56 protein-coding genes and 2 pseudogenes are annotated in these 54,435 nt (G+C 67.1%); 28 read left to right on the forward strand and 30 right to left on the reverse strand.

Annotated features, from left to right (window positions below; genetic code table 11):
- The 3 genes and pseudogenes from ALTAJ2_RS19960 to ALTAJ2_RS19310 form a co-directional block, all read right to left on the reverse strand.
- Positions 1–189: hypothetical protein (locus tag ALTAJ2_RS19960; protein ID WP_204367385.1), on the reverse strand; the 189-nt coding region annotated here is incomplete at its 3' end.
- Positions 177–1,228, reverse strand: a pseudogene (locus tag ALTAJ2_RS17575) (RNA-guided endonuclease TnpB family protein). The gene ALTAJ2_RS19960 and the pseudogene ALTAJ2_RS17575, both read right to left, overlap by 13 nt.
- A 73-nt stretch (positions 1,229–1,301) precedes the next feature.
- On the reverse strand, positions 1,302–2,126 hold the full coding sequence (locus tag ALTAJ2_RS19310; protein ID WP_144240273.1) for a hypothetical protein: 825 nt from the start codon (positions 2,124–2,126) through the stop codon (positions 1,302–1,304).
- Between the two features lie 146 nt (positions 2,127–2,272).
- Here ALTAJ2_RS19310 and rnhB point away from each other — a divergent pair, with 146 nt between their 5' ends.
- Complete coding sequence (gene rnhB / locus ALTAJ2_RS17580; RefSeq protein ID WP_049899725.1) at positions 2,273–2,941, forward strand: ribonuclease HII; 669 nt, start codon at positions 2,273–2,275, stop codon at positions 2,939–2,941.
- A gap of 57 nt (positions 2,942–2,998) precedes the next feature.
- Positions 2,999–3,652 carry a trimeric intracellular cation channel family protein gene (locus ALTAJ2_RS17585; RefSeq protein ID WP_007107944.1) on the forward strand — a complete coding sequence of 218 codons (654 nt, stop codon included), beginning with the start codon at positions 2,999–3,001 and terminating at the stop codon, positions 3,650–3,652.
- A 35-nt stretch (positions 3,653–3,687) separates the two neighbouring features.
- On the opposite strand, the gene ALTAJ2_RS17590 is transcribed toward ALTAJ2_RS17585, so the two are convergent.
- The 3 genes from ALTAJ2_RS17590 to lonB all read right to left on the reverse strand — a co-directional run bounded on the left by ALTAJ2_RS17590 (position 3,688) and on the right by lonB (position 7,373).
- Positions 3,688–4,032, reverse strand: coding sequence for a hypothetical protein (locus ALTAJ2_RS17590; protein ID WP_007107945.1), 345 nt, complete (start codon positions 4,030–4,032; stop codon positions 3,688–3,690).
- A 191-nt stretch (positions 4,033–4,223) separates the two neighbouring features.
- Complete coding sequence (locus ALTAJ2_RS17595; RefSeq protein WP_007107946.1) at positions 4,224–5,216, reverse strand: CPBP family intramembrane glutamic endopeptidase; 993 nt, start codon at positions 5,214–5,216, stop codon at positions 4,224–4,226.
- Positions 5,217–7,373, reverse strand: a complete 2,157-nt coding sequence (lonB, locus tag ALTAJ2_RS17600) for an ATP-dependent protease LonB (protein WP_007107947.1) — start codon at positions 7,371–7,373, stop codon at positions 5,217–5,219.
- A 294-nt stretch (positions 7,374–7,667) separates the two neighbouring features.
- Between lonB and ALTAJ2_RS17605 the strand changes: the two genes are divergently transcribed.
- Positions 7,668–8,186: a nicotinamide-nucleotide adenylyltransferase gene (locus ALTAJ2_RS17605; RefSeq protein WP_007107948.1), complete on the forward strand. Its 519-nt coding sequence runs from the start codon at positions 7,668–7,670 to the stop codon at positions 8,184–8,186.
- Between the two features lie 79 nt (positions 8,187–8,265).
- Positions 8,266–9,084 (forward strand): SAM hydrolase/SAM-dependent halogenase family protein, encoded by an 819-nt coding sequence (locus ALTAJ2_RS17610; protein WP_007107949.1) that lies wholly within the window; start codon positions 8,266–8,268, stop codon positions 9,082–9,084.
- Positions 9,085–9,123: 39 nt separating this feature from the next.
- Here ALTAJ2_RS17610 and ALTAJ2_RS17615 read toward each other — a convergent pair whose 3' ends face one another.
- The gene (locus ALTAJ2_RS17615; protein ID WP_007107950.1) at positions 9,124–9,495 is read right to left on the reverse strand and encodes a HalOD1 output domain-containing protein; all 372 of its coding nucleotides are present in this window, start codon (positions 9,493–9,495) and stop codon (positions 9,124–9,126) included.
- A gap of 116 nt (positions 9,496–9,611) precedes the next feature.
- On the reverse strand, positions 9,612–11,156 hold the full coding sequence (thsA, locus tag ALTAJ2_RS17620) for a thermosome subunit alpha (RefSeq protein WP_007107951.1): 1,545 nt from the start codon (positions 11,154–11,156) through the stop codon (positions 9,612–9,614).
- Between the two features lie 160 nt (positions 11,157–11,316).
- Between thsA and ALTAJ2_RS17625 the strand changes: the two genes are divergently transcribed.
- Complete coding sequence (locus ALTAJ2_RS17625) at positions 11,317–12,177, forward strand: amidohydrolase family protein (RefSeq protein WP_007107952.1); 861 nt, start codon at positions 11,317–11,319, stop codon at positions 12,175–12,177.
- A gap of 36 nt (positions 12,178–12,213) precedes the next feature.
- Here the strand turns inward: ALTAJ2_RS17625 and ALTAJ2_RS17630 are convergent, their stop codons facing one another.
- The gene (locus ALTAJ2_RS17630; protein ID WP_007107953.1) at positions 12,214–13,557 is read right to left on the reverse strand and encodes a glycerate kinase type-2 family protein; all 1,344 of its coding nucleotides are present in this window, start codon (positions 13,555–13,557) and stop codon (positions 12,214–12,216) included.
- 184 nt (positions 13,558–13,741) lie between these two features.
- On the opposite strand from ALTAJ2_RS17630, the gene ALTAJ2_RS17635 reads away from it, so the two are divergent.
- Entirely contained in the window at positions 13,742–14,185 is a 444-nt protein-coding gene (locus tag ALTAJ2_RS17635; RefSeq protein ID WP_049899745.1) for a DUF5518 domain-containing protein, read from the forward strand.
- A gap of 54 nt (positions 14,186–14,239) precedes the next feature.
- Here the strand turns inward: ALTAJ2_RS17635 and purH are convergent, their stop codons facing one another.
- Entirely contained in the window at positions 14,240–15,880 is a 1,641-nt protein-coding gene (gene purH / locus ALTAJ2_RS17640) for a bifunctional phosphoribosylaminoimidazolecarboxamide formyltransferase/IMP cyclohydrolase (protein WP_007107955.1), read from the reverse strand.
- A gap of 177 nt (positions 15,881–16,057) precedes the next feature.
- On the opposite strand from purH, the gene purB reads away from it, so the two are divergent.
- Together purB and ALTAJ2_RS17650 are read left to right on the forward strand one after the other, a co-directional pair.
- On the forward strand, positions 16,058–17,443 hold the full coding sequence (gene purB / locus ALTAJ2_RS17645; RefSeq protein ID WP_007107956.1) for an adenylosuccinate lyase: 1,386 nt from the start codon (positions 16,058–16,060) through the stop codon (positions 17,441–17,443).
- A gap of 74 nt (positions 17,444–17,517) precedes the next feature.
- On the forward strand, positions 17,518–18,297 hold the full coding sequence (locus tag ALTAJ2_RS17650; protein WP_007107957.1) for a CPBP family intramembrane glutamic endopeptidase: 780 nt from the start codon (positions 17,518–17,520) through the stop codon (positions 18,295–18,297).
- A 53-nt stretch (positions 18,298–18,350) separates the two neighbouring features.
- Here the strand turns inward: ALTAJ2_RS17650 and ALTAJ2_RS17655 are convergent, their stop codons facing one another.
- From ALTAJ2_RS17655 to lysA, 4 genes are all read right to left on the reverse strand, one after another.
- Positions 18,351–19,256: a hypothetical protein gene (locus ALTAJ2_RS17655; RefSeq protein WP_007107958.1), complete on the reverse strand. Its 906-nt coding sequence runs from the start codon at positions 19,254–19,256 to the stop codon at positions 18,351–18,353.
- A gap of 157 nt (positions 19,257–19,413) precedes the next feature.
- Positions 19,414–20,553 carry a M20 family metallopeptidase gene (locus ALTAJ2_RS17660; RefSeq protein ID WP_007107959.1) on the reverse strand — a complete coding sequence of 380 codons (1,140 nt, stop codon included), beginning with the start codon at positions 20,551–20,553 and terminating at the stop codon, positions 19,414–19,416.
- Between the two features lie 11 nt (positions 20,554–20,564).
- Positions 20,565–21,395 carry a diaminopimelate epimerase gene (gene dapF, locus ALTAJ2_RS17665; RefSeq protein ID WP_007107960.1) on the reverse strand — a complete coding sequence of 277 codons (831 nt, stop codon included), beginning with the start codon at positions 21,393–21,395 and terminating at the stop codon, positions 20,565–20,567.
- 4 nt (positions 21,396–21,399) lie between these two features.
- On the reverse strand, positions 21,400–22,740 hold the full coding sequence (gene lysA, locus ALTAJ2_RS17670) for a diaminopimelate decarboxylase (protein ID WP_007107961.1): 1,341 nt from the start codon (positions 22,738–22,740) through the stop codon (positions 21,400–21,402).
- 170 nt (positions 22,741–22,910) lie between these two features.
- Between lysA and ALTAJ2_RS17675 the strand changes: the two genes are divergently transcribed.
- Positions 22,911–23,681 carry a hypothetical protein gene (locus ALTAJ2_RS17675; RefSeq protein WP_049899748.1) on the forward strand — a complete coding sequence of 257 codons (771 nt, stop codon included), beginning with the start codon at positions 22,911–22,913 and terminating at the stop codon, positions 23,679–23,681.
- Positions 23,682–23,691: 10 nt separating this feature from the next.
- Here ALTAJ2_RS17675 and ALTAJ2_RS17680 read toward each other — a convergent pair whose 3' ends face one another.
- From ALTAJ2_RS17680 to dapA, 3 genes are read right to left on the reverse strand one after another with little or no spacing between them, the layout of a single operon-like run.
- Positions 23,692–24,528 carry a 2,3,4,5-tetrahydropyridine-2,6-dicarboxylate N-succinyltransferase gene (locus ALTAJ2_RS17680; protein ID WP_007107963.1) on the reverse strand — a complete coding sequence of 279 codons (837 nt, stop codon included), beginning with the start codon at positions 24,526–24,528 and terminating at the stop codon, positions 23,692–23,694.
- Positions 24,525–25,292: a 4-hydroxy-tetrahydrodipicolinate reductase gene (gene dapB / locus ALTAJ2_RS17685; protein WP_007107964.1), complete on the reverse strand. Its 768-nt coding sequence runs from the start codon at positions 25,290–25,292 to the stop codon at positions 24,525–24,527. The genes ALTAJ2_RS17680 and dapB overlap by 4 nt, the downstream gene beginning before the upstream one ends.
- Positions 25,289–26,215 carry a 4-hydroxy-tetrahydrodipicolinate synthase gene (dapA, locus tag ALTAJ2_RS17690; RefSeq protein WP_007107965.1) on the reverse strand — a complete coding sequence of 309 codons (927 nt, stop codon included), beginning with the start codon at positions 26,213–26,215 and terminating at the stop codon, positions 25,289–25,291. The genes dapB and dapA overlap by 4 nt, the downstream gene beginning before the upstream one ends.
- 342 nt (positions 26,216–26,557) lie before the next feature.
- On the opposite strand from dapA, the gene ALTAJ2_RS17695 reads away from it, so the two are divergent.
- On the forward strand, positions 26,558–27,382 hold the full coding sequence (locus ALTAJ2_RS17695; RefSeq protein ID WP_007107966.1) for a M48 family metallopeptidase: 825 nt from the start codon (positions 26,558–26,560) through the stop codon (positions 27,380–27,382).
- Positions 27,383–27,456: 74 nt separating this feature from the next.
- Entirely contained in the window at positions 27,457–27,954 is a 498-nt protein-coding gene (locus ALTAJ2_RS17700; RefSeq protein WP_007107967.1) for a LabA-like NYN domain-containing protein, read from the forward strand.
- Between the two features lie 45 nt (positions 27,955–27,999).
- Here the strand turns inward: ALTAJ2_RS17700 and ALTAJ2_RS17705 are convergent, their stop codons facing one another.
- Positions 28,000–28,188, reverse strand: a complete 189-nt coding sequence (locus ALTAJ2_RS17705) for a hypothetical protein (protein ID WP_007107968.1) — start codon at positions 28,186–28,188, stop codon at positions 28,000–28,002.
- Positions 28,189–28,380: 192 nt separating this feature from the next.
- On the opposite strand from ALTAJ2_RS17705, the gene ALTAJ2_RS17710 reads away from it, so the two are divergent.
- Positions 28,381–28,869 (forward strand): PUA domain-containing protein, encoded by a 489-nt coding sequence (locus ALTAJ2_RS17710; RefSeq protein ID WP_007107969.1) that lies wholly within the window; start codon positions 28,381–28,383, stop codon positions 28,867–28,869.
- Between the two features lie 19 nt (positions 28,870–28,888).
- Here ALTAJ2_RS17710 and ALTAJ2_RS17715 read toward each other — a convergent pair whose 3' ends face one another.
- A complete protein-coding gene (locus ALTAJ2_RS17715) occupies positions 28,889–29,503 on the reverse strand; it encodes an HD domain-containing protein (RefSeq protein WP_049899732.1) in 615 nt (204 codons plus the stop codon).
- 98 nt (positions 29,504–29,601) lie between these two features.
- Between ALTAJ2_RS17715 and ALTAJ2_RS17720 the strand changes: the two genes are divergently transcribed.
- The 3 genes from ALTAJ2_RS17720 to ALTAJ2_RS17730 all read left to right on the forward strand — a co-directional run bounded on the left by ALTAJ2_RS17720 (position 29,602) and on the right by ALTAJ2_RS17730 (position 31,854).
- Complete coding sequence (locus tag ALTAJ2_RS17720) at positions 29,602–30,459, forward strand: SDR family oxidoreductase (protein ID WP_007107971.1); 858 nt, start codon at positions 29,602–29,604, stop codon at positions 30,457–30,459.
- A 217-nt stretch (positions 30,460–30,676) separates the two neighbouring features.
- Positions 30,677–31,063, forward strand: coding sequence for a nascent polypeptide-associated complex protein (locus tag ALTAJ2_RS17725; RefSeq protein ID WP_007107972.1), 387 nt, complete (start codon positions 30,677–30,679; stop codon positions 31,061–31,063).
- Positions 31,060–31,854, forward strand: coding sequence for a methyltransferase domain-containing protein (locus ALTAJ2_RS17730; RefSeq protein ID WP_049899736.1), 795 nt, complete (start codon positions 31,060–31,062; stop codon positions 31,852–31,854). Before ALTAJ2_RS17725 ends, ALTAJ2_RS17730 begins: the two co-directional genes overlap by 4 nt.
- Before the next feature lie 316 nt (positions 31,855–32,170).
- Here the strand turns inward: ALTAJ2_RS17730 and ALTAJ2_RS17735 are convergent, their stop codons facing one another.
- Both ALTAJ2_RS17735 and ALTAJ2_RS17740 read right to left on the reverse strand, forming a co-directional pair.
- Positions 32,171–32,479 (reverse strand): transcription factor S, encoded by a 309-nt coding sequence (locus tag ALTAJ2_RS17735; RefSeq protein ID WP_007107974.1) that lies wholly within the window; start codon positions 32,477–32,479, stop codon positions 32,171–32,173.
- A gap of 81 nt (positions 32,480–32,560) precedes the next feature.
- Entirely contained in the window at positions 32,561–32,815 is a 255-nt protein-coding gene (locus ALTAJ2_RS17740) for a DUF5789 family protein (RefSeq protein ID WP_007107975.1), read from the reverse strand.
- 293 nt (positions 32,816–33,108) lie between these two features.
- Between ALTAJ2_RS17740 and ALTAJ2_RS18900 the strand changes: the two are divergent.
- Positions 33,109–33,613, forward strand: a pseudogene (locus tag ALTAJ2_RS18900) (MFS transporter); the annotation flags it as partial.
- Positions 33,614–33,759: 146 nt separating this feature from the next.
- Positions 33,760–34,263 carry a DUF5797 family protein gene (locus ALTAJ2_RS17745; protein WP_007107977.1) on the forward strand — a complete coding sequence of 168 codons (504 nt, stop codon included), beginning with the start codon at positions 33,760–33,762 and terminating at the stop codon, positions 34,261–34,263.
- A gap of 20 nt (positions 34,264–34,283) precedes the next feature.
- On the opposite strand, the gene ALTAJ2_RS17750 is transcribed toward ALTAJ2_RS17745, so the two are convergent.
- Both ALTAJ2_RS17750 and ALTAJ2_RS17755 read right to left on the reverse strand, forming a co-directional pair.
- A complete protein-coding gene (locus tag ALTAJ2_RS17750) occupies positions 34,284–35,336 on the reverse strand; it encodes a DUF5787 family protein (protein ID WP_049899751.1) in 1,053 nt (350 codons plus the stop codon).
- A 179-nt stretch (positions 35,337–35,515) separates the two neighbouring features.
- Positions 35,516–35,959 carry a bis(5'-nucleosyl)-tetraphosphatase gene (locus ALTAJ2_RS17755; protein WP_007107979.1) on the reverse strand — a complete coding sequence of 148 codons (444 nt, stop codon included), beginning with the start codon at positions 35,957–35,959 and terminating at the stop codon, positions 35,516–35,518.
- A 184-nt stretch (positions 35,960–36,143) separates the two neighbouring features.
- Between ALTAJ2_RS17755 and ALTAJ2_RS17760 the strand changes: the two genes are divergently transcribed.
- Both ALTAJ2_RS17760 and ALTAJ2_RS17765 read left to right on the forward strand, forming a co-directional pair.
- Complete coding sequence (locus ALTAJ2_RS17760) at positions 36,144–36,479, forward strand: uS10/mL48 family ribosomal protein (RefSeq protein ID WP_007107980.1); 336 nt, start codon at positions 36,144–36,146, stop codon at positions 36,477–36,479.
- A gap of 65 nt (positions 36,480–36,544) precedes the next feature.
- Positions 36,545–37,825: an amidohydrolase gene (locus ALTAJ2_RS17765; protein WP_007107981.1), complete on the forward strand. Its 1,281-nt coding sequence runs from the start codon at positions 36,545–36,547 to the stop codon at positions 37,823–37,825.
- A 250-nt stretch (positions 37,826–38,075) separates the two neighbouring features.
- Here the strand turns inward: ALTAJ2_RS17765 and ALTAJ2_RS17770 are convergent, their stop codons facing one another.
- Positions 38,076–39,479 carry a geranylgeranyl reductase family protein gene (locus ALTAJ2_RS17770; protein ID WP_007107982.1) on the reverse strand — a complete coding sequence of 468 codons (1,404 nt, stop codon included), beginning with the start codon at positions 39,477–39,479 and terminating at the stop codon, positions 38,076–38,078.
- A 221-nt stretch (positions 39,480–39,700) separates the two neighbouring features.
- On the opposite strand from ALTAJ2_RS17770, the gene ALTAJ2_RS17775 reads away from it, so the two are divergent.
- Entirely contained in the window at positions 39,701–40,036 is a 336-nt protein-coding gene (locus ALTAJ2_RS17775; protein WP_007107983.1) for a twin-arginine translocation signal domain-containing protein, read from the forward strand.
- Between the two features lie 86 nt (positions 40,037–40,122).
- A complete protein-coding gene (locus tag ALTAJ2_RS17780) occupies positions 40,123–40,458 on the forward strand; it encodes a 2Fe-2S iron-sulfur cluster-binding protein (RefSeq protein ID WP_007107984.1) in 336 nt (111 codons plus the stop codon).
- 83 nt (positions 40,459–40,541) lie between these two features.
- Here ALTAJ2_RS17780 and ALTAJ2_RS17785 read toward each other — a convergent pair whose 3' ends face one another.
- Positions 40,542–41,777 carry an MBL fold metallo-hydrolase gene (locus tag ALTAJ2_RS17785; RefSeq protein WP_007107985.1) on the reverse strand — a complete coding sequence of 412 codons (1,236 nt, stop codon included), beginning with the start codon at positions 41,775–41,777 and terminating at the stop codon, positions 40,542–40,544.
- A gap of 88 nt (positions 41,778–41,865) precedes the next feature.
- Between ALTAJ2_RS17785 and ALTAJ2_RS17790 the strand changes: the two genes are divergently transcribed.
- On the forward strand, positions 41,866–42,498 hold the full coding sequence (locus tag ALTAJ2_RS17790) for a ferritin family protein (protein WP_007107986.1): 633 nt from the start codon (positions 41,866–41,868) through the stop codon (positions 42,496–42,498).
- A gap of 108 nt (positions 42,499–42,606) precedes the next feature.
- On the opposite strand, the gene ftsZ is transcribed toward ALTAJ2_RS17790, so the two are convergent.
- The gene (gene ftsZ / locus ALTAJ2_RS17795; RefSeq protein WP_007107987.1) at positions 42,607–43,779 is read right to left on the reverse strand and encodes a cell division protein FtsZ; all 1,173 of its coding nucleotides are present in this window, start codon (positions 43,777–43,779) and stop codon (positions 42,607–42,609) included.
- 159 nt (positions 43,780–43,938) lie between these two features.
- Positions 43,939–45,342: a D-aminoacyl-tRNA deacylase gene (locus ALTAJ2_RS17800; protein WP_007107988.1), complete on the reverse strand. Its 1,404-nt coding sequence runs from the start codon at positions 45,340–45,342 to the stop codon at positions 43,939–43,941.
- A 129-nt stretch (positions 45,343–45,471) separates the two neighbouring features.
- Between ALTAJ2_RS17800 and ALTAJ2_RS17805 the strand changes: the two genes are divergently transcribed.
- Together ALTAJ2_RS17805 and ALTAJ2_RS17810 are read left to right on the forward strand one after the other, a co-directional pair.
- A complete protein-coding gene (locus ALTAJ2_RS17805) occupies positions 45,472–47,562 on the forward strand; it encodes a bacterio-opsin activator domain-containing protein (RefSeq protein ID WP_007107989.1) in 2,091 nt (696 codons plus the stop codon).
- Positions 47,563–47,616: 54 nt separating this feature from the next.
- Positions 47,617–48,945 carry a DUF7344 domain-containing protein gene (locus tag ALTAJ2_RS17810; protein ID WP_049899740.1) on the forward strand — a complete coding sequence of 443 codons (1,329 nt, stop codon included), beginning with the start codon at positions 47,617–47,619 and terminating at the stop codon, positions 48,943–48,945.
- A gap of 35 nt (positions 48,946–48,980) precedes the next feature.
- Here the strand turns inward: ALTAJ2_RS17810 and ALTAJ2_RS17815 are convergent, their stop codons facing one another.
- Positions 48,981–49,925 carry a calcium/sodium antiporter gene (locus ALTAJ2_RS17815; protein ID WP_050031494.1) on the reverse strand — a complete coding sequence of 315 codons (945 nt, stop codon included), beginning with the start codon at positions 49,923–49,925 and terminating at the stop codon, positions 48,981–48,983.
- A gap of 120 nt (positions 49,926–50,045) precedes the next feature.
- Here ALTAJ2_RS17815 and ALTAJ2_RS17820 point away from each other — a divergent pair, with 120 nt between their 5' ends.
- From ALTAJ2_RS17820 to ALTAJ2_RS17835, 4 genes are all read left to right on the forward strand, one after another.
- Positions 50,046–50,849, forward strand: a complete 804-nt coding sequence (locus tag ALTAJ2_RS17820; protein WP_007107993.1) for a shikimate dehydrogenase — start codon at positions 50,046–50,048, stop codon at positions 50,847–50,849.
- A 71-nt stretch (positions 50,850–50,920) separates the two neighbouring features.
- Positions 50,921–51,619 (forward strand): DUF4332 domain-containing protein, encoded by a 699-nt coding sequence (locus tag ALTAJ2_RS17825; RefSeq protein WP_007107994.1) that lies wholly within the window; start codon positions 50,921–50,923, stop codon positions 51,617–51,619.
- 164 nt (positions 51,620–51,783) lie between these two features.
- The gene (pabB, locus tag ALTAJ2_RS17830; RefSeq protein WP_007107995.1) at positions 51,784–53,340 is read left to right on the forward strand and encodes an aminodeoxychorismate synthase, component I; all 1,557 of its coding nucleotides are present in this window, start codon (positions 51,784–51,786) and stop codon (positions 53,338–53,340) included.
- The gene (locus tag ALTAJ2_RS17835) at positions 53,324–54,007 is read left to right on the forward strand and encodes an anthranilate synthase component II (RefSeq protein WP_007107996.1); all 684 of its coding nucleotides are present in this window, start codon (positions 53,324–53,326) and stop codon (positions 54,005–54,007) included. Before pabB ends, ALTAJ2_RS17835 begins: the two co-directional genes overlap by 17 nt.
- Before the next feature lie 45 nt (positions 54,008–54,052).
- Here the strand turns inward: ALTAJ2_RS17835 and ALTAJ2_RS17840 are convergent, their stop codons facing one another.
- The gene (locus ALTAJ2_RS17840) at positions 54,053–54,271 is read right to left on the reverse strand and encodes a HalOD1 output domain-containing protein (protein ID WP_050031495.1); all 219 of its coding nucleotides are present in this window, start codon (positions 54,269–54,271) and stop codon (positions 54,053–54,055) included.
- Entirely contained in the window at positions 54,225–54,407 is a 183-nt protein-coding gene (locus ALTAJ2_RS20185; RefSeq protein ID WP_050031496.1) for a hypothetical protein, read from the reverse strand. Before ALTAJ2_RS20185 ends, ALTAJ2_RS17840 begins: the two co-directional genes overlap by 47 nt.
- Positions 54,408–54,435 lie beyond the last annotated feature (28 nt).

Genomic DNA, 54,435 nt, shown 5'->3' on the forward strand with positions numbered 1-54,435 from the left:
GTAGTCGTTCGAAAGGCGCTCTGCGCCTTTCGTGATGACGAGAGAGCTTTGCTCCCTCGAACCACCCGATGACGACGGCGGGTTCTTCAGCCCGCGAGGTAGCACGGTTCGCCTCACCCGAAGTCTGGCGGGATCTGTGATCCCGCTGACCTCGCGGAACTCTGTTCCGCTTAGTGTTAGCCCGTGCATGGTTCACCCTCCCGTTGTGCGATATTCTCCGAAGCGTTCAGGTCAGCGTGACGTCCACGACCACACTCCGTGCACGAAAAGTGGTCGCCATCACGGGTTCCCATCGAACCACACGCCGAACACCGCTGGCTGGTGTGGGAGGCGTCAACCTTCTCAACGCGGATACCAGCACGTTCGGCCTTGTACGTGATGAACTGTTGGAGTTGGTGGAAATGCCACGAGTGGACACCTGACCACGAACTGTTCTCACGGATGCCTTCGAGGTCTTCCATCCGAATGACGGGGTTCTCGAACTGGTCCGCGAACGTGATGAGACGACGGGAGAGTTTGTGGTTCAAGTCCGTGATTCGACGCTGTTCTTTGTCACCTACACGGTTACGTGCGCGAAGCGCACACCCGCTTCCGAAAGCGAATCGCGTAGGGAACGATATTTGCGTCGAACGTACTTCGCCTCACCACCTGACACCAGCATTGACTCGTCTTCGCCATATGCAGTCACAGCGAGGATATGACGTTCGCCTATATCGACACCGATAGGAGTCTCACCCGACGTGTCGGCGTCGTACTCGATGTTGAACGTACAGTACCAGTCGTCGCCACGGCGGTAGACCTGTAGGCGGGTCTTGTCGGCGTCACCCTCGACCAGTCGGTCTACGGGGTCGGCAATGTCGTCGTACACCTCTATCGGGGTGTACCACCAGTGGGAGACGCACGGGAAGCCGACGACAACCGTGCCGTTCTCGGTCGTGTCGATTTCCCAGTTCTGGTTGTTGACGGCGAACGGCTGACTCTCTCGGTAGCGAACCTCTCCGTCCTTATTGTGGTCGGATTTCGCCTCTCGGATGGCTTGGTTCTGGATAGCCGAGTAGAGGTCATTGTCAATGCTGGCCGTGGTCACTGACTTGTCGAAGTCGCCGTTCTCCCATCCGTCGATACAGAATTGTTTGGTATCACGGTAGAGGCGAGAGGCGCGTTGCCACTCTTTCCGCCGTGAGAGGGATGGGTTGTGGAACTTCGCGGTGACAGTCACCGTGACCATTACAATTGTAATTGTATATAATATCTTAAATATCTGTTGGAATATCAGGCCGTGCTATTGTCGGTAGTTTGCGTCACTTAGTGACGGCGCGTATCCACGGCCTAAAGGCCGTGGCATTGCGCCTGTTCAACCTGTAACGGCGAAGGAGAGCGACGAACTCGTGGTCTTCACTGCGAGAGACGGTGCGTACCGGGAGCGGATCGGAATCGAGGGCACCGGTCTCGGCGAGTTTCAGCGCCCGAACGAGGTGTTCGTCATCGACGACCTCGCCGTCGTCGTCGAACGCGACAACCGGCGCATCCAGGTAATCCGGCTGCCCGATCGCACCCCTCTCGGAACGTTCGGCCAGGCCCGCCTGCGCAAGCCGTATGGCTGTACGGTCTTCCGGAGCTATTTCGGCTACGAACTGTTCGTGACCGACGATTACGACGCCAGTGCCGTCTCGGAACTGGACGAGCGCGTCAAACACTATCGGTTCACAGTGACGGAAACCGGCATCGATGCGAGCCACGTCAACACGTTCGGCGCAACCGAGAAACCGGGAGCGCTCTCCGAAGTGGAGACGATCTACGCCGATCCGGCGTCCAACCGGCTCGCGATTGCCGACGAACGAGCGTCGTCGATCAAGCTGTACGATCTCGCCGGGAACTTCGTTTCCGTCGGGCCGACGGTGTTCGACGCCGATCCGGAGGGGATCGACCTGTACACCGACGACGAGGACGGGTACTGGCTGTGTACCGACCAGATCGACGAACGCAGTCGGTTCCACGTCTTCGACCGCGACTCGTTCGACCATCGGGCGACGTTCCGTGGCGAACGGACCGCTGATACGGACGGCGTCTGGCTCACCCAACAGGAGTTCGGCCCGTTCTCCGAGGGCGCGTTCTTCGCAGTTCATGCCGACCGCTCGGTCTCGGCGTTCGACTGGGAGGACATCGAAGCGATCGTCGACGACGAGACGAGCGGCCACGCGGCTGATCGATCCACGATCGGCCACCCGGCCGAGTCACAACCGTTTTGCCTTCGCCCTTCGAGCGGACGGGTATGCCCTTCGGCGTCGACGAAGCGGGAAAAGGCCCAGCCCTGGGGTCGATGTTCGCCGCAGCCGTCCACCTCGAGGACCCGGACGCTCTTCCAGACGGGATCAGGGACTCGAAACGGCTCACACCCGACCGACGCGAGGAACTGGCGGCGATCCTCCGCACCGACGATCGAATCGCGATCGGCGTCGCCGAGATCACACCCGCCCGGATCGACGATCCGGGGACCGACATGAACTCGCTGGCGGTCGAAGCGCACGCGACCGCGATCGACGACGCGATCGGGAGCGTCGGGTCGGCTGCAGCCGCAGGCGATCGTCCATCGGGGCTCTGCGACGCCTGCGACACCGACGCCGACCGATTCGCCAGGCGCGTCGCCGACGCCTGCTCGGTCGAGATCGACGTCGACGCCCGCCACGGTGCCGACGACGACGCACCGCTGGTCGGCGCGGCCAGCATCGTCGCCAAGGTCGACCGCGACGCGCACATCGCCGCGCTGGCCGACGAGTACGGCCCGATCGGCAGTGGCTACCCGGGCGACTCGACCACCCGCGAGTTCCTCGCGTCCTACGTCGACGAGCACAGTTCCCTCCCGCCGTTCGCGCGGGAGTCGTGGTCGACCTGCGAGGACGCGCTCGCTGCGGCCGAACAGACCGGGCTCGAGCAGTTTTAGTGCCGGTTCGGCGTCGACCCGTAGCGCTCAAGACGATCGCCGACCTGTAGAAGACCAGTGGGACGAGAGTTGGCTATCGCACTGTTCGTCGATCCGTTCGCCGTGATGAACGCGATCGGGCTCGTCGCGTTCGCACTGGTCGGGGCGACCAAAGCGATCCGGGAGGAGTTCGACCTGTTCGGCGTCGCCGTCGTCGGACTCGTCACGGCGTTTGCCGGCGGGGCGACGCGGGACATCCTGGTCAATCGGGTGCCGTTAGCGCTCCAGTCGCCGGTCGAGATCGCCCTCGGCGTGTTCGGCGTCGCGCTGGCGATCGGGGTGAGCGTCGCCCTCGAGTCGGCCGACGACCATCCGATCACGCTGGTTTCCGACGCCGTCGGACTCGCCGCGTTTACCACGACCGGGGCCATCGTCGCGACCGGCGTCGGCGTCTCGGGCTTCGGCGTCGTCACGATCGCGACGATCAACGCGGTCGGCGGCGGGGCGTTCGCGGACATCCTACTGGACCGGTCGCCGTTCATTCTGCTCGAGGACTTCTATGCGAGTTGTGCGGTGCTCGGCGGCGGGACGTACTGGGTCGTCACCCTGTTGGGCGGCTCCGGTAGCGTCGCCGCGGCGATCTGTGCGGCGGTGACGGTCGGAACGCGCATCGCCGCCGTCACCTACGGCTGGACGCTCCCGACGGCGCAGGTGCTCCGGACGAGCGCGTGAGCGACAATCGAGCGCCGAGTCGGTCCGGCAGCCGGTCAGTTCGCACGCCAGATCGCATAGCCGTAACAGCCGAGCCCGAGAAGCACCAGCAGCGACGAGAGCCCGTCGACGACGGCCGACTGCGTAAGGACGGCACCGACGGTCAACACGCCGCCCGCGACGAGACAGCCCGCGGCCGCGGTCAGCGCTGACCGCGGTGCCGGCCGCTGCCCGTACAGCATCGCCCCCACGGCGATCGCGACGATCCCGAAGCCGAGTTGTGTGACGGTCGCCGCCAGCGGATCGTTCGTGATCGTCGCGTAGGCGAACACGGCGAAGTACCCCAGAATGAGGCCGGTAACCGCTCGAGAGCGGGTCGTCGATCCGGCAGTCAGTTCCATGCGTCATCAACCCGTTCCCGACCCTTAGCAGTTGTTACAAAGACGGTTCCCTGGCACTATCTATTCAGCACCTCAACTGGCGGTTGTTCGTTACGTGACTGGGACGATCGCTGTGTGCTTCCGATGACGGTGGAATCGGCACGAAAAATCGCGCTGCAGACTGCAGACCGACATCGTGCTTGCAACGACCCCTAGCCTTCGAGGGGTTCCGCCCACTCGAGCCCGATCCCTTCGTGGACGACGAACTCGAGGGCGTTGATCAGGTAGTGGGCGACGACGACGACCAGGAGGCTTCCGGTGACGATGAAGACGGCCGCGAGGACGAACCCGAGGAGTCCGGTGACGACGACGCCGACCGGGCCCTGCATGCCGTGGCCGAGCGCGAACGCGATCGAGGAACCGACCGCGAGCAGCCACGGCGAGACTCCGTAGCCGGCGGCGGGGACGCCGATCAGCGCCGCTCGGAAGAGGAACTCCTCGAAGAAGGCGATGATCGGGAGCACGCCCAGCAACAGGACGAGCCAGCCCGCGAGCGAGTCGGGAGACAACAGCTCCCGAAGGGCCTCGTCGTGGTCGAATCCGACGCGGGTCGCCGCCGCCCCAGCGAGTTCGTTCGCGACGTAGAAGACGCATCCGGCTGCCGTCCCCCAGAGCAGCCCCGTTCGGAGGTACGCGACGGACAATTCGATCCCCAGTGCCGCGGCCGGAACGGCGGTGTAGATCGCGGCGCCGAGTAACACGAGCGCGAACAGGCCTTGCGAGAAGGCGACGTTCGCGAGGACCAGCCCGGTCGACAGCGAGTCCGGATCGACGCCACGGTCGGCCGGCCGTCGCCGTCCGGGCGTCTCGAGCGACACGTCACGTGGATCGCCCGCGGCGTCGGACTGGGCATCGGCGAAACGGTCGTCTCGCGTCGATTCGCTGTCCCTCGCGACGGCCGGCCGCTCACCCCCGTTCGAACCGGCCGCCGGCTCGGCGTCTCGCGGCTGTGAGTTGCCCGGCCCGTCGCCCGTCTCGGCGGCGGTCGTCGTGTTCGCCCGGGGGTCGCCGTCGCTCGGATCGGGATCGCCGTCGCTCGGATCGGGATCGCCGTCGGTAAACGCGGACTGTGTCAGGTGCGATAAAACGAGCAGGAGCGCGAGGACGACGCCGGTGATGCCGACGAACGTCGCCCACTGCGGCATTTACTGCGGGCTCGGGTTCGACCCGCTGGCGGAGCCGACGGTACCCTGATCGAACGCCGTCCCGGTGATCGACTTGAGACGGTCGACCAGCGAGTCCTTCTTCGGTTCGCCCATCAGGGCGACGTCCAAGACCTCGCTGATGTTCGCACAGGGGATGATCTCGATCATGTCCTCGTACTCCTCTTCGATCATCACGTCCTGTTCGTTCGCTTCAGGGATGATGACCTTCGTACAACCGGCCTTGGCGGCGGCCTCGATCTTGTGGGTCACCCCACCGACCGGGAGGACGTCACCACGCACCGACAGCGAGCCGGTCATCGCGACCGACTGGTCGACCGGGATGTTCTCCAGTGCCGAGATGACGGCGGTCGCGACCGTGATGGAAGCAGAGTCGCCGTCGACGCCCTGTTGGCCGGCCTGGACGAACTGGATGTGGATGTCCTTTTCCGAGAGGTCGACGTCGGAGAACTTCTTGATGATCGCGGAGACGTTCTGGACGGACTCCTCGGCCATCTCCTGGAGCTTACCGGTGGCGATGACCTGCCCGCCGCCCTGTGCGGGGGCGATTTCGGCCATGACCGGCAGCATGATGCCCGAGTCCTCGCCCATGACGGCGAGGCCGTTGACGCGGCCTTCGACGCCGCCCTCGTTGACCTGCAGCTCGTAGTCCTTGCGGCGCTCGATATAGTCGTCGGCGAGCTGTTGCTCGATCGACCGCGAGCGTTTCTTCGCCTGCAAGACGTCGTCACGGGTGGTGTACTCGCGATCCTCCGCGCGGGCGATGTCGCCCGCGACGCGGACCAACCCGCCGAGGCTGCGGAACAGCAGCGTGAGGTGGTTCTTGCGGCCCGAACGGCGTTTCGCCTCGAGGATGAGTTCCTCGACGGCGTCGTCGGTGAAGTGGGGCAGGCGGCCGTCGCGTTCGACCTCCTGGGCGATGAAGCGGGCGTACTTGCGCCGCATTTCGGGGGTGTCCTCGATGGTGTCGTCCATGTAGACCTCGTAGCCGTACCCTTTGATCCGGTTGCGGAGCGCGGGGTGCATGTTCTCCATGGCGTCGAGGTTCCCGGCGGCGACCATGATGAAGTCACAGGGGACGGGTTCGGTCTGGACCATCGCGCCCGAGGAGCGCTCGGACTGGCCCGTGATGGCGAACTCGCCTTCCTGGATGGCCGTCATCAGCTTCTGCTGGGTCCGGATGTCGAGCGTGTTGATCTCGTCGACGAACAGCACGCCCTTGTTGGACTTGTGGATCGCGCCCGGTTCGACGCGGTCGTGGCTCGGCGTCTCCATGCCGCCGGACTGGAAGGGGTCGTGGCGGACATCACCGAGCAGTGCGCCGGCGTGGGCACCGGTCGCGTCCTCGAAGGGTGCGACGCGCTGATCGCCGTTGTTGACGATCATGTTGGGCACCATTGCATCCGTGCCACGAGAGGTGTAGCGGAAGATCAGCCAGATGATCCCTGCTGCGAGAATGCCAAGCAGGATTTGTCCGCCTACCAGAAGCGCATACCCGATGACGACGGCAATAATGATCCACATCAGAATCGATCGCATCTGGTTGCGCTTGCGGGCTTCTTCCTTGTGGGCGTCGATGATCTGTTCGCCCTTTCCGGCGGGAACGGTTCGGACCTTCGGCTCGTTGCCGTCGTCGGGATTGTGGTAGACTAAAACGTCCTGAAGATCCTCCTTCGGAAGCAGTTGGCTCATCGCCTTCGCCAGCATCGACTTACCGGTCCCCGGCGAACCGATCATCATGACGTGCCGGCGCTGCTTCGCCGCCTTGATAATGATATCTCGCGCTTCGTCCTGACCGATGACCTGATCGACGAGCCGATCGGGGACTTCGATGTCCTCGGTCGAATCGATCTTCAGACCGCCCAGCAGATCGTCCTCGGCGATCTCCTCGTCGACCTCGACGCCTGGATCGACCTCGACGGTACTCCCGAGGTCCTCGACGGTCTCGATGTCGTCGTCCTCGTCGGACGACGGCTCGAGTTCGTCGATCGGATCGTCGACGTCGTTGCGACGGTCACCGTCCTCCTCGAGCGGCGACCGGTCTCCCTGACGCTCGGGCTGTTCGACGGGGTCAGTCCCGTCGGAAGCAGTGTCCGAAGCGTCTTCGGGAGGGTCGTCAACGTTCGTATCGTTACTCATAGAACTCTGTTCGGTATCTGGTTCGAAGGGATTGCGACTGATATACTTTCTCCATGCGGAGGATGGTGTCAGTCGGTGATACCGGGCGGAACAGCGGTCGACAGCGGAAAGCAGCCAGTGGGACCGGTTCGTTTAATACAGTATTGCTCGAGAAGGAATATATAGTTACCTGATCGGTCTCCGTCGAGCAGCGTCAGGGTCGGCGGAACGTCGGCAGGGATCGATCGGGACGCCGACCGCTCGGCTCGAGGTGAACTCGCCACCCTTAAGCGCCGCGCCCGTGCAGTGACCGGCATGACTCGGGGGTTCTACATCGGTCGCTTTCAGCCCTTTCACAACGGCCATCGGAACATGGTCGAGCGGATCGCCGCGGACGTCGACGAACTCGTCCTCGGGATCGGAAGCGCCGACGATTCGCATACCGTCCGGAACCCGTTTACGGCGGGCGAACGGATCATGATGATCACGAAATCGCTCGTCGAGTTCGATCTCGTCACCTACGCCGTCCCGATCGAGGACCTCGAACGCAACTCGGTGTGGGTCAGCCACGTCCAGAGCATGAGTCCCGACTTCGACGTCGCCTACTCGAACAACCCACTCGTGATCCAACTCTTCCGCGAAGCCGACATCGAGATCCGGCAGTCGCCGATGTTCAACCGCGAGGTTCTCGAGGGGTCGGAGGTCCGCGAGCGGATGATCACGGGCGGCGACTGGGAGTCGCTCGTCCCCGAACCGGTCGTCGACGTCGTCGAGGAGATGAACGGGATCGAACGCATCCAGATGGTCAGCGACTCGGACTCGAACGGGGACTGACGCGGGACACGAACACGGGTGCCGAGCGACCGCCACCGAATCCCCGCTGTCTTTGGGTGCTCACGCCGTACGGCCGACCATGATTACGCTCGCGTCCGACTTCGGTACGCCGTATCCGGCGGCGATGAAGGGCGTACTGGGACAGCGGACGGATGCTAGAGTCGTCGACGTCGCGCACGATTTTCCGCGGCAGGACGTTCGAACGGCGGCGTTCTGGCTTCGCGAGGTGTTGCCGTACTTCCCCCCGGCAACCCACCTCGTCGTGATCGATCCCGGCGTCGGGACCGAGCGGGCCGCGCTGGTGCTCCGTGCCGGCGATCACACGCTCGTGGGCCCGGATAACGGCGTTTTGTGCCCCGCGGCGCGGCGACTCGCGGGCGGCGACGACGGCGAACGCGAGGCGTACGTGATCGACGAGGACGAGGTCGGTCCCGTGAACCCGACGATACCGTCGCAGCCGAGCGAACACGGCTCACCGCGGAGTAACACCTTTCACGGGCGGGACGTCTTCGCTCCCGCTGCCGCCGCCGTTCACGACGCCGAGAGCGATGCGCTCGGCTCGCTCACGTGTCTCGAGTCGGGGTCCGTCGGGGTCGACCTCGAGCTTCCGACAGCCGATCTCGAGGAACACCGTGCAGTCGGCGAGGTGATGGTCGTCGACGGGTTCGGGAACGCGATCACGAACGTGCCCGGGTCGTTCCTCGACGGCCGGACCCGGGTCCTGGTAAACGGCGACCCGGTTCCGGTCGGCGAGACCTTCGCGGCCGTTTCCGTGGGTGCTCGACTCGCGACCGTCGGCAGCCACGGGTACGTGGAACTCGACGTCAATCGGGGCCGCGGCGAGGAGGCGTTCGGCCTCGCGCCCGGCGATCGAGTCGTCCTCGAAACGCCCTCGTGACGGCTCCGTGGGAGTGAAACGCCGCGGTGGACCCCCGACTCAATCACCGGTCGGATCGGCGGGTGTCCGGGCCGGATCGATCACGAGTTCGCCGTCGGCACGGACCGTGACGACACACTGCGAAAACGTGAACGTGATCGACCCGTCGCCGGCGCGGGAGTCGGCACCGCGCCAGTGAACGAAGAGGGCGTTCAGCGCGTCCGGTTCGACGCACTCGGAGAGCGCCTCGAGATCGTCCGGTTCGAGCCCGAGCACCGACGAGACGGTCATGAGGAGTGCCGTACTCACCGGCTCGTACGCGCCGTCCTCACACCACGTGTGGTAGGTGCCACGGTCGTCGTCGTAGTAGACCGTGCGGCCGTCAGTGGCGGCGATCGGCGTCAGTGTGTCTCGCGGAGCAGTGCCGGACATAACACTTCTAACTGGTGGGTATTAACACTTAACACTATTGGCTAATCGTGATGACTACCGGGACAACAGCGCTCGAAAAAAGTGTGCGTTCGAAGCGGAAACCGCGAACAGCGACGTTATTCGGCGGCGATGACGTCGTCGATGCGGGCGATCATCGTGGCGGCCTCGGTCGCGCTCTCGACGGCTTCACGCTTGACGTCGGCAGGGTCGACGACCCCGTGCTCGAAGGGATCGTCGATCGTGACCTCGTCACCCGTGGTGATCAGGCCGGCCCGACCCTCGGATTCGTGGGCGGCACGAAGGTCCACGAGCACGTCGATCGGGTCGCGGCCGGTGTTGGCCGCGAGCGTGCGGGGGACGATGTCGACCGCGTCGGCGAAGGCCGTCACGGCGAGTTGTTTGCGGCCCTCGATCCCGGCGGCTTCCTCACGGATCTTGTCCGCGATCGAGATTTCGGTCGCGCCGGCACCCGGGACGACCTCGCCGGATTCCAGCGCCGTCGCGACGACGTCGAGTGCGTCACCGATGGCGCGCTCGAGTTCGTCGACGATGTGTTCGGTGCCGCCGCGGACGAAGACGGTGACCGTCTCGGCCGCTGCGCCGCCCTCGACGAACGCGAGGTCGTCGTCGCCGTAGGTCTCCGTGTGAATCCGGTCGGCCGAGCCGAAGTCGGATTCCTCGAGATCGTCGAGGTCACCGACGCGGCGTGCGCCGGTCGCGGAGGCGACCTGTCGGGCGTCGCTGTCGCCAAGCCCCTCGAAGACGAGGACGCCCTCGTTGGCGAGGGCGTTGGCGACGCGGTCGGCGACGTCTTCGGTCGTGAAGACGACGTCGGCACCGCTCTCGGCGACGGTCTCGGCGTAGCCCTCGAGTTCGCCCTCCTCGGCGTCGATGGCGGCGTTGAGCTGGTCGATCGAGTCGATGGCGTACTCGGCGTCGACGTCGCCCGTGCGGACGTCGAGTTCGACGTCCAGAACGGCGATCGACGCGTCCTCGACCTCGCTCGGCATGCCGTCGTGAGCCGGTTCCTCGTCGAAGACGATTCCGGGGACGAGTTCGGTCGCGTTCGACGAGGCTCCGATCTGCGTGTGGACGGTGACGTTGTCGCGTTCGACGCCCGCGTCAGTATCGACGTGGCGGATCGCTTCGACGACCGTTTCCGCCAGCGACGCGGCGGTGAGTCCGCCGGTGCCCTTGCCGGTCATGCTCGACTCGGCGACCTGTCGGAGGATTTCGTCGTCGACGGCGGCCTCGTTGACCTGTTCGTCGATCGCCTCGAGGGCGATCTCGGCGGCCTCGTGATATCCTTCGACGATCGTCGTCGCATGGACATCCTGCTCGATGAGGTCCTCGGCCTCGCCCAGCAGATTGCCGGCGAGTACCGCAGCCGTGGTCGTCCCGTCGCCGACTTCCTCCTCCTGGGAGTCGGAGACCTCGACGATCATCTGTGCCGCGGGGTGCTCGATATCCATCTCGTTCAGGATGGTCGCCCCGTCGTTGGTGATGACGACATCCCCGCCGGAGTCGACGAGCATCTTGTCCATACCGCGGGGTCCGAGCGTCGTGCGTACCGACTCGGCCACGGCCTTGCCGGCCATGATGTTCGACGACTGCGCGTCGCGACCCTGCGTTCGCTGACTATCCTCGCTCATGATGAACATGGGCTGCCCACCCATGCGTCGCTGTTGTGCCATCGTTGATCCTCACTAACCATGTCGTCAGCACTTCTATATAATTCTTTCCCTCCGACCGCCGCTCCGTCTTGCGATTGCGCATGTGAACGACCGCCACGGCGGGCGGCGACGGAGCCGGTAGGGAAATATGGATCGACGCGAAACGTTTCGGAAGATGCTGGAGTTGGAACACGGGTTCCGCGTCGTCGACGTCTCGACGCGGCTGCCGCCGACGGACGGCAGTGGGGACCACGGGGGGCGACCGATGACGGCGGAACGACTCGAGCGGGAGATGCATCAGGCCGGGATCACGCGGTCGGTCGTCTTCCCGCCGTCGCTGGCGGGAACGAGCTATCTCGCGCCGAACAACGGCGTCGCCAGACGGAGCGTCGACCGCCCGTTCGTTGCTTTCGCCCGCATCAACGGTACCCAGACGCCGGGTCGGAACGCGACCGGCCGTCTGCGCAACGCGGTCAGCAGTCGCGAGGAGTCCCACACGTCCCCCGAGGACATCGAGAAGTACGCGTACGACGACCGGTTTCACGGGTTCGTCCTCGACCCCGCGGTCGACGACTACCCCGACGACGACGTCCTCGCGGCTCTCGACGACGTCGGCCTGCCGGTGATCGTCCGCGGCGGCGTCGACGCCCCGCCCGGGACGCTCGCGGACATCCTCCTCGAGCGTTCCTTTCCCGTCGTCGTCGGCTCCTTCGGCGGCTACCCGCTCGACCGGTCGCTTATGACCGAGATGATCGATCTGCTCGCCGAATACGACGACTGCTATCTCGAGACGAGTTTCGTCCGGTATCGCGACCACCTCGAGCGGGCGCTCATGGAACACCCCGATCGCGTCTTCTTCGGGAGCGGCGCACCCGCCTGTCACCCGAACGTCGCGGTCATGGAGATCCTGACCCTCGACGTCTCGGAGGACCTGCTGCGCCGCGCCTTCTCGAAAAACGCCTGCCGCGTGATCGACCCGCTCGCGCCCGATGGGGACTACTGGCGATGAGTCGGCCGGCTCGAGTCGTTCCGGGCCGTATGCGGTCTACTTGATACCGATGACCCGCAGGTCGTTCAGGTTCGTTCCCGTGGGGCCCGTGAAGAGCAGCCCGTCCCGAGACTCGAGGTACGGATAGGCGTCGTTTTCTGCAAGGGCCTCGCGCGCCGCGTCGGAGTCGGCGACGGTCGTCCCGTCGACCAGTGCGCCCGCCGTGTCGGTCGCCCCGTCGCTGCCGTCGGTGTCGACCGCAGCGACCGCGATTTCGCCTCCGTCTTCGATGTCGCCACCGTCCGCGAGTTCGAGCGCCGCGCTCGCCGCGAACTCCTGGTTCGGTCCGCCCGTTCCGTCGCCCCGGACCGTCACTGTCGTTTCGCCCCCGGAAAGCACGACGGCCGGCGGCGCGACCGGCCTGCCGGTCGCCAGCACCTCCTCCGCGATCGCGACGTGGGTTGCGGCCGCGTCGCGAGCCTCACCGCGAACGCGCGACGAAAGAACGAGCGTCTCGTACCCCCGCTCGGCCGCCGCGTCGCGAGCCGCGTCGAGGGTGGTCATGCCGTCCGCGACGATGTGGTTCGACACGGTCTCGAACGCCGCGTCGTCGGGGCCGGGCGTTTCGGCGATCTCGCCGGCCGCCCCGTGCTCGAGGCGAGCCTGGACGGGGCCAGGGGCGTCGATTTCGTACCGCTCGCAGACCGCGAGCGCGTCGTCGAAGGTCGACCCGTCGGGCGCAACGGGGCCGCTGGCGATCACGCTCGGGTCGTTCCCCACCACGTCGCTGAGGACCAGCGAAGCGACCGTCGCGGGGGCGGCGCGGCGCGCCAGCCGGCCACCCTTCAGCGCCGAGAGGTGCTTGCGGACCGCGTTGATGTCGCCGATGTCGGCCCCGCTGGCGAGCAGGGCGTCGGTAGTCGTCCGGAGATCGTCGAGGGAAAGGTCCCCCGCGGGTGCGGGCATGAGGGCGCTCCCGCCGCCGGTGATCGCCGCCAGCACGAGCGTGTCCCCGTCGGCCGCGGCCGCCGCTGCGAGGACATCGTCCGCAGCGTCGACGCCGCGGGTGCTCGGTATCGGGTGGTCACCCACCCGGACCGTCACGCGCTCGGTCTCGACGGGGTCGTCCGTGACGACGATGCCGCCATCGATTCGGTCGCCCAGGATCGCCTCGAGCGCGACGGCGACGTGTGCCGCGGCGTTGCCGCCGCCGAGGACGACGAGGGCATCGTACTCGCGGAGGTCGTACGTCGCGTCGGCGATACGGAGCGTCTCGCCCTCGAGCGCGACGGTATCGTGGACGACCGTTCGGGGATGGCCCGCCTCGATACCGGCCTCGACGCACTCGAGTGCGATCTCGCGGGCCTCGCTCGCGGCGAGGCGATCACGATTCGCGATCATAGCCACACGAACGGGGACACCGCTGATAGCTTCGTGGCATCGACCGCGACACGTCACGCGGTCGTACGATGACGATCCGCTCGCCACTGAGTTCTCACAGCCGCGGTCCGACGGGCCGCTATCGACGATGGGACAGTCGTGTCGATGCATTGGATTTATAATCCGACAGACACAAGAAGTGATCGTGAGCCGTACTCCGATCCACCGATCCCTGCTCGAAGACGACGCGTGGCGAGTGGCACTCATCGCCGGCGTCGCCGCGCTGCCGTTTACGACCGCCAGTTACGTGCAGACGGGGAGCGAGATCGATTTCGGACCGGTGTTTTACGCCGGCCTGCTCGCGGGCTACCTCTACGGATCGGGGGCGACCGATCGCTCTCGAGTCGCGACTCGGGTCGGGATCATCGGTGCGTTGCCGGTCCTCTGGCAGTTCGGCGACATGGTGGTGTACATCGTCACTGAACCCGTCTCGCCACCGTGGTTTCGTGCGTTCATCGTCGCGATCGCGGCCGGGTTTTCGCTTCTCAGTGTCGGATTTGCCGTCGTCATCGCCATGATCGGCGCGTGGGTCGGCGACTGGCTGGGCGAGACGGTCGGCCGCATCCGAGTCCCAGGGATCGGACACTGAAACGGACCGCTGTCGGTCAGTGCCGCCGAAACGTCGGGTACGCCGTCGCTTCGTTCAGTCGTGTCTGAACGACCGCTGGCCGGTAAACGCCATCGCCATGCCGTGTTCGTCCGCGGCCTCGATCACGTCCTCGTCGTTGACCGAGCCACCCGGTTGGATCACCGCTTCGATGCCCGCCTCGGCGGCCTCCTCGATCCCGTCCGGGAACGGGAAGAAGGCGTCCGAGGCCATGACCGCGCCCTCGGCGTCCTTGCCCTCGGCGTGCTCGTCGGCTTTCATCGCCGCCAGTCGGACCGCGTCGACGCGGGAGACCTGCCCCATGCCGATGCCGACCGTCTCCGTGCCGTCGGCGAAGCAGATGCCGTTTGATTTGACGTGTTTGAGGGTCTGCCACGCGAAGACCATCGTCTCGAGTTCCGCGTCGGTCGGGTCGCGCTCGGTGACGATCTCGAGGTCGGCGGCCGAGATCGACTGCAGATCCCGTTCCTGGACGAGTCGTCCGCCGACGAGGGGCTTCTCCGTGAAGCGTTCGGTACGCGTCTCGTTCAGGTCGCCGACATCGAGGACGCGGAGGTTGTCCTTCTCGAAGAGGACCTCGAGCGCGGCGTCGGTGTAGCCGGGCGCGACGACGACTTCCTTGAACGAGTCGACGATCTGCTCGGCGGTCGCGGCGTCACACTCGCGATTCAGCGCGACGATGCCGCCGAAGGCGCTCATCGGGTCCGTCGAGAGGGCGTTCTCGTAGGCCTCGGAGAGCGAGTCGGCGGTCGCACAGCCCGCCGGATTGGTGTGTTTGATGACCGCCGCGGCGGGCTCGTCGAACTCCTTGATCAGATCGAGCGCGCCATCGGCGTCGTTGTAGTTGTTGTACGACAGCGCCTTCGCGCCCTCGTTCAACTGGTCGGCGTGGACGACGCTGGCCTCGTCGCAGGTGTAGTCGGTGTAGACCGCGGCGTCCTGATGGGGGTTTTCGCCGTAGCGCAGCGTCTCCGCGCGATCGTCGGAGACCAGCCGTCGCGCCGGGAGGCCGTCGTGGTCGTCTCCCTCGGCGGTCGCAACGTCGGCGTCGACCGATACCTCGCCTGCCGCGAGGTCTACCTCCATCGCACCCTCCGCGAACCACTTCACGGCTCGCGGGTAGGCGCGGAACTCGCACTCGTAGAGCACGCGATCCTTCAGCGTCTCCTCGTCGTCGCCCTCGTAGACCGGGATCGGTTCCTGCGTGACGATCGGACCGGCGTCGACTTGTTCCTCGACGACCGCCCCGTCCTCGTCGGTCGCGTCCGTGACCACGTGGACCGTACAGCCCGTCACCGAGACGCCGGCCTCGAGCGCGTCGCCCCAGGCGTCCATGCCGGGGAACGACGGCAACAGTGCGGGGTGGACGTTCAGCGTCGTCGGCATCTCGTCGAGGAAGGTATTCGAGAGGATTCGCATGTAGCCGTCCAGACAGACGAGGTCGAACTCGTAGTCGGACAGCGCCTCGAGCACTGCCTCCTCGTGCTCGCGGCGGCTCAGTTCGTCGGCGAGCGGGACGACCTCGGTCGGGATGTCGCGCTCGGCGGCGGCCTCGAGCACCGGCGCGTCCGGGTCGGTCGTCAGGACGACGGCGAACTCGGCTCCGCCCGGCTCGCGGTCGGCGATGTTCAACAGGTTGCGCCCTCGGTTGCCGGCCATCCCGGCGATTCGCGTCATGGTCTAGTCCGCACCCGCGAGCGGCAAAGTGGTTGCGGTCTCGAGCGCCGACATATGCACACTTGTGCATTATTACGGCCACATTAGCCATTGGCCGTGCGGAGGTATGCACGCTCGTGGTCTCGAACGGGTCACGGTATCGATACGCTTTTGCGACGGCCCGGACCAACGGCCAGTATGACCGAGACCGACGCCCTGTACGCCGTCTCGCCGCTGGACGGCCGGTACGACGGCCGGACCGCACCGCTGTCGCCGTACGCGAGCGAGGCCGCGCTCATGCGCGCCCGCGTTCGCGTCGAAGTCGAGTACCTGATCGCGCTGGCGGAACTCGAGGCGACGCCGCTCGAACTCGATCTCGACGATCGCAACCACCTGCGGGGCCTCTACCAGCACTTCGCCGAGGAGGACGCCCAGTTGATCAAGAAACTCGAGACGGAGGGGCACGCCGAGTTCGAGGCGACGAACCACGACGTCAAGGCCGTCGAATACTTCGTCCGGCTCCGACTTCCCGAAGGCAGCGACGCCTCGCCGTGGATCCACTTCGGGCTGACCAGCGAGGACGTGAACAACCTCGCCCACCGGCTGCTCGTCCGCGATGCAGTCGACGAGGTGCTTTTGCCACAGCTGTACGACGTGCGGGACACCCTCGCCGACATGGCACGTGACTACCGCGCGCTCCCGATGCTCGCGCGCACCCACGGCCAGCCTGCCACGCCGACTACCTTCGGCAAGGAGATGGCCGTCTACGCCGCGCGACTGGGTCGGGCGACCGGTCACATTCGGCGGGCGACCGACGACCTCCGAGGGAAGCTCGGCGGCGCGTCGGGCACCTACGCGGCCCACGTCGCAGCGTATCCGGACGTCGACTGGCCGGCGTTCGCGCGGGAGTTCGTCACGGGCTTGGGCCTCGAGTTCGAGCCGCTGACGACGCAGGTCAATCCCTGTGACGACCTCGCGGCGCTGTTCGACGCCGTCCGCGGGGCCAACACCGTCTTGCTCGACCTCGATCTGGATATGTGGCTCTACGTCTCCGACCGCTATCTGGGCCAGGAGGCCGTCGAAGGCGAAACCGGCTCCTCGACGATGCCCCACAAGGTCAACCCGATCGACTTCGAGAACAGCGAGGGCAACCTCTCGAAGGCCAACTCGGATCTCACCTTCCTCGCGGACTACGTCACCACCTCCCGGCTCCAGCGCGACCTCTCGGACTCGACGGTCAAGCGCAACATCGGCGGGGCCTTCGCCCACTGCCTGATCGGCTACGGCAAGACCGCTGCGGGCCTCTCGAAGGTCGTCCCCAACGAGCAGGTCATGCGCGACGAGCTCGCGGACACGCCCGAGATCATCGGCGAGGCCGTCCAGACCATCCTCCGGCGCGAGGGACAGGCAGACGCCTACGAGCGCGTCAAGGCCGTTACCCGCGGGAAAGACGTTACCCTCGCGGACTTCCGCGAACTGTTCGACGACCTCGACGTCGACACGAACGTCCGCGAGGAACTGACGGCGTTGACGCCGGCGGACTACACCGGCGTCGCGGGCGCGCTGGTCGACGACCTCGAGTAGGGTCGCCGCGACGCCAGTCGCCAGTGCCCCGACGTGTCAGTACCTATTTTTGTGTCTCCCGGCAACGTGATCGTGTGTCCTCGAGCCAACGGAGTCAGCGGATCGGGTCGCGGGTCAAGCGCGGTGGCCGGGCGATCGGCGTCTGTCTCGCGGTCGGGTTGCTGGGTTATCTCAGCGGCACGGCCGCGGGAATCGGTACGATCGGTCACCTCTCCCTTCTGGGGTACAGCACGGAAACGGTCGACGAAATCGGGCTCTCGGTGGCGTTCAACGTCGTCGGGGCGGGTGGGACCGCCGTGTCGTATCTGATCGTCCGCCGGCACGGGTTCGATCGGGAGTTCATCGTCGACTTCCTCCGGCTTCGGCGACCGACCCGCTGGGACCTCGGCTGGGTGGTCGTCGGCCTCGTCGGCGCGTTCGTTGCGGTCGTCGGCTACCAGCAGGTCGTCGACCTGATCGAACCGCTCGGCGGCAGCGAGGGGACGACCCACTCCGGGATCGAGGCCGGCCGGGAGTATCCGGTCCTGTTCCTCCTCGGGATTCCGCTCGCGGTCCTGTTGACGGGGCCGGGCGAGGAACTCCTGTTCCGGGGCATCCTCCAGTCGCGGCTCAGAGAGACGTTCCCGACGGCGGTCGCGGTGGTGCTGACCGGGCTCGTCTTCGGCGCAGTTCACCTGCCGGTCTACATAGGTTCGGAACCCAGCGCAGTCGTCGTCAGCCTCGGGACGGTAACGACGCTGGGTCTGTACTTCGGGGTCCTCTACGAGTGCAGCGGGACGCTGCTCGTTCCCGCGCTGATCCACGGCTGCTTCAACGCGACCGTCTATCTCACGAACTATCTGACCTACGCGTGACCGATCCTTCGGCGGGGCGGGAAACGCGTGGCTGCACCGCTGCCGCCGATCGATCAGTTCGCGTCATTCCGGCGCTCGCCGCCACGACCGTCCCGCGACGCCTCCTCAGTGCCTCGATGCTCGTCTGCCGCTGGGTTACCGGCCTCGAGATCCGTCTCACCGTTCTCGAGCCCCCACGCTGCGTCCCCGCAGTGGCCGGCTTCTCCGCTCGATCGAGTCCCGGACACGGCCGGGATCGAGTTCGCGTCCCCGTCGTCGTCGGTGGGGTCGCTCGAGGCACGCCGTTCCGACCGGTCCCGTTCCGACGGCGCTGCCGACCGAGCCGCCGTCCGGCGATCGGTGCGAGCGTCGGTCGACGCCCCGAGCAACGGCTCGCCGCGCCACGCCTCGGTCCCGTAATTGACGATCGCACCGCTGCCGACGCTCGCCACCGCGATCGTCGCGATCGTGCCGGCGATCGGGACGAGTTGGCTGCCACCGAGCGCAAGGAGTCCGATGCCGAGCGCCCGCCACGCCGACGGCGCTCCCGATCCGAGCCGGTCGCCGAGCCGATCGCCGACGGCGACGGTGCCGACGCAGCCGCCACCGAGCAACAACGCGACACACGCGAGCAGTCCCGGCGTGGCCACGATCAGGCCGACCGCGATCAACCCCGAGTGCTCGAGCGACGTGCCGACGAACAGCGGCAGTCCGGAACAGACGAGCAAGCCGAAGAGGGCGACGAACCCGACGGCGAACGTCGTGTCCGGCTCGGTAACGATGTCGTCACGAAGCCCGCGCATCGCTTTCGGCGCCCCGATCAACAGGACGGCCGCGGCGACGACGGTGATCGCCATCCAGGCGAGCGTAACGGACGCCGCTTGCGAGAGCGGCGATCCGACGAACGCGTTCGACGCGCTCGCCGGCGTCGCAATGCCAGTACGTACCGGTCCGGAGAGTGCGGCGACAGTGGGGACCACGGTTCGTCTCGAGACAGACGTGAGACCGGTAAAAAAGTGCGGTCGATCGGCCAGGAATCGTGCGCGAGGACGGGTCGTTGCTCGCCGGTATCGTCAGCGCGGAGGAAACGGATACGAGCCGGATCGAGTCTCGGCTGCAGCCGCCAGGCGGAGACCGTTATCCGATCAGTTCGGTCACCGTGGCCTCGAGCGCCCGCGCCGCTTCGCGGACGGCTTCGACGCGGACGTACTCGCGCGGGGCGTGTGCGACGGCTCCCTCGTCGTCGGCGAGGACGCCGGGTCCGAAGACGACCGTCGGGGCCGCGGACGCGAAGTAGGAGGCCTCCGTCGCCGCGGTGAACGGACGCACCGCGCCGCCGGCGGCATCCGCGAGGACGTCGACGACCGCCGCGTCGGGGTCGGTCTCCCACGCCTCGAGAAACGGCGTCGGTCGGTCGGTAAACCGGAACGCGAGGCCCACGTCGTCGGGGACGGCGGCCCGCAGGTGGGCGGTCAGCGACGCGTGGAAGTCGTCGGCCGTCTCCGGCGGCACGCTCCGGCGGTCGACCGTCAGCGCGCACTCGGCGGGCACCTGATTGGTCGCCTCGCCGCCCTCGACGACGGTCGGCGTCAGCGTCGCCGCGCCGAGTTGCGGGTGGGTCGGCGGCGCGTCGTCGCGCTCGCCGAACGTCCGGATCGCCGCGAGGACGGACTCGAGGGCGGCGACCGCATTGCTCCCGGTGTCGGGTTCGGCGGCGTGGGCGTTGGCACCGGAGAGGTGGATCGTGCCCTGAAACCGTCCCTTCGCGGCCGTACAGACGTCGAGGTCGGTGGGCTCGCCGACGATCACCGCGTCGGCGTCCCGCGTGGGCGGCTGCTCGCTCGAGACGAGCGCGTGGGCCCCCGTCGAAAGGACCTCCTCGTCGGGCGTGACCGCGAGCGTGACGCGGCCGGCGGTCGGTTCGACCGCGAAGAACGCCGAGAGCAACGCTGCGAGCGGCCCCTTCGCGTCACAGGAGCCGCGGCCGCGAACGACCGGGGCACCGTCGGCGTCCGGAGCGTCCGCGTCGCGGTCGAAGGGGACGTGCGGCGAGACCGTATCGATGTGGGTATTCAAAACGACGTGGGTCTCGGCGTCCTCGAGCGCTCGGCCGCGGTTCGCCAGGACGTTCCCGGCGTCGTCGACGCGGGGCTCGATCCCCCGGTCGGCGAGCGTCTCGCAGAGGAACTCCCGCATCGGGCCGACGTTCTCGTGGGAAGCGTGCTGGACGGCGGTCTCGAGGAAGTCGATCGGATCGAACGCGTCGGCGCTCCCCATATCAGCGTCCGTCACGGCTCGACCGGGGATTCGACGGCCACTTCGCCGTCGAACTCGTGTTCGACGGGGCCGGCGAGCGTCGGCCGCCCGCGGTCGTTGAAGCTCACCTGCAGGTCGCCGCCCGGCGGGCTGACGGCGACCGGATCGGCGTCGGTGAGACCGAGACGACGCGCCGCGACGGCGATGGCGACCGCACCGGTACCACAGGAGTCGGTCTCGCCCTCGACGCCGCGCTCGTAGGTTCGCTGGCGGAACCCGCCCGAACCGTCCGGACTGGCCACGCAGACGTTCGTCCCCTTCGGAAAGACGTCGGCGTAGCGAACCGGCGGCGCAATCGTCTCGAGATCGACATCGTCGACGTCGTCGACGAAGCTCACCGCGTGGGGGACGCCGGTGTTGACGGCCGAGACCTCGAGCCCCTCGATCTCCTCCCGGAGGACCGGTTCGTCGGCGTCGACCGGCACCTCGTCGGGAACGAACGTGAGTTCGGTCATCTCGACGACGATGGCCTCGCCGTCGCGCTCGGCGCGCAGGGTTCCCGCTTGGGTATCGATCATCACGCTGTCGGTGCCCGTCCGATCCATCGCCCACTCGGCGGCACAGCGAGCGCCGTTGCCGCACATGGGTGCCGTCGCGCCGTCGGGCTGGACCAGCGTCATCACGACGCGTGGCGGGTTGAACTGCTCCTCGAGTGCGAGAAAGAGGATGCCGTCGGCACCGACGCCGTCGGTCCGGTCGCACTCGCGTTCGGCGAGCGCGCCCCGATCGGGGACGTGTTCGTCCGCGTGGATAATTAGAAAGTCGTTGCCGGTGCCGTGGTACTTCTGGAATGGGATACTCATCGTGCTATCGGTCGCGTTCGTTGTCGGTGTCGGTCGCTCGGTCGTGGTCGGTCTTTCGGTCCGCGCTCGAGGAGCGAAGTGCCTCGCGCTCCGGTCGCGTCACGTCGGCGATCGTCTCGCGGCGGCGCGCGAGTCGCACGTCGCCGTCGTCGAGGACGACCGACGCGGGTCGGGGTCGGGTGTTGTACTGGGACGCCATCTCGTAGCCGTAGGCCCCCGCGTTGCCGATCGCGAGGCGATCCCCGCGTTCGCTGTCCGGGAGGTCACGGGCAGTACAGAAAACGTCGCCGCTCTCGCAGATGGGGCCGGCGACGGTCTGGGGGCTCCGTTCACGGGAGGAGCCACGCTCGTTCGCGTCGGCGGTCAGGTTCCGGATCGGATGGTACGCGTCGTACATCGCCGGCCGGAGTAACGTCGTCAGCCCCGCGTCGACGCCGGTGACGGTCGTCTCGCGGGCAGCCTTGACCGTGTTCACCGTCGTGAGGAGCACGCCCGCGTCCGCGACGAAGTAGCGGCCGGGTTCGATCGTCAACGCCGCGTCGACCTTGCCGAGCGCGTCCCGCGTCGCGTCCGCGACCGACTCGAGGTTTAACGGGTCCTCGTCCTCGCGATAGGGCACGCCGAAGCCGCCGCCGATGTCGACGAACTCGAGGCCGCCGACGGCCCCTGCGGCGTCCCGGGCGAGATCCCCCATCCGCGCGACGAACTCCCGGTGAGCGTCGCGTTGCTCGCTGGAAACGCCGGAGCCGACGTGGGCGTGAACGCCGACGACGTCGAAGCCGCGACCGGCGGCGTCTTCGAGTACGTCGACCGCACGCTCGGCGGGGACGCCGAACTTCGCCGCTGCGCCCGTCCGTACCTTCTCGTGGTGGCCGGCATCGATGCCGGGGTTGACTCGCAGACAGAGCCGCCCGTCGTACCCCCGATCGGCCAGTCGATCGATCGTGTCCACGGAGCCGGCGGTGACCGTCAGGTCGGGGTGCTCCGCCCAGGCGTCGACGATCCAGTCGAGATCGCCCGCGGGCGGGTTAACCGCCGTATAGTGTATCTCGGAGCCGGGCGCACCCGCCGCGAGCGCGCGCTGTACTTCGCCGGCGGAGGCACACTCGAGGCCGGCGCCCTCCTCGTACAGCGTCGACAGCACGTCGCCCAGCGCGTTCGCCTTCACCGCGTAGAGAACGTCGGCGTCGGGAAAGGCGGCCTCGAGCCGCCGGTAATTCTGGCGGACGCGCTCGAGGTCGAGGACGTACAGCGGCGAGCCGTACTCCGCGGCGAGCGGTTGCAGTTCGGCCGCGTCCCACTCGGAGAGGCGGCGGACGGGTGGTGACCCCCCAACGTCAGTCATTATCGTGCTCACGTGGCCGTGCGGATTCAACGTTTGGGTTTCGTTCGTCTTTGCTGGTCGCCGTCGCCGCCGGGAACGGCGACCAGCGGACGAAACACCGCTATCGCCGGCCGGCAACTCAGCCCGTCGACACTCAACTATTATTTCGCCGTGTTGAGAAGTTAGGTTCGATGCCCTCCAACCGCCGCTTGACACCGGCCCGTCGTGACCTCGTTTTGATCGTCGTCGCGCTCGGGCTACTCACTGCACCGGTATGGGTCACGCAACTACCGGTCGGCGGACCGGTCTATCAGTACGAGCGCGCCGAAGTGACGACCAACGGAACGGCTATCGAATACCCAACGGCGACCGAATCTATCTCCGGCCCCATCAGCGACGAAATCGCCTGTTCGGACTCCTTGGAGGCCCGTCCCTGCGCGCTCGAGCGGGTCGTTCTCGATAACACGACTGTCCCCACGGGAATCTACGCCAGCAATCCGGGCGACACGCGGCCACCCATCGACGAACGTTACCGATACGTCCGGATCGACGGCGCCGTATACGAGCCGACGTACGTTGCCAACCGTTCGGCACAGCGGGAAGACGGCATGTATCGCGTCGAGTTGGCTCTGGAGCGGACCGAGCCCGATCAGGCGCTGGAAGCCGTGAGCCGCCACGTGACAGCGGACGACCTGTCGCCAACCGTCATCGAAGCCGCACGGGACGGCGGCGCTCGAGCACACGGCGAGGTAGACGTCCCGGAAACGCCGATCCAACTCAAGAACGGGACGCACTACCGCGTGTATCTGGCCGGACATGACGACGCGTCGACAGTGTCACGCGGCGTCGATCTCGTGCTGACGTACCTCGCGCCGCTGGCGGGGCTCTGGCTACTTATCAGCCTCTCGCGGCGGCTCGAAGTGAGCCACGCGAGCGACGACGGGCGTCGCGACCGGCCCTGACGCGGAACAGTTACTCCCGCAGCGCGTCCTCGCGCTCGGTCGCCTCGAGCGTTTCCGTCTCGAGGTCGGTGGCGACGACGGCGGGCTTGTACGCGCCGCCCTCGAAGAGGTCGTGGTCGCTGATCGAGGACTCGACGAAGCGGGTGAAGGCCCGCCGGTCGGCGGGCAGTTCCCCGTAGAGGACCTCCTCCTCGACGAGGTCGTAGACCGGAATGCGCGGCGTCAGGAGCGTGTTCTCGCCGACGACGCTGTTCTCGCCGACGACGAAACCGCTGGTGACCCGACAACCTGCACCCAGTGACACGTTGTCCTCGACGATGACTGGCGCGTCTTCGACCGGCTCTAAGACGCCGCCGATGAGCGTGTTCGCGCCGAGTTTGACGTTGTCGCCGATCTGAGCACAGGAGCCCACCGTATCGCAGGAGTCGACGAGGGTGCCGTCGCCGACGCGAGCGCCGATGTTGACGAAGGCGGGGCTCATCAGGATGCAGTCCGAGCCGATGTTCGCGCCGCGGCGGACGACGGTCCCGTCGGGCGTGTTCCGGCTCCCGCGGTCGCCGTACTCGCTCGCGTCCGCAAGCGGTAGCACGTCGTTGTACGTGGTTCCGCCGTGGTCGTACTGCTGGATCTCCCGAAGGCCGAAATTCAGTAGGATACCCTGTTTGACCCACTTGTTTGCCTCCCACTCGCCGCCCCGTTTCTCGGCGGCGCGGACCTCGCCGGACTCGAGGGCGTCGAGGAAGGCCTCGAGCGTCGCGTACGCGTCTTCGCCGGCGCTCTCGGCGTTGACATCGCCGTTTTGCTTGCGCTCCCACAGCTCGCCGATTTCGGTTTCGAGTGCGCTCATTCGCTGATCACGTCTGCGAAGTCGTACCACCCTGCCTTCTGTCCGGCGATCCAGACCGCCGCGTCGACCGCGCCCGCGGCGAAGACGCCGCGATCCTCGGCGCGGTGCGTGAGCCGTACCTCCTCGTGGTTGCCCGCGAGGACGATCTCGTGTTCGCCCGTGATATCACCCGCCCGCAGCGCGTGGATGCCGATCTCGCCCGTCTCCCGTGGAGCCTCGCCCTCGCGGCCGTGCGTGCGACCGCCGAAGTCGCCGTTTGCCTCGATCTCCTCGAGCAGACGGTTCGCGGTCCCGCTCGGGGCATCGCGCTTCGCGTTGTGGTGGGTCTCGACGAGTTCCACGTCGTAGCCGGGCAGGTTCCGGACGGCCTCGCCGACGACGTTGACCAGCGCCTGGACTCCCCGGGCAAAGTTCGGCGCGTGGAGGACGGCGGTGTCTTCGCTGGCCACCTCGAGCGCCTCGTACCCCTCATCGTCGAAGCCGGTCGTCCCGGTGACGAACGCGACGCCGGCGTCGGCACAGGCCGCGACGTAGTCGGCGGCCGACTCCGGCCCGGTGAAATCGATCACGACGGTCGGCTCCCGATCGGTGACCAGCGATTCGAACTCGGCTGCGGGCTCGATCTCGACGCCGTCGACGGTCCCCCCGGCGGGCTCCCGGTTGACGGCAAAGACGACCTCGCAGTCCTCGCGGCCCGTCGCCGCGGCGATCACTTCCCGGCCCATGCGGCCGGTCGCGCCGGTGACGCCGATTCGCGTCGTCATCGCTCACCCTCCGCCGCGTCGGCGAGTTCCGTCGTATCGCGCTCGAGATCGGCGAGTACTGCCTCGAGGTCCTCGCGGTACTCCGCTGCCAGTCGGGTGAGCGGCGACCGCATGCGAGCGGGACCGTAGCCGCGGATTCGCATGGCCTCCTTGACCGGGATCGGGTTGGTCTCGACGAAGAGTTCGCGGAAGAGCGGCCCGAGTTCGTGGTGGATCGCTCGAGCGCGGGCGTAGTCGCCGTCGAGCGCCGCACCGACCATCGCGCACGTGCGCTCGGGCTCGATGTTCGCCGCGACGCTGATCGTCCCGGTTCCGCCGACGGAGATCGTCGGGAGGGTGAGCGCGTCGTCGCCCGAGAGGACGGCGAACGCCTCGTCGGCCGTTCGCTCGGCGATCTCGCCGATCTGGCCCAGATCGCCGCTGGCGGCCTTGAACCCCGCGATGGTGTCGTGGCTCGCGAGTTCGACGACGGTGTCGGGCTCGATGTTCCGCCCCGTCCGCGAGGGCACGTTGTAGACGATCTGTGGCAGGTCGACGGCGTCCGCGACCGTTCGGTAGTGCTCGAGCAGTCCGCGTTGCTCGGGCTTGTTGTAGTACGGCGAGATGAGCAACAGGCCGTCGGCACCCGCGTCGGCGGCGCGTTCGGAGAGTTCGAGCGCCTCGCGCGTATTGTTCGATCCCGTCCCGGCGATGACGGGGACGTCGTCGACGGCCTCGATGACCGCCTCGACGACCTGTACGTGTTCGTCGTGGGTCAGGGTCGCCGACTCGCCGGTCGAGCCGACGGGAACGAGTCCGTCGACGCCCGCGGCCTCGAGGCGCTGGGCATCGGTCCGCAGTGTTTCGAAGTCGATTCGGTCCGCGTCGTCGAAGGGCGTACACATCGCCGGGAAGACGCCCGAAAGGTCGAGAGTTGAACTCATGTGTCGTGTGGTCTCTTGGGTCGCGTTGCCAGCACGATCGGCGGCGTATCGGTGCCGATCGGCGGGTGGTTACTGGAATCGATCGTGCGCGGTCGAATCGTCCCCGAGACGGGTTGCCAGCCCGCAACGAGCACACCTACGCACGTTTACGTTTGAGAAAACGAGGGCGGATGCCACTCACGACGGAACCGGCGATCGGGTGAGCGGCGAGACGCATGTACGGTGGACTGGCCCGATCCGACTTATTAGTTGTGTCTTTATCCCGACCGGTCCCCGATAATGTGGAGTGGCTAACAATCGGAGTCCGCGTAATTTATGCCGAGTCGGTACTTACAGTCATCTATGACGGATTTCGGATTGAAAGTGCGAATGGCGATCGTCGGCTCGATCCTGTTCGCGTTCTACATGCTCGTCGGAGCCTTCGGCCTGGCGATGTTCGGCTTCGGCGCGTGGCCCTTCGTTCTCCTGGGACTTCTCGTGTTGCCGGTCATCCAGTACAAGATCGGGACGTGGTCCGCGACCAGACGGGCCGAACCGATGCCCGAAGACGGCCAGTATCAGGATATCCATCGGACAGTTGACTCGCTCTGTCGGGATATGGGCATCAAAAAGCCCAAACTGATGGTCATGGATATGGGTGTCCCCAACGCCTTCGCGACCGGTCGGAAAGGTAACGGCGTCGTCGTCGTCTCGACGGAACTCATCCGCCTCCTCCAGCGCGACGAACTCGAGGGCGTGATCGCCCACGAACTCGCCCATATCAAAAACCGCGACGTCGTCGCCATGGTGTTGGGTAGTTCCATCGCCATGATGGTCGGCTGGGTCGCCTACATGGTCTACATGATGGGCGACGAGCGCAACGTCGGGAGTTTCATCGTCGGAATGGTCATCTCGAACATCGCCCAGATGCTCGTGATGGTCTTCGTACTGGCCATTTCGCGGTACCGCGAGTACGTCGCCGATGAGGACGCCCGCCGGTACATCGGCAGCGGCGACCCGCTGGCCCGCGCCCTCGAGAAGATCTCACAGGGAGCGCAGGGTCGCGAATCACAGGTCGACGACAGCGTCAGCGCGCTGTGTATCTTCAATTCGGAGAAGGGGCTCTTGCAGACGCTGTTCGCGACGCACCCGCCGACCGAAAAGCGCATTCGGAAACTCCGAAGCTAAGCGCCGCCCCCAGGGGCGGGTCTCGGCGGATCGAACGCCGCGATTTTTTATAGCCGCCCGCGACATGCTAGTATATGACTGAAATTCATCCCGGTCAGCGCGTCGCCGTCCTCGTCGATGCGCAGAACCTCTATCATACTGCACAGAGCCTCCACAGCCGGAATATCGACTACTCCGCGCTGCTCGAGAAGGCCGTTCAGGACCGGCAACTCACGCGCGCGATCGCCTACGTCATCCGCGCCGACTCGCCGGAGGAAGAGAGCTTCTTCGAGGCCCTGATGGATATCGGTTTCGAGCCGAAGATCAAGGCCATCAAGACCTTCGCGGACGGTTCCAAGAAGGCCGACTGGGACGTCGGAATGAGCCTGGACGCGGTCACGCTCGCGAATCACGTGGACACGATCGTTCTCTGTACGGGCGACGGCGACTTCTCGCGGCTGTGCTCGCACCTGCGCCACGAGGGCGTCCGCGTGGAAGTCATGGCCTTCGAGTCCTCGACGGCCGAGGAACTCATCGAGGCCTCCGATTCGTTCCTCGATCTCGGCGATCGCCACGAGACGTTCCTGCTCTGAGGGCACTGCGGCTACCGACCCGCGTATCGGGCAGTGGACGCCGAGTCACCGGGTACTCGAATACGGTGGCCGGCGCTGCCAGAGGCCGATCACCAGTGCGTACGCCGTGACGAGCAGGGTCGCGCCCGTCAAGAGATAGACGAACGGCCCCGTGACGAGCGTCGCGGGGCCGGCGAGCGTCAGGGAACCGATGACGAGTAGGGTGACCCCGAGCCCGATTTGCGTGACGTCCATGCGATAGCGGACCTACCGTATCGGTTCGTATAAGCGTCACCATTCTCTCCCAGGTGGGGGACCGTTATTTGGCGGGATAGCCGGCGGTACCGTCGTCCGCGGGCACCGACGAGACCCCACCGCGGGGACGCCGAGAGCGGTCCGCGCGGTCAGGTCGAAGGGCTTTCGACCCGCCGCCTCGAAGCCCGCTCAATGAGCGAGTCAACAGACGGGAGCGCGGGACTGCCCCAGCTCCGAACGATCGCGGACTACCAGTTCGGGGCAGGTGCGGGCACGGCGCTGTTCCCGCCCGCCGAATCGCTGACGATCAAACGGACGTCGTCGGGCCGACCACAGCAGATCCACGCCGCCGACGGCCGGATCGTCTCCTTCGGCACCGACGGCCGGTTCACGCTGGGCCTCGAGGGCGGTCGCCGACTCGACGACGCGCTCGCCGAACCCGCCTACCGCGTCGTCGTCGACGACGAGAGCGAGCCCTTCGTCCGCGACGAGAAGAACGTGTTCACGAAGTTCGTCCTCGCGGTCGGCGACGAGATCCGGCCGGGCGACGAGGTACTGGTCGTCCACGAGCGCGGCGAGTTGCTCGCGGTCGGGACGGCACGGCTCGACGCCGGCGCGATCCGGGACTTCGAGACGGGGATGGCGGTCAACGTGCGCGAAGGTGCACCCGCCGAGACGTAAACGGACGATCTCCAACCTGCTACAGCTGACACTCCCGGCCGATCTCACGCTCGTACCGCGCCTTGATCGCCTCGAACAGCCGTTCGCCGACCGGCGTTCGAAGTCGGGGCGCGGCCGTCGCGAAGAACTCGTCGAGGTTCTCGTACTCGTCGAACGCCTCGTTGTGCCCGGTTTCGTCGTACCGTTCCTCGCGCTCGTATTTGAGCGCCTGCAGACAGTTGTCGATCAGGTCCATGTCCTTGACGAACCGCGCCGTCGGGGTCTCGCGGGCCTCGTACGCCTGCCAGAGCGAGCGGAACTCGCCGTCGCCGTCGAACGGCTCGAGCAGATCCGTGATCGCGTCCCGCTCGCGGGCGACTTTCTCCTCGCCGTCGACCCGCTGTTTGCCGTCTTCGGCGCGCGTCGCAACGTCGCCCGTTCGCGCTTCACCGAGGTCGTGGACCAGCGCCATCGACACCGCGCGGTCCCGGTCGACGTCGTCGGCCCGGTCGGCGTAGCACAGACACAGCGTCGCCACGCCCCACGTGTGGGCCGCGACCGACTCCGGGGAGTCGATCCCGCGGAGGACCCACCCGGTCCGGCGCTCGTCTTTCAGTTCGAGGGCCTCGAGCAAGACATCGAGTTCGTCGGCCATCACGCTCGCCCACGCACTGGCGGGGATTGAAAACGTCGATCGGTGGTCCGGGAGTTTGAATGGACTATTAGGGATGGGCGAGTGTGTATCGATCACGAATGCCGCAGAAACCAGATCTGAGCGGGCAGGCCGCGTTTATAACGGGTACCACGCGCGGAATCGGGAAGCAACTCGCACTCGCGCTCGCCGAACACGGCTGTGACATCGTGTCGACGGGGAAGACCGTCGACGACTCGGACTCGGACCTCGAGGGGACGATCCACAAGACCGCCGAGGAGTGCGCCGAGAAGGGCGTCGAGACGCACGCGATCCAGTTGGACGTGCGCGACGAGGACGCCATCGAGGCGGCCGTCGAGGAAGCGATCGACGAGATGGGCGAGATCAACATCGTCATCAACAACGCCTCGGCCATCCAGATGGGAGCGGTCGAGGACCTGCCGGCGGGTCGCTACGATCTCCTGAACGAGGTCAACGTACGCGGAACCTACCTCGTCTCGCGGGCGTTCATCGACCATCTCAAGGGCGTCGAGGAAGACGCCTGGATCCTGACGAACGCGCCGCCGGTCGAACTCGACCGCGCCCCGGGGTCGGCCGCCTACTCCTGGTCGAAGATGGGGATGTCGTTCGTGACGCTGTCGATGGCCCAGGAACTGGCCGACGACGAGATCGGCTGTAACACCTTCTGGCCGGTGACCGCGATCGACACGCGCGCGACCCGGTACTTCGAGATGGGGACCGAAGACGACTGGCGGACGCCCGACATCGTCTCGGACACGGTTCTCGAGATCCTGGCCCGCGACCCCGCCGAGTTCACCGGGAACCGCGTCTACGACGAGGACTTCCTCCGCGAGGCCGGCGTCGAGAACTTCGCCGAGTACAACCTCACCGAGGGCGATCCCGAACCCACGTCGGCACAGCTGTTCGATCCGAACTACTCGCGGCCGGACGACGCCTGAGACGGTTCCCCGTCCCGGTTTTCTGGTGGGGCCGCAGGGCGGCCGCGGTCCCACCGGCAATGACTCCCAGTAGCCCGTATGAGACGGTCCGCCGTCACCAGTGTCGGCACGACAGCAGGACAATTCCGGGTTACGCCGACGATGATGGACAGGTGTCCGTCCGCCCACCCTCGGGCGAACGACAAACTAAAAGGTCACCCGTGGCCACGTGTCGAGTATGTTCGGAGGAGGCGGCGGCGGACTCAACCCGCGCAAGATGGAACAGATGATGGAACAGATGGGCATCGACGTCGAGGACATCGACGCCGAGGAAGTCATTATCCGGACCGACGAGTACGACCTCGTCTTCGACGACGCCGAAGTCACGAAGATGGACGCCCGCGGCCAGGAGACCTACCAGGTCATCGGCTCGCCCGCGGAGGTCGAGGCCGGCTCGGCCGGCGGCAGCGCCGGCGGTGCGGACGACTCCGACGCCGGCTCGTCGATCCCCGACGACGACGTCGACCTCGTCGCGACCCGCGCCGGCGTCAGCGAGGACGAGGCCCGCGCGGCCCTCGAGGACAACGACGGCGACCTCGCCACGGCGATCGAGTCCCTCGAGTGACTCGCGTGAGCGGCGACGATATCGAAGACGACAGCGTGGACGCCGAGGGCGAGAGCGACCGCGTCCCGGTGCTGCTCGTTCGCGGGGACCGCGAGTATCTCGTCGAACCCGGCGGCGAACAGGGAACCGACCTCGGCGTGCTCGAGGTCCCCGAAGACGTGGCGTCGGGCGACACCATCGAGACGCATCTGGGCGACGAGTTCCAGGTGCGCCGGCTGCGCGGCCCGGATCTCTTCCATCACTTCGAGCGGACGGGCGCGCCGATGGTGCCCCGCGATATCGGGCTCGTCATCGGCGAGACCGGCATTGCCGGCGGCGACCGGGTCCTCGATGCCGGCACCGGAACCGGCGTCCTCGCGGCCCTGCTGGCCCGGGCCGGGGCCGAGGTCGTGACCTACGAACAGGACGCCGAGTTCGCCGCCGTGGCCCGGGAGAACATGGCGCTGGGCGGCGTGGCCGACGCCGTCGACGTCCGAACCGGCGACGTGACCGACGAGATCGACAGCCTCGAGCCGTCGTCGTTCGACGTGCTCACACTCGATACGGCCGACGCGCCCGCGATGGTCGAACACGCGCCCGACCTGCTGGTCGACGGCGGGTTCGTCGCGGTCTACAGCCCCTTCATCGAATCGACCCGCGAAGTCGCACGGACGGCCCGCGATGTCGGCCTCGAAAACGTCACGACCCGCGAGACGATCCAACGCGAGATGCAGTTCGACGACCGGGGCTCGCGGCCGACGACCGCGCCCGTCGGTCACACCGGCTATCTGACGATCGCCCGCAACGAATAGGGCGGTTCTCTTTACTCCACGTATTCGTCTCGAGAACAGTGGCCGAGAGCGGGCTCCGAGCAACGCGAGGAGTCCGCGACTCGACGGAAGAGCAAGCTCTTCCGAACATCGCGGAAACGACGTTTCCGCTCAACGAGGGAAGGCAGGCCGTCATCCGATACTGACCGCGAGCGACCAAAGGGAGCGAGCGGGCCGACGATCGATGTGAAGTGAACGGAACGGAGGGAGGAGTGCTTTTAATCGAAATTTTGCCGAGGGACATCGCGAGCGAAGCGCTCGGCGCTTCGCTCGCGATAGACCGCAGAGCAAAATTTCGTTAGTTGTCGTCCTCGCGCCACTTGTGTTCGCACTCGGTACAGATGAAAAAGCGCGTCTCGGACTCGTCGGCCGACCGGATCTGTTGCATGTACCAGTGGGCGCGGTCGTTGCCGCATTCGGGACAGATGGCGTCGGTTTCGGGCAACGACGTCTCGCCGGACGACTCGATGATCTCGCTGGCCTCCTGATCGTCGGTGACGATGTACTGGTCGGCGTCGCCTTTCGGCTCCGTGTAGCCGCAACTGCTACACTCCCAGAGACCGTCCTCGGCTTTCATCATCGAACCGCATTCGTCGCAGAATTCCATCGTTGTCCGGGCTACGGAGGGCGAGCGACTTAAGGCACCCGTTTGGGTCCGCGCCCTCGGCCCGTCGCGTTCGCTCGAGCGCTACCCCTCGCCCTCGGTCTGGTAGGGCTCGCCGACGGCCTCCCGCGGCAGGACGTTGTTGAGTTCCGACTGGAGGTCGTCCATCGACACGAAGCGGTCGCTGTCGCTTTTCGCGACGAGGTCGCCCAGGTTTCGCTGGCCGTCAGCGAGCAACAGGGTGACGTCCGCGAGTTCGGACGCGGCGTGGTCGTTGGTGACGGGATACTCGAGGTCAGCGAGGACGGATTCGATTCGGCTGAGGTTGACATCGGGCATGCGCGAACGGACGCGGGCCAGCGGCTTGTAGCTCCGCGACGCTCCCGCGGACTATCGCGCCGCCCGACAGTTCTGTTCGAAACTATAATCGGACGGGATCACGCAGCCGTTGCCAATGCCGAGCGTCGTGGAGCGACTCGTCGCGCCCTTCGTCGCCGACGGGACGACGTTCGGGTTCGACGAGTCGATGCTCATCGGAGTGATCCTTTCGCTATAGTAACAACTGCAACTATTTACACACTGATCGCACAGCTGTCGTGCGATCAGGTGTGCATTGACTTGCAGTGGCTACTATAGTTGGGTTCAGTGCCGGTCCGGCGATGGCCGGCGCAGTCGTGAGCCACGGTCCGTACGCGCTCCCCGGCGGGCTGGCGGTCGACGGGTTCGAAGCAGCCTTCTCCGTCGCGACCATCACCGCGACGGTCAGCTACGTTCTGGTGACGATCCTCGTTTCCGACCCCGCGTCGCTGTTCATGGCGACCGCGATCGCGATGTTCGCGACCATCCAACCCCAGGTCAACGCCTGCCTCGAGCAAGGGGCGACCTGGTTTGGCCTGCAGTTCGCGGCGTTTATCATCGCACAGGTCGCGCTCCAGACGCCGATCGGGCGCGCCTGTGATCGGTACGGCCGCCGCCCGTTCATCGGCCGGGATGGCGTTGTTGATACCGACGACGCTCGTGCAGGGCTTTCTCCGCTCCTCGCGGTTGCTGTTCGTCGCCCGGCTGTTCCAGGGGGTGGCCGCTGCGATGGTGTTCGCCCCGTCGCTCGCGCTGGCCGGCGATCTCGCCGGCAAGGGAATCCGGCGCGATTGAGCAGTCGGAACCGTTCGTCGACGGCGGACTGGCCCGTTACGGGTGCGTTCGCTCGAACGAGTCAGGCGGCGGGGGTCCGAGCCCGCGGCGGGACGCAACGCAAAAGTACCGGATCCCCATACGGTTCCACGATGACGCTCTCGGAGGAGGCCCAGGACCGGTTGGCGGACGTGGTGGAGCTACAGCCGACGAAGAATTCCGAACTCCAGGAGCGGTGGGGGATGGAAAGCGGCAGCGAGGTCCACCAGTACCTCGAGAGCGAACTCGGCGACTACTACTTCCGGGACGACAACAGCCTGATCCGTGCGACCGCCGAAGCCGCCGAGCTGGTCGACGTCGAGCCGGGCATCGAGAGCGATCCCGAGGGCGACGGCGTCCCCTCCAAGATCCGCGTGCCCGAGTTACAGGCGCGGATCGTCGCGGTGGTGGCGGGGCCGACGGACCGAACCGAGAGCGTCGTCTCGGTGCTCCACAAGCTCCGGGCGGAGTACGATATCGACCCCGAGGCCGAAGCCGTCCGGTCGGGACTCCAGAGTCTGCGTCGGAAGGGCGTCGTCGAGGTCGAGTACCGCACCGTCCCCACGTTCCGGCTGGCAGTCGAGCGCGAGGATCTCGAGGTCGCCGTTTCGGACTGACGCCGCGCTCGAGAGCGGCGCTATAGTCCCGGCCGCCGTCGCCGCCGGCGGTCCGCGAGGAGTCGCTGGAACCGTTTGCCGGGGCCGCCTTCGATCGGCCAGCCGCGGGTACGCCAGACCGGCGGCTCGGGTTCGAACTCGTCACAGGAGCCGGCACATTCGGCTGCCGTCTGGCACCGGCTCATGGCGGTACAGTACGGCAACGCCTGTGTCGCGTCTCGAGCGCGCAACTGGAAGTGGCGACAGTCGGGACGCATCGTGTCGGCGAACGAGCGCCAGCCGCGTTCGTAGGCGCGCTCGGCGATCCCGAGCCGTTTGTCGGCCTTCCAGTCGGGCTCGGCGTACTCGAAGCGGGCGGCGGAGTCGTCACGCTCGCCGCCGGCCGGCCGCTCGAGGATGCGAGTCCCCGGCTCGTCGACCGCGAGCGAGCGGGGGTGCCACGCGACCTCGGCGGTCAGGTCGTCGGGCGCGAGCGCGAGGATGCCCGCCTCGATCGGCAGGTCCTCGAAGAGGGCGGGTTCGACGCGCTCGCCCGTCGTCTCGGTCGCGACCCAGACCTCGTCGGCCAGCCCGACGGCAACGTCGTACTCGAGTTGTGAGGCGAGCGTGCGGGCGGCGCTGGCGTCTAGGTCCGGCTTGTTCTCGATCGCGACGATCCGCTCGAGCCAGTCCGGATAGACCCACTTGCGCCTGATCTCGATTCGAGTGCCGTGCTTGCGGGTCTCGAGGATGCCGCGATCGGCGGCGCGGTGGATCGCCTCGCGGACGTACCGCCACGGGTAGCCGGGATGGGGAAGCGCGTCGCGATAGTAGGTCCACTCCGCCGGGGCGTTTCGGACCACGTGGCGGAGGTCGCCGTCGAGTCGCTTGCGACCGAACGTCGCCCGTTGGCGTATGGCTGCGGGGTCGCACTCGAGGACGATGGTATCCCAGCGGCGGCGCTTCGTCCCGAGTTGGCGGGCGACGACGATCGCGTGGCTATCGCCGGCGGGGTCCGCTCCCGGCGGCCACTCGCGTTCGGCCCACCGACAGGTTCGGAGTTCGAACCCGAACTCGGCAGCGTGTGGGTTCACGGCGGGGCGTTGGAACGCGAGCCCAAAAACGCTACTCGATCGGCCGGCACCGATCGACGTGAAAGCGACGGCAGCGGCGCTGCCGGCCGATCGCCGGATGTGGAACGTGGCCGCTACCTCAGTCGCGTCCACGGCACGGGACCGTCCTGTCGGAACCGACGCTTCGTCGTCGTGCTCGACTACGCTTCGTCGTCGTCCTCCTCCTCGCGCTCGTCGAGGAATTCGTGGGCGTCCTCGAGGATCTCCCGGGGACCGTCCTGCGTGACGGTGTTGATCGCCTGTTCGTAATCACGCCACTGGAGATCTCGGTGTTCGTTCGAGAGTTCCGCGCTGGCCTCGAACGACTTCGCAATGAAGAGATGAACGGTCTTGTGGATCGTCTTGCCGTTCGCCTCGAAGACGTAGTCGTAGTCCTTGCGAAAGCCGTCGAGTAGTCGGAACTGTTCGATACCTGCCTCTTCCGTTACTTCGCGGATCGCCGTCTGCTGTAGTTCTTCATCTCCTTCGACACCGCCCTTGGGAAACTCCCAATCGCCTGGGCGGCTCTTGAGTAGAAGATACTCGCGCCGGCCCCGCGTATCGCGGAAGAGGATCGCGCCTGCGCTCGTAGCTTCGACTGCCATTAAGTGAGCTAATAGGTGCGACGTTAAGAGAATATCGGACTGTTCGTCCAACGAACACAGATTCCGCGTTCGAGTGTCAAGTGACTGGTAATCAGTCGACCGCGGTCGTGGACCGGTGGCACAGCAGGAGCCATCTCAGCAAGTTTTTACGCGCCCACCGTAGACGTATGCGACAGTACCAACCATGACCTTCGTCACCCGTCTCACCCTCCAGAGCGGCGATCGGGCCGCCCTCGATGGTATCGTCGACGACATCAAAGCCAACGCCGAACGGAAGGGGGCCGCGCTGAAAGGTCCGCACTCCCACCCGCCCGAGACGTTCTCGGTGCCCCAGCGCTGTCGGCTCCACGCCGACGACGACCGCCACTTCTCGTCGTGGGAGTACACCGTCTTCACCCGCGAACTCGAGATTCACGGCCACGACAGCCTCGCGCGCAATATCGCCTCGCAGAGCTTTCCCGACTCGGTCCACATCGAGGCCGAGGTCGAGCAGATCCACGGCGCGGGCCGCGGGAACTGACTGGGTTTATCAGTACGTGCCAGGCCGTCGACAGGGCTTTGTACCGTTCCCGACGAGGGCAGCATATGACCGCTGACGACCTCGTCTCGTTGCGTCGAGCCCTTCACCGAAGACCCGAACCCGCCTGGCGCGAATTCTATACCACTGCACGGATCGTCGCCGAACTCGAGTCCCGACTCGGCGACGACCTCGCCGAACTCCACGTCGGCCCCGAGGCCATCGCGGGCGACCACCGGATGGCGGTCCCCGACGACGCCGACCTGACCCGCTGGTACGACCGAGCGCGGGAGGCGGGCGCCGACGAGGCGATCCTCGAGCGGCTCGCGGGCGGCTACACGGGTGCCGTCGCCGTTCTCGAGCGCGGAGCGGGACCGACCGTCGGGCTGCGGGTCGACATCGACGGCCTCCCGCAGCGGGAGTCCGACGCGCCGGACCACGCGCCCGTCGCCGGCGGCTTTCGGTCCGAGCACGAGGGTGCGATGCACGCCTGCGGCCACGACGCCCACGCGACGATCGGGGTCGGCGTGCTCGAGCGCATCGCCGAGAGCGACTTCACGGGTACGTTCAAAGTCTTCTTCCAGCCCGCCGAGGAGGTCGTCGGCGGCGGCAAGTCGATGGCCGAAAGCGACCACATCCAAGACGTCGATGCCTTGCTCGCGGTCCACATCGGGCTCGATCATCCGACCGGCGAGATCGTCGCCGGTATCGACGGCTTTCTGGCTGTCTCACACATCCACGCGGCGTTCACCGGCGAACCGGCCCACGCGGGCGGACACCCCGAACAGGGTCGCAACGCCGTACAGGCGATGGCGACGGCCGTTCAGAACCTCTACGGCATTCCCCGGCACAACGACGGCGCGACACGGGTCAACGTGGGCGTCGTCGAGGGTGGCAGCGCCGCCAACGTCATTCCGGACGACGCGCGGGTCGTCGCCGAAGTGCGCGGCGAGACGACCGAGTTGATGGAGTATATGAAACGACGGTCCCGACGAGTCCTCCGGAGCGCCGCCGAGATGCACGACTGTACGGTCTCGTTCGAAACCGGTGCGGAGGCCCCCAGCGCGACCAGCGACGGGGAACTCGCCTCGATCGTCGCCGACGTGGCGGGCCAGACGACAGGGGTCGAGCGAGTGCTCGAGCGCGACGAACTCGGCGGCAGCGAGGACGCGACGTTCCTGATGAAGGCGGTCCAGGAAAACGGCGGGGCGGCCTGCTACGTCGGCGTCGGAACCGACCACCCGACCGGCCACCACACCGCGACGTTCGACGTCGACGAAGCGAGTATTGGTCACGGTATCGACGTGCTGACGGGCACAATAGAGGAGATCAGTCGCCAACACGTCTGACCAGCGCTTTTGAACGATTCTCGAGCGGGAGTGGCCGGGAGGGCTTCGAGCATCAGCGAGGACCCCGCGACCCGGGGAAGGGGAGGCAGGTCACCGAAACCGACCGCGAGCGACCGCAGGGAGCGAGCGGGCCGACGACTGACCCAGAGACCACGCGACGCGAAGCTGGCGGGAGCGGAGGAGTGCTTTTCAGTAACGTTTTGCCGAGTGCGGTCGCTTCGCGACCGCACGCAGAGCAAAAAGCTTGGCTCTAGTACTTGGGGTCGGCCCCGGTCGTCTCGTAGACCGTCTCCATCAGCTCGTCGCGGCGGTCCTGCCAGCCCGCCAGTCCCTCGGGGCTGGTCGGATAGTTCTCGTAGTGGGCGAGGAGTTCATCGGCCCGGCGCTTGGTCTTGTAGAGGTTCCAGATGGTGCCCCAGTGGCCGCGGCTCTTGACCAGCGACTCGAGTTTGAGTTTGAGCCCGATATCGGTACTGCCCGAGTACAGCGCCTCGGCGAGTTTGTCGCCGGGCATCGCGGCAAGTAGCCCCATCAGGTCGTCGACGTCGACGGCCGTCGAGAGGATGTTGTAGACGTCAAGGGCGGCGTAGCGCGCGCCGAAGTGGTCCATGACCTTCTGGTTGTACTCCCAGAGGACGTCCTCGCCGTAGTCGTCCGTCTCGAGGGCCTCGATGGCCCGCTCGGCGGCGTACTTGCCGCCGTAGGCGGCCCCGGCGATGCCGCCGCCGGTGGTGGGGTTGACGTGGCCGGCGGCGTCGCCGATGGCCATGTACCCCGGATGGACGGCGGAGTCGTACGGTCGCCGGGTCGGCAGCGCCGCGCCGAGTTTGTCCTCGACTTCCGCGCCGTCGAACTCGGGGCGGGTCTCGAGGTCGCGCTTGAGGTCGTCGACCAGTTGCATCGGCTCCTCGGTCATCTGGAAGCCCAGGCCGGCGTTGATCTCGGTCTCGGTCCGCGGGAAGTACCAGAGGTAGCCCGCCGCGCGCTCGGTCGGCTTGAAGACGAGCGCGTCGTCCCACTCGACCGGCTCCTCGACTTCGACGATTTCCCGGTAGGCCGAACAGAAGTGGCTGTAATCGACGTTGGTGTCGAACGTCGACTCCGAGAAGTCGACGTTGTCCTGCAGCACCGACAGCGAGCCGGCGGCGTCGATGACGATGTCGGCTTCGTACGTGATCGGGTCACCCTTGCGGATCGCCTCGACGCCCGTGACGCGGCCGTCGTCGTTCTGGACGACGTTTTTCACGACGGTATCGTATCGGAAGTCGACGCCGACGTCCTCGGCCCCGTCGATGATCCGTCGGCCGTACTCCCAGCGGTCGATGACGGCGAGTTCGCCGGGAACCGGAATCTCGAGGACGGTGTCCTCCTGGGGAATCTCGAAGCGGCCGTGGTCGACGTCCGTGTTGGTAAAGGCCGGCTCGAGTTTCGACTTCGGGATCGCTTCTGGGAAGGCGTCGGCACCCTTCAGGGCGTCGCCGCAGGCGATGTGGCCCGCTTCCTGCTCGTCCTTTCGCTCGAGGATGACGACCTCGTATCCCGCCCGTGCGATGGTCGCTGCGGCGTAGCACCCTGCCGTTCCGGCCCCGACGACGACCGCGTCCGGCGACTGAGTCTTCGGCGTCGTGGCGGCCGACTGCTCCTGCGTACTCATATCAACTGTGTGGAGGCCGTGGTAAGAAAACGTTTTATGGTCGGTCCGCGGTAGTGCCGCGTCGACCGCGGCGGCACCCGGTTCGAAGCAAGCGCGGCGTTGTGGTGTGGCTGTCATTTCACTACAGCCGTGGCCCATGGGTTCACCAATACGGGATAGTATATTTTCTTAACATTTTCTAGATTAGATTTATATAATATCACATTCACTACTCGAATACAATGCCTGGAAACGACGACGGACGGTCTCGACGAAACGTGCTGAAAACGTCCGCCGCGACGGTCGCTGCGGGTGTCGGTACGGTCGCCGCGGTCGGCACGGCCAGTGCGTCCGATTGGATCGATGTGGGTGATCAAGTTCAGGCCTGGGGGGACTTCGGGTACGCTCCCGGCTGGGAGAACAGCGACAGAAGCGGTGACTGGACGGAGATCAACCACTCCTGGGCGGGATACGTTCGGGCGATCGCCGACGACGGCGGCACGGAGGTCTACAAGGTTGACTGGCACAAACTAGACGACGATTGGTGGATCGCGGAAGATTTCGTTCGGGAAATCTAGCTGCCTCCCGTGATTGGCGGAGCCAGCCGGAGCCGGCGTCCGCTGGCACATAAAACGTTTTAGGGAGGTCAGTCGTACCGAGAGGTATGACAGAGTACACCATCGAGTTCGTCGGGACGGGTGAGACGATTACCTGTACCGACAAGGAGACGATCCTGAGCCGGTGTCTCGAGGAAGGCATCGCTCAGGAGTACTCCTGCCGGGTCGGGATGTGTCTGGCGTGTTCGGCCGAGATCGTCGACGGAGAGGTCACCCAGCCCGCCGCCCGCGGGCTGACCGACGAAGAGGCCGAGAACTACGCGCTGACCTGTATGGCGCGGCCACAGTCGGACCTGAAACTCGACCGCGGGAAGTATCCGCCGAGCATCGAGGACGATCTCGAAGCCACCGGCGCGATCGACGGCGCGGCCGCCGACGACTGAGCCGGTCCGCCGTCGACGGTATCGGCACACGGCCAGGACGGGTCGCGGGCGCGCCGGCACTGACCGGCAGTTGTTCGGCCGCGTCAGTCCGCGACCGCGCAGTTGTTCGGCCCGAGTTCGAGTTCGAACGCCGTGTCCGCGTCGACGTCCTCGAGTCCCAGGTTCGCCGCGACGATGCGTTCGTAGTTGGACGGCCGCGGCGGGAGTTCGCTCGTCGCGTGAGCGACGAACGCGGCTTCGTCCATCGAGAGCGCGTCGAGTCGGTCGCGGAGAGCCCCGAGCCGAGCAGCATACGTCCCGTCGTCGCGCGGTTCGGCGGCGTCGCTGTAGTGGCCCGGCGCGACCGTCGTCTCGTCGGGGTGCTCGAGGAGACGGGTCCGAAGCGTCTCGTATAACTGCTCGGCGGCAGCGGCCGCGCCGTCGTCGCCGCGTTCCAGATCCGGTCGGCCGACCCCCTCGAGGAACAGCGTATCGCCGGTAAACAGGATCGGGGAATCGCCGCCCTCGAGTCGAAGCGAGATCGAGTCGGTCGTGTGGCCCGGCGTCGCCAGCACGGTCAGCGTCACGTCGCCGATTCGCAGTTCGTCGACGGCATCCTGCTGAGTGTGCGAAGCAGGAGTCTCGGAACCGCGTTCCGCGGCGTCCCCGACGGTCATCGCGTCGAACGCGAGGCCACGCTCCGTCGCGCCCTCGGGGACGACCGCCGTCGCGTCGGTCCGGTCCGCGAGCGCGCGAACGCCGCTGACGTGGTCGGCGTGGACGTGGGTGTCGATCGCGTACGTGAGCGCCGCGTCTCGGTCGGTGGCGTCGGCGTCGTACCGGTCGGCGAACGCCCGTAGCGGGTCGATCACCGCCGCTTCGCCGCCGCTATAGATCGCGTAGCCGAGACAGCCACTCGAGGGGCGGTCGTACTGCAGGACTCGCGCGGGTGCGTCGATGTCGAGTTCACGGACCCGATACAGGTCGGCCCAGGCGTCCATCCCGCCGGCGAGGTTGGCCGCATCGATACCCGCGTCTCGGAGGAGGTCGACGGCATGGGCGCTCGCTTCGCCGTGACCACAGACCGCGAGGATCGGCTCCTCGAGATCGGTGACGAGATCGGCCACGTCGCCGGTAGCTTGTGCCTGAACGAACTTCATGTGCGGGACCTGGATGGCCTCGATCCCGTCGCCGGTGAGGTGCCAGCGCTCGAACTCGTCGCGGTCGCGGACGTCGAGGACGGTCATGGAATCGCCGGACTGCAGCCGTTCGGGCAGCGCGTCCGGAGCGATGGAGGGCGTCTCGTCGGCCGCATCGGCGGCGTCGCTCCGATCGGTCATGTTCGTCGGTACGTGCTCGAGGCGTGTAATGGTCGTGGTCGACTGAACAGTCACTAACGTTCAACACGCTTCGTACTGTCGTTCCGATATGGACGCTACCGACTTCCAGCAGTCGATCGAAGCATCGATGACCGTCGAACTCGACCGCCTCGGCTCGTCGAAACTCCTCGTTGCGCTTACCGACGCCGACCTGACGGAAGGGCGCGTTCTCAGAACCGCTGCGAGGAGCGAACGAGCCGCGATGGAGACGCTCGAGGCGTGGGCCACCGACGAGACGAACGAGGACGTCCGCCGGCTGTTCGCCGAGTATCGCGATCAGGAACACGACCACTACGATCGGATCACGGCCATGCTTGCGGACGACGAGGTCGACGCCGGGGACGCCGGGCCGATGCACGCGAAACTTCGATCGCTCGAGGCGACGACAGCTCGGCTGGGCGGACTCGTCGGGCGAGCGCTGGTGGCCGATCGGACGCACCTGCAGTTGATCAGTTTCTTCGTCAACGAAGGGGATACGAAGCGCGCCGACTGCTTCCGGGAACTGCGGACGGAAACGGCTGCGCAGGGCGACCGAGCGGCCGAGCGACTCGGAGACGTCAGTACGGACAGCGACGACTGGGAACGGGCGCGGACGGTCGCCGAGGACGTGATCGACATCGCGTACGGGGCGTACGCCGATTCGCTGGCCGATCTCGGCGTCGATCCGAAGCCGATCTGTTGAGTGGGAACACCAGCCCCACAGCGGCGGCTGTCGTGACGCTACCGCCGGCCGAGAGAAACGAACGCGAGCGGAATCTGGGACTCGAATCGCCGACGCGAACGGGCTCGATTATTCGACGAAGTCGATGTCTTCGCCCTGTGCGGGTGTCTGGGGCTGGACGGGGTCCTCGCCGTCCGGCCGGCCGTAGATCTGGGGCGACTCGACGCCCGTGACGACGATCATCGTCCGCATGCTGCCCTCGAGGCTCTCGTCGATCGAGGTCCCCCAGATGATGCGGGCGTCGGGGTCGATCCGGTCGTAGATCTCCTCGACGACACCTTCGGCTTCCTCGATGGCCATGTCGTTGCCGCCGGTGACGTTGACCAACGCGGAACTCGCGCCGGAGATGTCGACGTCCAGCAGCGGCGAGCGCAGCGCCGTCTTGACGGAGTCCTCGGCCTTGGCCTCGGAGTCGGCTTCGCCGAGGCCGATCATGGCGACGCCGCCCCGTTCCATGACGGTGCGAACGTCGGCGAAGTCCAGATTGACGAGGCCGGGTTTCGTGATGAGTTCGGTGATGCCCTTGACCGAGCGCATCAGCACCTCGTCGGAAACTTTGAACGCCTGTCGAACCGGCAGTTTGCCGACCGAATCGAGCAGGCGATCGTTGGGGACCACGATCACGGTATCGCTGACATCGCGCAGGCGCTCGAGGCCCGCTTCGGCGTTGGTTCGGCGAACTTCGCCCTCCGCGGTGAAGGGCGTCGTGACGATCGAAATCGTGAGCGCGCCGGCCTCGCGGGCGGCCTTGGCGACGACCGGGGCGGAGCCGGTACCGGTGCCGCCGCCGAGGCCGGCCGTGACGAAGACCATGTCGGAGCCGTCGATGGCGTCGTAGATGTCCTGCTGGCTCTCGAGGGCGGCCTCCTCGCCGACCTGCGGGAGCGACCCGGCACCGCGGCCGCCGGTCTTCTCCTCGCCCATCAGGATCTTGGTGTCGGCGTCGATTTCGACGAGATGTTGCACGTCGGTGTTGGCGGCGACGAGCTTCGCCCCGTGGATACCCTCCTCGTGCATACGGTTGACCGTGTTACCGCCGGCACCGCCACAGCCGACGACCGTAATATCGGTCTGGAGGTCCTGGAGGACGTCCTCGAGTTCGTCGTCGGTCATCGTCCCTGTCTGTCGGCCGGCCGATCCGTCGCCGTCGGACGGCTGTCCGTCCCGTGACGCGGCGTCCTCGGGGACCGCGGCCTCCCCGGTTTCGGCCTCGTCGATCGCGTCGTCGATTAGAGAGTCCATTCTTGGCCCTGTCTAAACAATGGAGCATAATTACCTTTCCCCTACACGTCAGCCGCCCGTCTGACTCCTTAATGGATTCTTACGTGTCCGGTGGAGAAAAACGCCGTATTCGCCGGAGTAAGTCGAGTAATCGCGTCTTACTATCGTCGGCCGAGCCGATCAGATCGGGAATCGATCCGTCCGCTCGGTCCGAACTCTCTCGGGACTGACCGTTTCCCCATCGACGGTGACCGGCTCGCCGTCGGCGAGGCTGCCGAACTTCGGCCCCTCCGGGACGCCGGCCTGGCGAGCCAGCGCGGGATCGAACGCCGTCTCTTCGGCGACGACGGCGTCGTCTTCGACCTGCACCGCGTCGTACTTCGCCTCGAGCACGGCGGCCAGGTCCGCAGCGATCGTGCGCCGCGATTCGCGCGCGTCGGCTCCTGCCGCCTCGTTTTCGGGGACCGCGGCCCGCGAGCCGACCCGACTGCCGCCGTTTTCGGTGGTAAACGCTACGGTGTGGGTCTCGACGATCGTCCGAACGCGGTCGGGATCGATCCCCTGTGCGGTCCCCAGGAGCGCCGTCGGGAGGTCGACGACGGTAATCGACGCCGCGAGCCGGTCGCCGAAGCGGACGCCGTCCTCGACGGCTCCGAGGGTGGCCTCGACCGCGTCGACGAGTTCGAGCGGGCGGTCGTCGACCTCACGCAGCCACGTCTCGCCCACGATCCGACAGTCGATATCCCCAAGGGTCTCCTCGAGAACCGGCCACTCGCCGTCGAGCAGTGCGATCTCGGCGTCGCTGGCCTCGAAGGCACGCTCGATGACGTCGCGATGGGCCGTCGGGTGGTCCATCGCCTCGAGCGCCCAGTCGGGAGCGACGTGGCCGACCGCCCAGTCGGTTTCGCGGACGAGCCGCTCGAACCGAGGGGCGTAGTGGTTGCCGCCGAAGCCGACGACCTGTCTTCTCTGAATCGGATCGCGATTCCGACGGCTCGCGAGAGCGTCGCTCTCGAGTCGGTCGCGGTGTGGATCGACGCCGCGGAGGTCGAGGATCGCGCGGGCGACGGCGTCGGCACCGGCGGGGTCGTCCCACTGGTCGTCGCCGCTGCCGAGTTCGGCAAAGAGCGACGGACAGCCCACGTCGGTGGGGCCGTGGTGGGTCCCTTCCATGCCGACCTCGTACGCCGCCGGCGCGTACTCGTCGAAGGCCTCGAGCAGGCGAGCGAGGGCGTTCGGGGCGGCGTCTGCCAGCGCGTCGGGCTCGCCGCCGAACTCGGCGGGGCCAAAGTTCCCCGTGAAGTGGCCGGTCAGCAGCGGGCCGGTGTCGCCCGAGTGTCGCGAGGCGAAGACGAGCAGCGTCGGATCGCAGTCGAAAGCGTCGGCCGGGCGCTCGAGTTCGATATGCAACCCGTCGAACGAACGGAGCTCGGCCCGTTCGGTTCGGTAATAGGTGCCGCCGCCGGCGGCGTCCGACCGCGCGTTGTCGGTCCGTTCCGTCCAGTCCGCGCGCTCGCGGAGGCGGTCACAGATGTGCTCCGAGGCGCGGTCGGCGCGACTTTCGACGATCGCGAGCGAGGTCATATCCGTGCTCGGACGGTGGGGCCGTTAACCTCGCCGGTTCGGAGCCACGGTAAAAGGCCGCGGCGAAGACGACCCGTGCTTTTTCGGGTGTGGGTAATGACCATACACCATCGTGAGTGGGTGGCAGAAATGAGCGACGATCCGGCCGAGCGAACCGATTCGACGACCGGGCCGAGCCGCGGCGCGGCGGACGACAAACGGATCGACGGGCGAGCCGGCCGTCACCTCGAGATCCACGAACTCAGTACCCTCGTCGATGACTGTGCGGTGGCACCGTTCGGCCCTGACGGCCGCGTGAACCGATGGAACGACGGTGCGCGTCGACTCACCGGGTACGACGCGGAGGCGATCGTGGGGGATCACTACCGGACGCTCTTTCCGCCGGACGCGCGCGAATCCGACCGGCCGGAACGGGTTCTCGAGCGAGCGCGATCGAAGGGGACGGCCGAAACCGAGGGGTGGCGTCTCCGGAGCGACGGCGAACGCATCCGGGTTCGCGAGGCGGTCGCACCGATCCGCGAGGACGACGAGATCGGCGTCCCCGTCGACCGGACGGTCGAGTTGGCGGGGTACGTCTGGATTGCCCACGACCGCACCGAAGACTACGAGCGTGAACGTGCCCTCCGCGAGGAGACGGTCTTCGCCAAGAGCGTCTTCGAGGCCCAGCCGGACATCGTCTACGCGTTCGATGCGGACGAGAACCACCTCGAGTGGAACGAGCGGGTACCGGCGGTGACGGGCTACACCGACGCGGAGTTGGCCGAGATGGACCCCCTCGCGTTCGTCGCCCCCGAGGACCGGAATCGGATCGCCGAGACGATTCGCCGGCTGCTCGAGGTCGACGAGTACGTCACCGCCGAAGCGGCCCTCGTCACGAAAGACGGCCGGCGGATTCCCTACGAGTTCAACAGCGCACGGATCACCGACGACGACGGCGGGGTCCTGGGGTTTACCGGTACCGGTCGGGACATCAGCGATCGCAAGGCCCGCGAGCGGGAACTCGAGCGCCTCGAGCGGCTCAACGCGATCGTGCGGACGATCGACGAGACCGTGGTCGCGGCCGAGACCCGCGACGAAATCGAGCAGGCGATCGTCGCGGAGTTCGCGGCCGCCGACGCCTACCGGTTCGCGGCCATCGGGCGGGCCGAACCCGCCGCGAGGACCGCGGGCTACTCGTGGGAACCGACGGCCCAGGCGGGGATCGACGCGACCGCAGTCGACGGTGTCCTCTCGTCGTTCGTCGAACCGCCGGCCGACGCACCCGGCGTGTCACCGTTCGAGACCCGATCGACACAGCGATACCGACACCTCCACGAGAGCCCGATCGACGAGTGGCGGGCCGACGCCCGCGAGCGCGGTTACGGAGCTGTGGCGGTCGTTCCGATCGTCGCGACCGACCGCGTCTTCGGCGCGCTCGTGGTGGCCGCCGCCGAGCCGTCAGCGTTCGCCGATCGGGAACGAGAGGTCCTCCAGGAGTTCGGCGGCACCGTCGGCCACGCGATCAACGCGATGGCGGTCCGGCGGCTCCTCTATCTGGACACCGTCGTCGAGCTCGAGTTCGAGTCGACCGACGCCGGCGACAGCTGTATCGCGCTCTCCCACGGGGCCGGCTGTGATCTCTCGGTCGATCACGTGTTGCCGCTGACCGACGAGGTGTTCGTCTACTATCTCACCGTCTCCGACATCGATCCCGACGCGGTTCGCGCGGTCGCGCGGGACACCCCCTCGATCACGGAACTCCGACTCATCGACGCCGACGACGGGGAAAGCGACTGGGAGGTCGTCGTTCGCGATGCGACGATCACCGGGCTACTCGGGGAGTACGGCGCACGCCTCCAGTCACAGGTCGTTCACGACGGCGTCGCGGAGCTGACAGTTCACGTGAGCCTCGACACGGATCTACGCGACCTCGTCGGGGCGATCACGTCGACGTACCCCGATACCGAACTCGTCTCGAAACGAACTATCGACCGACCGATCCAGACACACGGCGACTTCCGGCGGACCGTCGAATCCATCCTGACCGAGAAACAGCGGCTGGCGCTCGAGGCGGCCTATCACGGTGGCTACTTCGAGTGGCCGACGCGAAACAGCGACGCGAGCGAGATCGCCGATCGGCTTGGCATCGCCCGCCAGACGTTCCACCAGCACCTCCGAGTCGCACAGGCGAAGCTCCTCTCGGCGTACTTCGGGACGCGGGACGAGACGGCAACCGGGTGATACCAGAGCATGCTGGTACAGTTCTTTCCCCCGGTCATCGTCTCCTATCCGCCAATGAGTTCACCCCCGGATGCCGAACCGACATCAACTGCGCTGGACGTGCTGGCGGTGCCGCGGCGTCGATACCTTCTCGCCGCGTTGCTCGAGCGCGGGGACACGTCCACGGTCGGTTCGCCGGCGACGACGGCGGCGATGTCGCTCGCCGCGCTCGCGACCGAGGTGGCGGCCACCGAACGCGACTGTCCGATCGTTACCGACGAACAGTGTGCACGGACGCGGACCGACCTCGCTCACGCCCACGTCCCGCGACTGGTCGACAGCGGCGTCCTGGTTCGGACCGACGACGGGGACGCGCCGACGGTCGCGCTCGCCGATCACCCGCTCTTCGAGGCCGAATGGGTCCGGACGCTCCTCGACGACCCGACGGGCGAGGCGTTTCCCGCCGCCGAGGCGACGCTGAATCGGACGCTCGAGGCTCTGCGGAGTCCGCGCCGTCGAACCGTCTGTGCCGTGCTGGCGGCGCGCCGCGGCTCCGTTCCCCTCCCGACTCTCGCCGCGGCGGTCGTCGCTCGGGAGGGCGGCGACGGGCGGCGACTGGTCGACGTCTCCGAGGGGGAGTGGCAGCCCGTCGCCACGACGCTCGCCCACGACCACCTCCCCGCGCTGTCCGATGCCGGGCTCGTCGCGTGCGACGACGCGGCGGGTCGAGCCGCACTCGTCACGACCGCGCCGCAGTGGGAGAGCGACTGGCTGCTCGAGGGGCCGCTCGCCGACAGCGCCGCTCTCGTCGCGGCGTTTCGGGACTCGTCCGACGGATCGGCAGTCGATAACAGCGTCGCGAACGCAGCGCCGAGTGCAGCGGCCGTAAACGGGGACCGCGACGGAGATCACGTTCACGCGGCGGGCTGCGAGACGATCACCGGAGCGGGGCCGGTCCACGCCCGCGGACGCGACATCGCCGCCAGTGCCGACGCGGAACTGGTCGTAACGGTTCCGGACGGCAGTCGACTCGAGCGGGAGTGCCTCGAGCGGTGGCACGCCGCGGCCGAGCGGGGCGTCGACGTCTACGTCGGGTCGCAGTCGCCGCGGGTCCGCGATACCGTCCGTTCGGTGGTTCCGGACGCCGCCGTCTGCGAGCCCCAGTTCGACTGGCTCAACTTCCCGCTCGAGGCGGCACAGCACGGACACGTCGTCTTCGCCGACCGCGAACGAGCGCTGGTCGTGACGACCGACGCGGAATCGCGGGTGAGTGCCCTCGCCGGCGACGGCCGCGAGAACCCGCTGGTCGCGATCCTCCGCGCCCACCTCGGACCGCGCCTCGACCGACTCGCGGCCGCGCACGACGACCGCGACGTTCGAGACGGGACGCCGCTGCCGATGTGACTCCGGCTCCCGTCGCGCCGGCCGACCGAGACGGCTCAGGGAACGAGAGCGTAGACGAACCCGGCGTAGCCGGCGACGAGGATTGCGCCGTCGATCCGGCTGAGCCGACGGCCGTATGCCATCATCCCGACCAGCACGAGCGTAAAGGCGACCATGATCGGGAGTTCGAACCGGAGCGTCGCCGGTTCGATCTCGATCGGCGTGATCACCGCCACGATGCCGAGGACCGCGAAGATATTGTAGATGTTCGAGCCGACGACGTTGCCGATCGCGAACTCCGTCTCGCCGCGGACGGCACCGACGACCGAAGCCGCCAGTTCCGGCAACGACGTGCCGAGCGCGAGCACCGTCAGCCCGATGACGAGGTCCGATACCCCAAGCGCCGACAGGAGCCCGGTTCCGCCGGCCACGAGCCACCGAGACCCGACGACGAGCGCGAGCAGTCCGCCGATCACGAGCGCGACGTCTCGCAGCGAGACACCGCTGCCAGCGTCCGGATCGTCCGTCGACGGCATGGGGTCCGCGTTGACGTAGTACAGCAAAAAGGCCGTGAACCCGGCGAGGACGAGCAGGAAAACCGCCCCTTCGAGGCGACCGATCCGGCCGTTCGCACCCAGCCCGACCAGGAGGATCGCCGCGAGCACCATCGTAGGGACGTGCCGCCGCATGACTTGGTCCGCGATCGGCAGGGGTTTGATCAGCGCGGCGACCCCGAGTACCAGTCCGATGTTCGCGACGTTCGAGCCGACGACCGCGCCCAGACCGATATCGGTCGAGACGTTCAGCGCGCCGATCGTCGAGACGAACAGTTCCGGTGCGGTCGTCGCGAACGCGATCACCGTCACGCCGACGGTCGCCGCCCGCAGACCGATCCCGAGCGCCAGTCGGCCCGCACCCGCGACCAGCAACTCCGCACCGCCGTACAGCGCGACGATGCCGGCCGCCAACAGGAGGAGGAAAAGCGGGGTTCCGGAGAGCATGGCGTCGGTTACTCAAGTCGGGCGTAAAAGCGACGCGAAACGATCCTCGGTCGGGAGGCGATACCCTGCCGAAGCCAGATCCATTATATCCCTGCCGAGACGAGTGAGGGAGCAATGGCTATGGACGTATACGGTCTGCTCGGCAACCCGGTCGGCCACTCCCTGTCGCCGCCGATGCACGAGGCGGCCTACGAGGAACTCGGACTCGAGGCGCGCTACGCGACCTTCGAACCCGAAGAGGACGACATCGGAGACGCGATCCGCGGGGCCGACGCGCTCGGAATCGCGGGGCTGAACGTGACGATCCCGTTCAAGCAGGCGGTCCTCGAGATCGTCGCGCCCGAAGACCTGGCGACCAGGATCGGCGCGGTCAACACGATCGACTTCGCCGGCTCGGGGCCGCCGACGGGGTACAACACCGACGCCGTCGGCGCGTTGCGCGCGCTTCGCGAGCACGACGTCGCGCTCGAGGGCGAACAGGCAGTCGTCGTCGGTGCCGGCGGGGCCGGTCGAGCGATCGCCTTCGGCCTCGCCGACGCCGGCGCGACGGTCGCGGTCGCCAACCGAACCGAATCGAAGGCCCGCGACCTGGCCGCGGCGGTTCCCCGCGCGACCGGCCATGGGCTCGCGGCCCTCGAGGAACTGCTGGCGGACGCCGACGTGCTGGTCAACGCGACCAGCGTGGGGATGGACGCGGACGCGACGCCGGTACCCGAGGACGCGCTCCACGGGGGGCTCGCCGTGCTCGACGCGGTCTACAGCCCGCTCGAGACGCGACTGCTTCGGGATGCGGCCGACGCCGGGGCGACGACGGTCGACGGCGCGTGGATGCTGCTCTATCAGGGCGTCGAAGCCTTCGAGATCTGGACCGGTCAGGACGCACCGGTCGACGTGATGAACGAAGCGCTGCGCTCGCGACTGTAGCGCCGGCGACTCGGTCGCCACCCTGTCAGTATCAGGCGAATTTAAGTGGTGGAACCGACTACCACGAGATAATGGCAATCCTCCAAAAGCTGAAGTCCCTGTTGGGGTTCGACGAGTCGGACTCGGAGCGCGGAGGCGCTCGAGAGGTCGGGGTAACGGTCGAGCGGGAAGGGTCGACGGGCGACAGGCGCGACGCCGATCGAACCGAACCCGCAGCCGGCGGCATCACTCCGGAGCCGTCACGAACGTCCACAAGCGACTCGAGCGCGGCGGCATCGGCGACGGAATCCGAGGAGGGCACCGAGCCGGCTGAGCCGTCACCCATCGAGGAAGCCGAACCCGACGCCGACGCGGCTGCCGAACCCGAGTCCGACGAGACGGACGCGGCTCCCGATGCCGAACCCGAGACGGAGTCGGAACCGGAATCGGAATCGGAATCGGACGCCGACGCGACCGACGATGCAGGGACGGACTCCGAAACGGCAGATGTGGAGCCCGAGGCGGCCGGTGACGCCGACGCCGCATCCGAGGACACCGAGTCCGCCCCGTCGGTCGACGACACGGCCGAGACCACCGAGCCCGACGAGACGACTCGGGAGCCGGTGGACGTGATCAAAGGGATCGGCCCGGCCTACGCCGACCGTCTCGCCGGTGCGGGCGTCGACACCGTCGACGAACTGGCCGACGCGGACGCCGCCGAACTGGCCGACCAGACCGACATCTCCGAAAAGCGCATTCAGGGCTGGATCGACCGCGCCGAAGTCAGGTAACGCCCCGCCACCGACCCCGAGTCCACTCCCGATTCGTTTCACTCTGCGGTACTCGTCGCTTCGCCGGTCCATCGTCGGCGATCACAGTTCGTTCCGCCGTTCGGCGTGGCACCGCCACCCCGGAAATCGCAAGAGGATTACTCGCTCGTTTCGTCTCGAGAACCATGAGCGATCCCCGTGTCGTGACGACGCCGGACGCGTTTCGCGCCGCCGCTCGCGACCGCGACAGGGACACGTCTGAGGCGGACGGTGCGACGACACACACCGGCTGTCGCGTTCCCATCGAAGTCCGCGTGACGGTCGCCGACCCGTTTCTCGCCTATCGGCGGGCCCGCGACGGACCCGACGGAGCCGTGTTCCTCGAGACGACCGGCGGGCAGCCCGGCTGGGGCTACTTCGGCGTGGACCCCGTCCACCGGCTCACCGTCGGTCCTGATGCAGTTGGGCGAACCGACGACGACGGGTCGCCGACGCTGGCCGCGCTCGAGGGACTGCTGGCGGGCGACGCGATCGTCCGCGGGGACTGCGACGTGCCGTACCCCTGCGGTGCCGTCGGCTGGCTCTCGTACGATATCGCCCGCGAACTCGAGGCGTTGCCCGACTCGGCCGTCGACGACCGCGGCCTGCCCCGTCTCGAGGTCGCGGTCTACGACCGACTCGTCGCCTGGGAGGAACCGACCGACGGCGAGGTGACGCTGCGGATCACGGCCTGCCCGCGGGTCGGCACCGACGACGACCTGGAGGCGGCCTACGAGCGCGGCCGCGAGCGGGCGCTCGAACTGGCGCGAGCCGTCCGTGACGGCGATCCCGCGATCGGCGAGCCGCCGGTCGCGAGCCCGGAAGCGACCTTCGAGAGCGATTGTGGCCGGGCGGCCTTCGCCGAGCGGGTGCGTCGAGTCAAGGAGTCCGTCCGCGACGGCGACACGTTTCAGGCGAACATCTCCCAGCGACTGGTCGCGCCCGCCGCGGTCCATCCGGTCGCCGCCTACGACGCCCTGCGGCGGGTCAATCCGGCCCCCTACTCCTGTCTGCTCGAGTTCCGGTCGGCAACGCTGGTGAGCGCGAGTCCCGAACTGCTGCTCGAGCGCGACGACGACTTCGTTCGGACGGAGCCCATCGCCGGCACCCGACCGCGCGGGGAGACACCCGCCGCCGACGACGCGCTCGAGGCGGACCTGCTCACGGACGAGAAAGAGCGGGCCGAGCACGCCATGCTGGTCGATCTCGAGCGCAACGATCTCGGGAAGGTCTGTGCGTACGGCTCCGTCGACGTCGCGGAGTACCGGCGGATCGACCGCTACTCCGAGGTGATGCATCTGGTCTCGAACGTGACGGGGCGACTGCGCTCGGACAGTTCCCTCGCCGACGCCATCGCGGCGACGTTCCCCGGCGGCACGATCACCGGCGCGCCGAAACCGCGGACGATGGATCTCATCGACGAACTCGAGGCGACTCGGCGCGGCCCCTACACGGGCAGCGTCGGCATCTTCGGCTTCGACGGCCGCGCCACCCTCAATATCGTCATCCGGACGCTGGTCCGCCACGCCGACGAGTACCACCTGCGGGTCGGTGCGGGGATCGTCCACGACTCCGATCCCGGCCGCGAGTACGACGAGACCCTCGACAAGGCCCGCGCGCTCATCACGGCGGTCGACGACGCGCTCGGCGAGCGGGCCGACCTGGGACTCGAGGCGGCACCCGGAGGTGAACGGCGTGAGTAACGCGGACGGCGACCGCAGCGAACGGATACTCGTGATCGACAACTACGATTCGTTCGTGTACAACCTCGTCCAGTACGTCGGCGAGGTCGCGGACGAGGTGGTCGTCCGGCGAAACGACGAAATCGATCTCGCGGGCGTTCGCGACCTCGAGCCGACCGGGATCATCGTCTCCCCGGGGCCGGGCACCCCACAGGAAGCGGGCATCTCGATCCCGTTGTTTGCGGAAACCGAGTACCCGATTCTGGGCGTCTGCCTCGGCCACCAGGCGCTGTGTGCGGCCAACGGCGCGCCGGTGGTCCACGCCCCCGAGGTCGTCCACGGGAAGCCGTCGACGATCACCCACGACGGGACGGGGATCTTCGACGGCCTCCCGGAGACGTTTCAGGTCGGCCGCTACCACTCGCTGTCGGTCGAGCGCGCTGGCCTGCCCGCGACGCTCGCGGAGACCGCCCGGACGACCGACGAGCGCGGCGTTTTGATGGCGGTCCGCCACCGCGAGAAACCGCACCTCGGGGTCCAGTTCCATCCCGAGAGTATCCTCACGCGGGCTCGGTCGGAGGCGGCGACGGGCACGGCGGACGACGGCCGCGGCGACGACATCTCGCTCGCCCTCGGCAAGCGGCTGATCGAGAACTTCCGTCGGGTCGCCGCTCGAGGCGACGCGTGATCGGGCCGCCCGAATCGTCGCTCGAGCGGGCCGATCGGCGGCCCGTCACCGCTCCCGATCGATCACCGCTACCTCGTCGGGTCCGGGACCGAGCACGACGCGATAGCCCGCGTACTCGAACCGGACAGTCACGGCCGCGTCCGACTCGAGGACGGCGGTCAGGGCCTCGGGATCGATCGCGTCGTACAGCGGTGGCAACGCCGCCCGGTCGCAGCTCTTACGGGCCGCGATACGATCGAGAGCCGTTGTGAGTGCTGAATGCATCGTGATTCTCGGGGAGTTCGATGACTGTCAGTGCGAACGCTGCCTCGCAGTCCGGACACGTCGTCGGATCGGCAGTCGTCGTCGTTGTGTGGACATCGGTACCGCAGTCGCAGTGGATCGTGACGTTCGAAACCATGTGTTGCTCCGTGTGCAGGCCCCGACGG

Origin of the sequence: Natrinema altunense, from assembly GCF_000731985.1 — an archaeon.
GTDB lineage: Archaea > Halobacteriota > Halobacteria > Halobacteriales > Natrialbaceae > Natrinema > Natrinema altunense.

What these genes read in the sequence shown, in the direction of transcription:
- ALTAJ2_RS17625 (WP_007107952.1), top strand. Translation starts at nt 11,317, where the DNA reads ATGGATCGACGCGAAACGTTTCGGAAGATGCTGGAGTTGGAACACGGG.
- ALTAJ2_RS17630 (WP_007107953.1), bottom strand. Translation starts at nt 13,557, where the DNA reads ATGATCGCGAATCGTGATCGCCTCGCCGCGAGCGAGGCCCGCGAGATC.
- ALTAJ2_RS17805 (WP_007107989.1), top strand. Translation starts at nt 45,472, where the DNA reads ATGAGCGACGATCCGGCCGAGCGAACCGATTCGACGACCGGGCCGAGC.
- ALTAJ2_RS17760 (WP_007107980.1), top strand. Translation starts at nt 36,144, where the DNA reads ATGACCTTCGTCACCCGTCTCACCCTCCAGAGCGGCGATCGGGCCGCC.
- ALTAJ2_RS17595 (WP_007107946.1), bottom strand. Translation starts at nt 5,216, where the DNA reads ATGCCGCAGTGGGCGACGTTCGTCGGCATCACCGGCGTCGTCCTCGCG.
- ALTAJ2_RS17680 (WP_007107963.1), bottom strand. Translation starts at nt 24,528, where the DNA reads ATGAGCGCACTCGAAACCGAAATCGGCGAGCTGTGGGAGCGCAAGCAA.
- ALTAJ2_RS17715 (WP_049899732.1), bottom strand. Translation starts at nt 29,503, where the DNA reads ATGGCCGACGAACTCGATGTCTTGCTCGAGGCCCTCGAACTGAAAGAC.
- ALTAJ2_RS17610 (WP_007107949.1), top strand. Translation starts at nt 8,266, where the DNA reads ATGATTACGCTCGCGTCCGACTTCGGTACGCCGTATCCGGCGGCGATG.
- lonB (WP_007107947.1), bottom strand. Translation starts at nt 7,373, where the DNA reads ATGAGTAACGATACGAACGTTGACGACCCTCCCGAAGACGCTTCGGAC.
- ALTAJ2_RS17820 (WP_007107993.1), top strand. Translation starts at nt 50,046, where the DNA reads ATGGACGTATACGGTCTGCTCGGCAACCCGGTCGGCCACTCCCTGTCG.
- ALTAJ2_RS17770 (WP_007107982.1), bottom strand. Translation starts at nt 39,479, where the DNA reads ATGAGTACGCAGGAGCAGTCGGCCGCCACGACGCCGAAGACTCAGTCG.
- ALTAJ2_RS17840 (WP_050031495.1), bottom strand. Translation starts at nt 54,271, where the DNA reads ATGCATTCAGCACTCACAACGGCTCTCGATCGTATCGCGGCCCGTAAG.
- ALTAJ2_RS17605 (WP_007107948.1), top strand. Translation starts at nt 7,668, where the DNA reads ATGACTCGGGGGTTCTACATCGGTCGCTTTCAGCCCTTTCACAACGGC.
- ALTAJ2_RS17705 (WP_007107968.1), bottom strand. Translation starts at nt 28,188, where the DNA reads ATGGACGTCACGCAAATCGGGCTCGGGGTCACCCTACTCGTCATCGGT.
- ALTAJ2_RS17725 (WP_007107972.1), top strand. Translation starts at nt 30,677, where the DNA reads ATGTTCGGAGGAGGCGGCGGCGGACTCAACCCGCGCAAGATGGAACAG.
- ALTAJ2_RS17790 (WP_007107986.1), top strand. Translation starts at nt 41,866, where the DNA reads ATGGACGCTACCGACTTCCAGCAGTCGATCGAAGCATCGATGACCGTC.
- ALTAJ2_RS17675 (WP_049899748.1), top strand. Translation starts at nt 22,911, where the DNA reads ATGCCCTCCAACCGCCGCTTGACACCGGCCCGTCGTGACCTCGTTTTG.
- ALTAJ2_RS17755 (WP_007107979.1), bottom strand. Translation starts at nt 35,959, where the DNA reads ATGGCAGTCGAAGCTACGAGCGCAGGCGCGATCCTCTTCCGCGATACG.
- purB (WP_007107956.1), top strand. Translation starts at nt 16,058, where the DNA reads ATGACCGAGACCGACGCCCTGTACGCCGTCTCGCCGCTGGACGGCCGG.
- ALTAJ2_RS17660 (WP_007107959.1), bottom strand. Translation starts at nt 20,553, where the DNA reads ATGGGGAGCGCCGACGCGTTCGATCCGATCGACTTCCTCGAGACCGCC.
- ftsZ (WP_007107987.1), bottom strand. Translation starts at nt 43,779, where the DNA reads ATGGACTCTCTAATCGACGACGCGATCGACGAGGCCGAAACCGGGGAG.
- ALTAJ2_RS17825 (WP_007107994.1), top strand. Translation starts at nt 50,921, where the DNA reads ATGGCAATCCTCCAAAAGCTGAAGTCCCTGTTGGGGTTCGACGAGTCG.
- ALTAJ2_RS17740 (WP_007107975.1), bottom strand. Translation starts at nt 32,815, where the DNA reads ATGCCCGATGTCAACCTCAGCCGAATCGAATCCGTCCTCGCTGACCTC.
- ALTAJ2_RS17710 (WP_007107969.1), top strand. Translation starts at nt 28,381, where the DNA reads ATGAGCGAGTCAACAGACGGGAGCGCGGGACTGCCCCAGCTCCGAACG.
- ALTAJ2_RS17700 (WP_007107967.1), top strand. Translation starts at nt 27,457, where the DNA reads ATGACTGAAATTCATCCCGGTCAGCGCGTCGCCGTCCTCGTCGATGCG.
- pabB (WP_007107995.1), top strand. Translation starts at nt 51,784, where the DNA reads ATGAGCGATCCCCGTGTCGTGACGACGCCGGACGCGTTTCGCGCCGCC.
- ALTAJ2_RS17780 (WP_007107984.1), top strand. Translation starts at nt 40,123, where the DNA reads ATGACAGAGTACACCATCGAGTTCGTCGGGACGGGTGAGACGATTACC.
- ALTAJ2_RS20185 (WP_050031496.1), bottom strand. Translation starts at nt 54,407, where the DNA reads ATGGTTTCGAACGTCACGATCCACTGCGACTGCGGTACCGATGTCCAC.
- dapA (WP_007107965.1), bottom strand. Translation starts at nt 26,215, where the DNA reads ATGAGTTCAACTCTCGACCTTTCGGGCGTCTTCCCGGCGATGTGTACG.
- ALTAJ2_RS17800 (WP_007107988.1), bottom strand. Translation starts at nt 45,342, where the DNA reads ATGACCTCGCTCGCGATCGTCGAAAGTCGCGCCGACCGCGCCTCGGAG.
- ALTAJ2_RS17735 (WP_007107974.1), bottom strand. Translation starts at nt 32,479, where the DNA reads ATGGAATTCTGCGACGAATGCGGTTCGATGATGAAAGCCGAGGACGGT.
- ALTAJ2_RS17785 (WP_007107985.1), bottom strand. Translation starts at nt 41,777, where the DNA reads ATGACCGATCGGAGCGACGCCGCCGATGCGGCCGACGAGACGCCCTCC.
- dapF (WP_007107960.1), bottom strand. Translation starts at nt 21,395, where the DNA reads ATGAGTATCCCATTCCAGAAGTACCACGGCACCGGCAACGACTTTCTA.
- dapB (WP_007107964.1), bottom strand. Translation starts at nt 25,292, where the DNA reads ATGACGACGCGAATCGGCGTCACCGGCGCGACCGGCCGCATGGGCCGG.
- thsA (WP_007107951.1), bottom strand. Translation starts at nt 11,156, where the DNA reads ATGTTCATCATGAGCGAGGATAGTCAGCGAACGCAGGGTCGCGACGCG.
- ALTAJ2_RS17810 (WP_049899740.1), top strand. Translation starts at nt 47,617, where the DNA reads ATGAGTTCACCCCCGGATGCCGAACCGACATCAACTGCGCTGGACGTG.
- purH (WP_007107955.1), bottom strand. Translation starts at nt 15,880, where the DNA reads ATGACGCGAATCGCCGGGATGGCCGGCAACCGAGGGCGCAACCTGTTG.
- ALTAJ2_RS17745 (WP_007107977.1), top strand. Translation starts at nt 33,760, where the DNA reads ATGACGCTCTCGGAGGAGGCCCAGGACCGGTTGGCGGACGTGGTGGAG.
- lysA (WP_007107961.1), bottom strand. Translation starts at nt 22,740, where the DNA reads ATGACTGACGTTGGGGGGTCACCACCCGTCCGCCGCCTCTCCGAGTGG.
- ALTAJ2_RS17615 (WP_007107950.1), bottom strand. Translation starts at nt 9,495, where the DNA reads ATGTCCGGCACTGCTCCGCGAGACACACTGACGCCGATCGCCGCCACT.
- ALTAJ2_RS17775 (WP_007107983.1), top strand. Translation starts at nt 39,701, where the DNA reads ATGCCTGGAAACGACGACGGACGGTCTCGACGAAACGTGCTGAAAACG.
- ALTAJ2_RS17720 (WP_007107971.1), top strand. Translation starts at nt 29,602, where the DNA reads ATGCCGCAGAAACCAGATCTGAGCGGGCAGGCCGCGTTTATAACGGGT.
- ALTAJ2_RS19310 (WP_144240273.1), bottom strand. Translation starts at nt 2,126, where the DNA reads ATGAACTGCGAAGAACGCGCCCTCGGAGAACGGGCCGAACTCCTGTTG.
- ALTAJ2_RS17695 (WP_007107966.1), top strand. Translation starts at nt 26,558, where the DNA reads ATGACGGATTTCGGATTGAAAGTGCGAATGGCGATCGTCGGCTCGATC.
- rnhB (WP_049899725.1), top strand. Translation starts at nt 2,273, where the DNA reads ATGCCCTTCGGCGTCGACGAAGCGGGAAAAGGCCCAGCCCTGGGGTCG.
- ALTAJ2_RS17590 (WP_007107945.1), bottom strand. Translation starts at nt 4,032, where the DNA reads ATGGAACTGACTGCCGGATCGACGACCCGCTCTCGAGCGGTTACCGGC.
- ALTAJ2_RS17815 (WP_050031494.1), bottom strand. Translation starts at nt 49,925, where the DNA reads ATGCTCTCCGGAACCCCGCTTTTCCTCCTCCTGTTGGCGGCCGGCATC.
- ALTAJ2_RS17765 (WP_007107981.1), top strand. Translation starts at nt 36,545, where the DNA reads ATGACCGCTGACGACCTCGTCTCGTTGCGTCGAGCCCTTCACCGAAGA.